This window comes from Aurantiacibacter xanthus, from assembly GCF_003584015.1.
In the GTDB taxonomy this organism is placed as follows: Bacteria; Pseudomonadota; Alphaproteobacteria; order Sphingomonadales; family Sphingomonadaceae; genus Alteraurantiacibacter; species Alteraurantiacibacter xanthus.
This window is the reverse complement of the sequence record NZ_QXFM01000027.1, coordinates 1-40,554: the sequence shown is the minus strand read 5'-3', so window position 1 is coordinate 40,554 and position 40,554 is coordinate 1. Positions and strand designations below refer to the sequence as shown.

The 40,554-nt window shown below is 66.4% G+C and carries 45 protein-coding genes and 1 pseudogene; 12 read left to right on the top strand and 34 right to left on the bottom strand.

What is annotated here, in order from left to right; all coding sequences use genetic code 11:
* A pseudogene (locus tag D2V17_RS21185) lies at positions 1 to 653 on the top strand (hypothetical protein); the annotation flags it as partial.
* A gap of 120 nt (positions 654 to 773) precedes the next feature.
* Here D2V17_RS21185 and D2V17_RS03645 read toward each other — a convergent pair.
* Positions 774 to 2,018: a BaiN/RdsA family NAD(P)/FAD-dependent oxidoreductase gene (locus D2V17_RS03645; protein WP_119591775.1), complete on the bottom strand. Its 1,245-nt coding sequence runs from the start codon at positions 2,016 to 2,018 to the stop codon at positions 774 to 776.
* Between the two features lie 64 nt (positions 2,019 to 2,082).
* Between D2V17_RS03645 and uvrC the strand changes: the two genes are divergently transcribed.
* Together uvrC and D2V17_RS03635 are read left to right on the top strand one after the other, a co-directional pair.
* Positions 2,083 to 4,023, top strand: coding sequence for an excinuclease ABC subunit UvrC (gene uvrC, locus D2V17_RS03640; protein ID WP_119591774.1), 1,941 nt, complete (start codon positions 2,083 to 2,085; stop codon positions 4,021 to 4,023).
* A gap of 68 nt (positions 4,024 to 4,091) precedes the next feature.
* Positions 4,092 to 4,907: a universal stress protein gene (locus D2V17_RS03635; RefSeq protein WP_119591773.1), complete on the top strand. Its 816-nt coding sequence runs from the start codon at positions 4,092 to 4,094 to the stop codon at positions 4,905 to 4,907.
* A gap of 18 nt (positions 4,908 to 4,925) precedes the next feature.
* On the opposite strand, the gene D2V17_RS03630 is transcribed toward D2V17_RS03635, so the two are convergent.
* The 8 genes from D2V17_RS03630 to hisG form a co-directional block, all read right to left on the bottom strand.
* Entirely contained in the window at positions 4,926 to 5,822 is an 897-nt protein-coding gene (locus tag D2V17_RS03630) for an acyl-CoA thioesterase (RefSeq protein WP_119591780.1), read from the bottom strand.
* 32 nt (positions 5,823 to 5,854) lie between these two features.
* Complete coding sequence (locus D2V17_RS03625) at positions 5,855 to 6,712, bottom strand: cupin-like domain-containing protein (RefSeq protein ID WP_119591772.1); 858 nt, start codon at positions 6,710 to 6,712, stop codon at positions 5,855 to 5,857.
* Positions 6,709 to 7,851, bottom strand: a complete 1,143-nt coding sequence (locus D2V17_RS03620) for a GNAT family N-acetyltransferase (RefSeq protein WP_245978503.1) — start codon at positions 7,849 to 7,851, stop codon at positions 6,709 to 6,711. The genes D2V17_RS03625 and D2V17_RS03620 overlap by 4 nt, the downstream gene beginning before the upstream one ends.
* 197 nt (positions 7,852 to 8,048) lie before the next feature.
* Complete coding sequence (locus tag D2V17_RS03615) at positions 8,049 to 10,214, bottom strand: sodium-translocating pyrophosphatase (protein ID WP_119591771.1); 2,166 nt, start codon at positions 10,212 to 10,214, stop codon at positions 8,049 to 8,051.
* 117 nt (positions 10,215 to 10,331) lie between these two features.
* Positions 10,332 to 11,198 carry a thiamine-phosphate kinase gene (thiL, locus tag D2V17_RS03610; RefSeq protein WP_119591770.1) on the bottom strand — a complete coding sequence of 289 codons (867 nt, stop codon included), beginning with the start codon at positions 11,196 to 11,198 and terminating at the stop codon, positions 10,332 to 10,334.
* Between the two features lie 212 nt (positions 11,199 to 11,410).
* Complete coding sequence (gene nusB / locus D2V17_RS03605; protein ID WP_119591769.1) at positions 11,411 to 11,863, bottom strand: transcription antitermination factor NusB; 453 nt, start codon at positions 11,861 to 11,863, stop codon at positions 11,411 to 11,413.
* Positions 11,863 to 13,140 carry a histidinol dehydrogenase gene (hisD, locus tag D2V17_RS03600; protein ID WP_119591768.1) on the bottom strand — a complete coding sequence of 426 codons (1,278 nt, stop codon included), beginning with the start codon at positions 13,138 to 13,140 and terminating at the stop codon, positions 11,863 to 11,865. The genes nusB and hisD overlap by 1 nt, the downstream gene beginning before the upstream one ends.
* Positions 13,140 to 13,790, bottom strand: a complete 651-nt coding sequence (gene hisG, locus D2V17_RS03595; protein ID WP_119591767.1) for an ATP phosphoribosyltransferase — start codon at positions 13,788 to 13,790, stop codon at positions 13,140 to 13,142. The genes hisD and hisG overlap by 1 nt, the downstream gene beginning before the upstream one ends.
* A 44-nt stretch (positions 13,791 to 13,834) precedes the next feature.
* Here hisG and D2V17_RS03590 point away from each other — a divergent pair, with 44 nt between their 5' ends.
* Positions 13,835 to 14,926: a DUF2332 domain-containing protein gene (locus D2V17_RS03590; RefSeq protein ID WP_245978502.1), complete on the top strand. Its 1,092-nt coding sequence runs from the start codon at positions 13,835 to 13,837 to the stop codon at positions 14,924 to 14,926.
* 101 nt (positions 14,927 to 15,027) lie between these two features.
* Here D2V17_RS03590 and D2V17_RS03585 read toward each other — a convergent pair whose 3' ends face one another.
* The 5 genes from D2V17_RS03585 to D2V17_RS03565 form a co-directional block, all read right to left on the bottom strand.
* A complete protein-coding gene (locus tag D2V17_RS03585) occupies positions 15,028 to 15,435 on the bottom strand; it encodes an FKBP-type peptidyl-prolyl cis-trans isomerase (RefSeq protein WP_245978499.1) in 408 nt (135 codons plus the stop codon).
* 103 nt (positions 15,436 to 15,538) lie between these two features.
* On the bottom strand, positions 15,539 to 16,435 hold the full coding sequence (locus D2V17_RS03580; RefSeq protein ID WP_119591765.1) for a pirin family protein: 897 nt from the start codon (positions 16,433 to 16,435) through the stop codon (positions 15,539 to 15,541).
* Between the two features lie 5 nt (positions 16,436 to 16,440).
* Positions 16,441 to 17,397: an aldo/keto reductase gene (locus D2V17_RS03575; RefSeq protein ID WP_119591764.1), complete on the bottom strand. Its 957-nt coding sequence runs from the start codon at positions 17,395 to 17,397 to the stop codon at positions 16,441 to 16,443.
* A 15-nt stretch (positions 17,398 to 17,412) separates the two neighbouring features.
* A complete protein-coding gene (locus tag D2V17_RS03570; protein WP_119591763.1) occupies positions 17,413 to 18,120 on the bottom strand; it encodes a glutathione S-transferase in 708 nt (235 codons plus the stop codon).
* 4 nt (positions 18,121 to 18,124) lie between these two features.
* Positions 18,125 to 18,385 (bottom strand): BolA family protein, encoded by a 261-nt coding sequence (locus D2V17_RS03565; protein ID WP_245978497.1) that lies wholly within the window; start codon positions 18,383 to 18,385, stop codon positions 18,125 to 18,127.
* Between the two features lie 67 nt (positions 18,386 to 18,452).
* Here D2V17_RS03565 and D2V17_RS03560 point away from each other — a divergent pair, with 67 nt between their 5' ends.
* Positions 18,453 to 19,058 carry a J domain-containing protein gene (locus D2V17_RS03560; protein ID WP_119591761.1) on the top strand — a complete coding sequence of 202 codons (606 nt, stop codon included), beginning with the start codon at positions 18,453 to 18,455 and terminating at the stop codon, positions 19,056 to 19,058.
* A 4-nt stretch (positions 19,059 to 19,062) separates the two neighbouring features.
* Here D2V17_RS03560 and D2V17_RS03555 read toward each other — a convergent pair whose 3' ends face one another.
* The 5 genes from D2V17_RS03555 to D2V17_RS03535 all read right to left on the bottom strand — a co-directional run bounded on the left by D2V17_RS03555 (position 19,063) and on the right by D2V17_RS03535 (position 22,105).
* Positions 19,063 to 19,668, bottom strand: a complete 606-nt coding sequence (locus D2V17_RS03555) for a glutathione S-transferase family protein (RefSeq protein ID WP_119591760.1) — start codon at positions 19,666 to 19,668, stop codon at positions 19,063 to 19,065.
* A gap of 181 nt (positions 19,669 to 19,849) precedes the next feature.
* Complete coding sequence (locus tag D2V17_RS03550) at positions 19,850 to 20,494, bottom strand: glutathione S-transferase family protein (protein ID WP_119591759.1); 645 nt, start codon at positions 20,492 to 20,494, stop codon at positions 19,850 to 19,852.
* Positions 20,495 to 20,607: 113 nt separating this feature from the next.
* Positions 20,608 to 20,964 carry a DUF1428 domain-containing protein gene (locus D2V17_RS03545; RefSeq protein WP_119591758.1) on the bottom strand — a complete coding sequence of 119 codons (357 nt, stop codon included), beginning with the start codon at positions 20,962 to 20,964 and terminating at the stop codon, positions 20,608 to 20,610.
* A 14-nt stretch (positions 20,965 to 20,978) separates the two neighbouring features.
* Entirely contained in the window at positions 20,979 to 21,638 is a 660-nt protein-coding gene (locus D2V17_RS03540; protein WP_119591757.1) for a glutathione S-transferase family protein, read from the bottom strand.
* 29 nt (positions 21,639 to 21,667) lie between these two features.
* The gene (locus tag D2V17_RS03535) at positions 21,668 to 22,105 is read right to left on the bottom strand and encodes a VOC family protein (RefSeq protein WP_119591756.1); all 438 of its coding nucleotides are present in this window, start codon (positions 22,103 to 22,105) and stop codon (positions 21,668 to 21,670) included.
* Positions 22,106 to 22,273: 168 nt separating this feature from the next.
* On the opposite strand from D2V17_RS03535, the gene D2V17_RS03530 reads away from it, so the two are divergent.
* The 3 genes from D2V17_RS03530 (at position 22,274) to D2V17_RS03520 (ending at position 26,324) form a co-directional block, all read left to right on the top strand.
* Positions 22,274 to 22,903: a winged helix-turn-helix transcriptional regulator gene (locus tag D2V17_RS03530; RefSeq protein ID WP_245978495.1), complete on the top strand. Its 630-nt coding sequence runs from the start codon at positions 22,274 to 22,276 to the stop codon at positions 22,901 to 22,903.
* Positions 22,904 to 22,963: 60 nt separating this feature from the next.
* Positions 22,964 to 23,947 carry a cobaltochelatase subunit CobS gene (gene cobS, locus D2V17_RS03525; protein ID WP_119591754.1) on the top strand — a complete coding sequence of 328 codons (984 nt, stop codon included), beginning with the start codon at positions 22,964 to 22,966 and terminating at the stop codon, positions 23,945 to 23,947.
* 97 nt (positions 23,948 to 24,044) lie between these two features.
* On the top strand, positions 24,045 to 26,324 hold the full coding sequence (locus D2V17_RS03520) for a transglycosylase domain-containing protein (protein ID WP_119591753.1): 2,280 nt from the start codon (positions 24,045 to 24,047) through the stop codon (positions 26,322 to 26,324).
* 91 nt (positions 26,325 to 26,415) lie between these two features.
* Here the strand turns inward: D2V17_RS03520 and D2V17_RS03515 are convergent, their stop codons facing one another.
* From D2V17_RS03515 to fmt, 3 genes are all read right to left on the bottom strand, one after another.
* Complete coding sequence (locus D2V17_RS03515; protein WP_119591752.1) at positions 26,416 to 26,709, bottom strand: UrcA family protein; 294 nt, start codon at positions 26,707 to 26,709, stop codon at positions 26,416 to 26,418.
* Positions 26,710 to 26,859: 150 nt separating this feature from the next.
* Positions 26,860 to 27,606, bottom strand: a complete 747-nt coding sequence (gene truA, locus D2V17_RS03510; RefSeq protein ID WP_119591751.1) for a tRNA pseudouridine(38-40) synthase TruA — start codon at positions 27,604 to 27,606, stop codon at positions 26,860 to 26,862.
* Positions 27,603 to 28,508 (bottom strand): methionyl-tRNA formyltransferase, encoded by a 906-nt coding sequence (gene fmt / locus D2V17_RS03505; RefSeq protein ID WP_119591750.1) that lies wholly within the window; start codon positions 28,506 to 28,508, stop codon positions 27,603 to 27,605. The genes truA and fmt overlap by 4 nt, the downstream gene beginning before the upstream one ends.
* A gap of 106 nt (positions 28,509 to 28,614) precedes the next feature.
* On the opposite strand from fmt, the gene recR reads away from it, so the two are divergent.
* Both recR and def read left to right on the top strand, forming a co-directional pair.
* Positions 28,615 to 29,211: a recombination mediator RecR gene (gene recR, locus D2V17_RS03500; protein WP_119591749.1), complete on the top strand. Its 597-nt coding sequence runs from the start codon at positions 28,615 to 28,617 to the stop codon at positions 29,209 to 29,211.
* Between the two features lie 178 nt (positions 29,212 to 29,389).
* The gene (gene def / locus D2V17_RS03495; protein ID WP_119591748.1) at positions 29,390 to 29,956 is read left to right on the top strand and encodes a peptide deformylase; all 567 of its coding nucleotides are present in this window, start codon (positions 29,390 to 29,392) and stop codon (positions 29,954 to 29,956) included.
* A 13-nt stretch (positions 29,957 to 29,969) separates the two neighbouring features.
* Here the strand turns inward: def and D2V17_RS03490 are convergent, their stop codons facing one another.
* The 5 genes from D2V17_RS03490 to D2V17_RS03470 form a co-directional block, all read right to left on the bottom strand.
* Entirely contained in the window at positions 29,970 to 30,221 is a 252-nt protein-coding gene (locus D2V17_RS03490) for a hypothetical protein (RefSeq protein WP_119591747.1), read from the bottom strand.
* A 67-nt stretch (positions 30,222 to 30,288) separates the two neighbouring features.
* On the bottom strand, positions 30,289 to 30,501 hold the full coding sequence (locus tag D2V17_RS03485; protein WP_119591746.1) for a cold-shock protein: 213 nt from the start codon (positions 30,499 to 30,501) through the stop codon (positions 30,289 to 30,291).
* 226 nt (positions 30,502 to 30,727) lie between these two features.
* Complete coding sequence (locus D2V17_RS03480) at positions 30,728 to 31,132, bottom strand: four-helix bundle copper-binding protein (RefSeq protein WP_119591745.1); 405 nt, start codon at positions 31,130 to 31,132, stop codon at positions 30,728 to 30,730.
* 88 nt (positions 31,133 to 31,220) lie between these two features.
* Positions 31,221 to 31,352: an entericidin A/B family lipoprotein gene (locus D2V17_RS03475; RefSeq protein WP_119591744.1), complete on the bottom strand. Its 132-nt coding sequence runs from the start codon at positions 31,350 to 31,352 to the stop codon at positions 31,221 to 31,223.
* Positions 31,353 to 31,501: 149 nt separating this feature from the next.
* Complete coding sequence (locus D2V17_RS03470) at positions 31,502 to 33,166, bottom strand: formate--tetrahydrofolate ligase (protein ID WP_119591743.1); 1,665 nt, start codon at positions 33,164 to 33,166, stop codon at positions 31,502 to 31,504.
* Between the two features lie 239 nt (positions 33,167 to 33,405).
* Here D2V17_RS03470 and D2V17_RS03465 point away from each other — a divergent pair, with 239 nt between their 5' ends.
* Positions 33,406 to 34,971 (top strand): DNA recombination protein RmuC, encoded by a 1,566-nt coding sequence (locus D2V17_RS03465; protein ID WP_119591742.1) that lies wholly within the window; start codon positions 33,406 to 33,408, stop codon positions 34,969 to 34,971.
* Positions 34,968 to 35,714, top strand: a complete 747-nt coding sequence (locus D2V17_RS03460; RefSeq protein ID WP_119591741.1) for a hypothetical protein — start codon at positions 34,968 to 34,970, stop codon at positions 35,712 to 35,714. Before D2V17_RS03465 ends, D2V17_RS03460 begins: the two co-directional genes overlap by 4 nt.
* 56 nt (positions 35,715 to 35,770) lie before the next feature.
* Here D2V17_RS03460 and D2V17_RS03455 read toward each other — a convergent pair whose 3' ends face one another.
* The 7 genes from D2V17_RS03455 to D2V17_RS03425 form a co-directional block, all read right to left on the bottom strand.
* Positions 35,771 to 36,571, bottom strand: coding sequence for a TrmH family RNA methyltransferase (locus D2V17_RS03455; protein WP_119591740.1), 801 nt, complete (start codon positions 36,569 to 36,571; stop codon positions 35,771 to 35,773).
* Complete coding sequence (locus D2V17_RS03450; protein WP_119591739.1) at positions 36,571 to 36,864, bottom strand: HPr family phosphocarrier protein; 294 nt, start codon at positions 36,862 to 36,864, stop codon at positions 36,571 to 36,573. The genes D2V17_RS03455 and D2V17_RS03450 overlap by 1 nt, the downstream gene beginning before the upstream one ends.
* The gene (locus D2V17_RS03445; RefSeq protein WP_119591777.1) at positions 36,861 to 37,265 is read right to left on the bottom strand and encodes a PTS sugar transporter subunit IIA; all 405 of its coding nucleotides are present in this window, start codon (positions 37,263 to 37,265) and stop codon (positions 36,861 to 36,863) included. The genes D2V17_RS03450 and D2V17_RS03445 overlap by 4 nt, the downstream gene beginning before the upstream one ends.
* Before the next feature lie 49 nt (positions 37,266 to 37,314).
* Positions 37,315 to 38,223, bottom strand: coding sequence for an RNase adapter RapZ (rapZ, locus tag D2V17_RS03440; protein ID WP_119591738.1), 909 nt, complete (start codon positions 38,221 to 38,223; stop codon positions 37,315 to 37,317).
* Between the two features lie 41 nt (positions 38,224 to 38,264).
* Positions 38,265 to 38,699, bottom strand: coding sequence for an HPr kinase/phosphorylase (locus D2V17_RS03435; protein WP_119591737.1), 435 nt, complete (start codon positions 38,697 to 38,699; stop codon positions 38,265 to 38,267).
* A gap of 24 nt (positions 38,700 to 38,723) precedes the next feature.
* Positions 38,724 to 40,277 carry a stimulus-sensing domain-containing protein gene (locus D2V17_RS03430; RefSeq protein ID WP_119591736.1) on the bottom strand — a complete coding sequence of 518 codons (1,554 nt, stop codon included), beginning with the start codon at positions 40,275 to 40,277 and terminating at the stop codon, positions 38,724 to 38,726.
* Positions 40,270 to 40,554, bottom strand: a 285-nt coding sequence (locus tag D2V17_RS03425; RefSeq protein ID WP_147367211.1) for a winged helix-turn-helix domain-containing protein, incomplete at its 5' end; no start/stop codon positions are given. The genes D2V17_RS03430 and D2V17_RS03425, both read right to left, overlap by 8 nt.

Here is a 40,554-nt window from a genome sequence, read left to right as displayed (position 1 = left end):
TCCCGCCGCAGATGCTTCAGCGGCTCGCCGGGGCTGACGGCAAGGTCGATCCCGAGCGCTTCGCCCAGATGCGCGAGCGGATGTGCAGCGGCGATGGCCAACCGGCGGCGCGCCAGGCAAGCGGCGGCGGCGGCTTCCGGGGCTTTGGACGTCGAGGCGGCGGCGATGGCGGCGGGCGCTGGTTCTTCAACCTGAACTACCAGTTCGACCTCGCCAACACGGTGCTGATCGCGCCGGGTGTGCCGGTGCTCGATCTGCTCGACGGCGATGCGGTTGCTGGCGGCGGGCAGTCGGCACACACGGTCAACCTGCGCTCGGGCCTGTTCTACAAGGGCTTCGGCCTGATCACCTTCTGGAACTATGCCAGCGCCACGCGGCTTGATGGCTCCGGCCTGCCCGGCAGCACGGACCTCCATTTCAGCGACCTGCTGACGATCAACTTCCGCGCCTTTGCCGATCTCGGCGCGCAGGAGAAGCTCGTCGCCGCCGTGCCGTTCCTCGAAAAGACGCGGATCGGCATCGGGATGGATAACGTGTTCGATGCCCGCCAGCGCGTGACCGACAGCAACGGCACGGTGCCGCTGCGCTATCAGCCGCTGCTGGTCGATCCGGTGGGGCGGCGGTTCGAGGTGGAGTTCCGCAAGCTGTTCTGATTGATGGCAGAACCCCCGTTCGTGGTGAGGAGGGGACGAGGTCGAAGACCGAGCACCTGTCTCGAACCACTTGGGCCTGTCCTTCGAGACGGGCGCTCAGCCTACGGCTTCGTGCCCTCCTCAGGACGAACGGGGTAGGTTGAGCGCCGCCGCGTGGGCGCTGGCCCAGGCCCACTGGAAGTTGTAGCCGCCGAGCCAGCCGGTCACATCGACCGCCTCGCCGATGGCATAGAGGCCGGGCACTGTCTTTGCCTCCATCGACTGGCTCGACAGTTCGGCGGTGGAAATGCCGCCGACCGTCACCTCGGCCTTGGCGAAACCCTCGCTGCCATTGGGGTGGAAGGTCCAGCGCGCCAGCCGCGTTTCGGCTTCGGCCAGCTTGCGGTCGGGCAGATTGCCGAGATCGCCCGCCAGCGCGAGCTTTTCGCCCAGCGCATCGGCGAGACGGGCAGGCAGGTGGTGTCGCAGCAGCGCGGCGAAGGTCAGGCTCGGTTCAGCGCGCTTGGCCTCGGTGAGCCAGCCGCGCGGCAGGTCAGGCAAGAAGTCGATGGCGATGGGCTTGCCCGGATACCAGTAGGAGCTGACCTGCAGGATCGCCGGTCCGGAAAGCCCCCGGTGCGTGAACAGCGCCGCCTCGCGGAACGCGGCCTTCTCGCAAGTGGCTTCTACCGGAGCGGACACGCCCGACAATTCGCGGAACAGCAGGTCGTCTCCGCCCAGCGTCAGCGGCACGAGGGCCGGGCGCGGCTCGACCACCTTGAGGCCGAACTGCCGCGCCAGATCATAGGCAAAGCCCGAAGCGCCCATCTTCGGGATCGACGGCCCGCCGGTGGCGATCACGAGGCTTTGCGCGGTGAAAGAGCCGTCCCCTGTGCGAACTTCAAAAGCCTCACCCCGTTCGTCTCGAGCGCAGTCGAGAGACCCGGCGCTCTCGTCTCTCGACTGCGCTCGAGACGAACGGAGGACTTCGCGCACCTCCTGCCCGCACTTCACCACCACATCGCCTTTCGCGCATTCGGCGAGCAGCATATCGACGATCTGCCGCGCCGAGCCGTCGCAAAAGAGCTGGCCGAGCGTCTTCTCGTGCCAGGCGATGCCGTAGCTCTCAACCAGATCGAGAAAGTCGCGCGGGGTATAGCGGGCCAGCGCGCTCTTGGCGAAGTGGCGATTGGTCGAGAGGTAGTTGGCAGGGCCGGCGCCGATGTTGGTGAAATTGCACCGCCCGCCGCCCGAGATCAGAATCTTCTTGCCCGGCTCGCTGGCCTTTTCGAGCACGCAGACACGCATGCCCCGTTGCCCGGCCAGCCCGGCGCAGAACAGGCCCGCCGCGCCGCCACCCAGTATGATTACATCGTAGTGCTCCATCGCGCCGGGGGTTAGCGCCGTGCGTCCGATTGGCAAGGGCGCTGCGCCTGCCTATCTGGTCCCCATGAGCCGCAGCGAAGCAGGAAGCCCCCACGATCCGCGTGGCGCAGGCCGTTTCAACGAGGAACGCGCCGCCGCCACGGTGAAGGGCGCGCAGCCCGATCTCGAAGCGGGGCTGGCCGCTATCCGCGAGGTGCAGCGCACGCTCAAACCCAAACCTGGTGTGTACCGGATGCTCGATGCCAAGGGCGAGGTGCTCTATGTCGGCAAGGCGCGCAGTCTCAAGGCGCGGGTGGCGAACTATCTGCAACTGAAGGGCCTGACCAACCGGCTCCAGCGGATGATCTCGCAAACCCGCGCGATGGAGATCGTCACCACCAACTCCGAGGCCGAGGCGCTGCTGCTCGAAGCGCAGTTCATCAAGCGCTTCCGCCCGCCGTTCAACGTGCTGCTGCGCGATGACAAGAGCTTCCCTTTCATCCTGCTGCGCGAGGGGCACGACTATCCGCGCATCATGAAGCACCGCGGCGCACGGCGGCACAAGGGCAGCTACTTCGGCCCCTTCGCCAGCGCCGGCTCGGTCAACACCACGATCAACGCGCTGCAAAAACTGTTTCTTCTGAGGAGCTGCACCGACAGTTTCTTCTCCCGCCGCGACCGGCCTTGCCTGCTTTACCAGATCAAGCGTTGCTCGGCCCCCTGCGTGGGGCGGATCGACGAGGCGGGCTATGCCGAGCTGGTGCGCGAGGCGAAGGACTTTCTGGGCGGCAAGTCCTCCGCCGTGCAGGCGCGGATCGAGGCGCAGATGGCCGAGGCTGCGGAAAAGCTCGACTTCGAGACCGCCGCCCTGCTGCGCGACCGGCTGCGCGCGGCGACCTTCATTCAGGGCTCGCAGGCGGTCAACGCGCAAGGGGTGGGCGATGCCGATGTCTTCGCGCTGGCCTCCAAGGGCGGACAGATCGCGGTACAGGGCTTCTTCGTGCGCGGCGGGCAGAACTGGGGCCACCGCGCCTTCTTCCCGCGCCATATCGCCGAGGTCGACGAGGCCGAGGTGCTCGCCCGCGTGCTGGCGCAGTTCTACGAGGAGGTGCCGCCGCCGCCCACCATTCTGGTCGACCGCGAACTGCCCGAACGTGCCCTGCTGGAGGAGGCCTTCGCGGCACTGGCGGGCAAAAAGGTCGAGATTTCGGTCCCCCAGCGCGGCGACCGTCGCCGCCTGATGGAGCAGGCCACCCGCAACGCGGTCGAAGCGCTCGACCGGCGGCTGGCCGAGACCGGCACCCAGGCGAAAATCCAGCGCGAAATGGCCGAGTTCCTCGAACTGGCCGAGGTGCCGCAGCGGGTCGAGGTTTACGATAACAGCCATATTCAGGGCACCAAGGCGGTCGGGGCGATGATCGTTGCGGGCCCCGAGGGGTTCCTCAAGAACCAGTACCGCAAGTTCAACATCCGCGAGGCGCAGTCGAACGACGACTTTGCCATGATGCGCGAGGTGATGACCCGCCGCTTCGGTCGCGCCATGCAGGAAGACCCCGACCGCGAAGGCGGCATGTGGCCCGATCTCGTGCTGATCGACGGCGGCAAGGGCCAGATGAGCGCGGTGCGCGATGCGCTGGAGGAACTGGGCGTGGAGGACGTGAACCTCATCGCCATCGCCAAGGGGCCGCACCACGGGCGCGAGGGGCGCGAGGTGTTCCACTTCCCTGACGGGCGCGAGAAGATGCTGCCGGTCAATTCGCCGGTGCTGTTCCATCTCCAGCGGCTGCGCGACGAGGTCCACCGCTATGTGATCGGCGCGCACCGCGACAAGCGCAGCCGCGCCATCTCGGCCTCACCGCTCGACGAAATTCCCGGCATCGGTCCGGCCCGCAAGCGCGCGCTGCTGCTGCATTTCGGCACCGCCAGCAAGGTCCGCGCGGCGGCGCTCGACGATCTCAAACGCGCGCCCGGCGTCAGCGCAAGCGTTGCGCGCAAGATCTATGACTTTTATCATGCCGGCGGCTAATCGTTGCGCAAGGTCAAGGTCGGGCAGCGCCAGACCCGACACAAGTGACGGTAAAGGAGAATAGCCCCATGCGTTCGCTGCTGCTTCATGCTCACAACGATTCCGGTTTCGAGGCCCGTTTGCAGGTCGCGCTCGATCTTGCGCGGGCTTTCGATGCGCATCTCACCGTGTTGCAGCCGGTTGCCTTCAACGTTGCCCTGCCGGGCGATGCTTTTGGCATTTTCGCTGCCGAGACCGCCACCTACGTGCGCGAACAGGCCGCAGAATTCCGCCAGCAGATCGAGCCGCGGCTGGAGGCGGAAGACGTGCGGTGGGATTGGGTCGATACGGTCGGGATCGCCGAGGCGAGCCTGCTCGAATATGCGGCGCTGGCCGATCTGGCGATCATCGGCACCGGCCCGATCGATGGCGAAACGGTGGGGCCCTCGCCGCTGGCCGGGCTGCTTGCGGTGCATTGCCGGGCGCCGATTCTGGTCGTTCCCGATGAGGGCAGGGCGATGGTGCCGGGCGCGCCGGTGGTGGTGGCCTGGAACGGTTCGCTTGAAGCCTCGCGCGCGCTCAAGGCCGCGCTGCCGCTGCTCAAGGCCGCGCCTTCGGTCACGCTGGTGTCGGTGACATCGTCCGAGGACGAGCAGAGCGGAGAGCTTCCGGCTCTGGCAGGCGCGCGCTATCTCGACCGGCATGGCGTGAATTGCGAAGTGGTCGAGGTGCCGCAGGGCCAGCACAAGGTGGCCGAGGTGCTGAACGAGGTCGCCCGCGCACGCGGGGCCGGGCTTGTGGCGATGGGCGCCTATGGCAAGCCGCGCCTGTTCGAGACGCTGTTTGGCGGGGTCACGGCCGGCATGCTGCGCGATCCGAGGCTGCCGCTGCTGCTGGCCCACTAGGAGGGCACCGGGGCGCGCTCAGTCGAGCAGGCGCAACATGCCCTCTTGCGCCACGCTCGCCACCAGCCGGCCATCGCGGGTGAACACCTCGCCCCGGCCAAACCCGCGCCCGTTGCCCGACCACGGGCTCTCGGTGACATAGAGCAGCCATTCGTCGACCGCGAAGTCGTCGTGGAACCACAGTGCGTGGTCGAGGCTGGCACCCTTCACCTCGTTGCGCAGAAAGCTCTTCCCGTGCGGCTGGAGCGCCGTTGCGAGCAGCTGGAAGTCCGACACGAAGGCGAGCACCGCCCGGTGCAGCGCGGCGACCGGCGGCAGCGGTGCCACCACGCGGAACCACACGTGCGATTTCGGCTCCCGCGGTTGCGGGTTCATCCAGTCGCGCGGCTCGACCGAGCGCAGATCGATCGGCTGCGGACGCATCAGCAGCGTCTTGAGCGTCGAATCCGGCATCTGCTCGGCGGCGGCGCGGCCGAGCTTGGCATCGGACACCAGCTCTTCGGGCGGAGGCACGTCCGGCATCTTGCTGAACTGGTGGCTCGCACCCGTGACCGGCCGCTGGAACGAGGCGACGAGGTTGAGAATAGCCACGCCATCCTGGCTTGCCACGACCCGGCGATTGGAAAAGCTGCGCCCGTCAAAATCGCGCTTCACCCGGTATTCGATTGGCAGATCGTCGCTGCCGGGGCGCAGGAAATAGGCGTGGAGCGAGTGGACCTCGCGGTCCTCCTCGATCGTGCGGCGTGCCGCGGTCAGGGCCTGGGCGATGGCCTGCCCGCCGAACACCCGGCCCGTCCCCAGTTCGCGCCGACGGCCGATCCAGCGATCGCCACCGCGAGTTTCGAGGTTGAGCAGCAGCACCAGATCGGCGACCAACTGCTCGGGGGTGGGAGCGGAATGGGAATCCTGCGGCATCGCAGGCGACATGGCCTTGATGGAGCGATCCGTCAAGAAATGCCCGGCATTCGTCGCAAAACCCGCCAAGCCAGTGACTTGGCCCGGTTCTGTCCCGGCCATCGCTGGGGTGCCGCAGGACGCAGCCCTGTCGAGCGCAGCAACTTGTTGAAAGCACGCGCATCTGACTCGGCGAAGCTCCATTCCGAGCGCCAGGTGATCGAAAGAGACAACGATATCTCGCTCTGATTGCGCACGAAATGCGGGGCCATGACGGGGACATAAATCGCTTCGCCGGGTGCGAGGCGGAAGGTGTTTCCGGCGGACAGGAAGCTGTCGTCCCAGCGCAATTCGCGCGGGCCACCGGTGTGATAGGCCTCGTGGACCTCGTCCGGGGCATAGCGCGAGTCGCCGGCGGGAAAGACGGTCATCTCCTTGGTGCCGCGCAGTTGCAGCAGGATGTTATGCTCGGGGTCGAAGTGATAGGGCGTTACCGCATTGGCGCTCGACACGAATATGAAGCCCTGTCGCTTCAGCATCGCACCGGTGCGCTCGCGGATCGGGGCTTCGATCTCGTCGAGCAGCTCGTTCAGCAGATCGGCATAGGCGGGGGCTTGCTCGATATTTTTGAGCACCGCCCAGCTGTTGGCGGTCTCGATGGTGCGGATCGTCTCGCCGATGGAGAGGCCGGTGGCGCCGGGCTTGCCGTCCACGCCGAGCGGCAGATCCCCGCGGTTATACTCGACACTGCGTTCGGGCAGCGCTTCGGCCATCTGCGCCAGCGCTTCCAGTTCGAGCAGCGGATGGTGGCCGAGCGTGTGTGCGAGCTTGTGCGGACCTTCGGGATAAGAGGCCGCGAAGTCCGCCCGCGCCCGAGGCGGGAAGACGGTGGTGGCGGAGTGATCGGTCATGCGATGCCTCCCGGCGCGCGGCCCGTTTCCAGGCGGCTGAGACCGGCAAACAGGGCGCGGCGCACGCTGCTGCCGATGGCGATGGAATGATGGGCGACCCGGCGTCGTTCGCGCCAGAAGTGGTCGATCATCGGGTGATCGGAACCGGCGCAGCTGTCGATCCAGTCGATGCCTTCGCGTTCGACCAGCGCCAGCGCCTCGCACTGCAACAGCACGCCGGGCGAGAAGCGGGCATAGTCTTCGGCAAAGGCCGTCTTGTACGAGAAGGCACCGGGCGCGGCGATGAAGGTGGCCAGCATCGCGATGGGATGCCCGTCGAGCCGGATCGCCAGCCGTTCGAGCCTCCCGCGCGACGCCGCCTCGGCCAGCGCGTGGCGAAACAGCGTGGCGGTGGGGCGCATGCTCGCGAGCGAGGAGGCCGCGCGGCCTTTCCACCCGGAGGCTTCGAGCATGAGGAACTCCTCGGTCCAGCGGGCGATGCCTTGCGCGTCCTCGCACCGTTCGACCGATAGCGTGCCCTCTTCGGCCAGGCGGCGGTGCTGACGGCGCAGCTCCTTGCGCTTCTTGGTGGAAAGCGAGGCTTCGAGATAGGCTTCGGCGGACACTCCGGTCGCCAGCAAGGCGCGGCTGCGTTCCAGCACGGTGGCGGCGGGGCGGGGCTGTTCGGTCAGTTCGGCAGCGAGTGCGTGATGGATCGGCCCGTCGGTGCCGGCTTGCGGCAGGTGCGCGAACAGCGCGAACAGGGCGTGCCGGTCGAGCCAGCCGAGCAGCGCGTGCCAGAACGCCTGCTCGAACCCGCGCGCGATCAGCGGCTGGCCGAGGAAGCTGTTGTCATGACACCACGCGCGCCAGTGGGGGAGCGGTTTGCCATAGTAGTAGGGCTCCCACCGGAGCGGGAGCAGCCCGAGCCATCGGCCCGACTGCTCAAGCACCGCCAGCCGGACGCTGCCATGCGGATCGAGCGCGCGCAGCGAGGGGAGCAGGTACCAGCTTTCGAAAAAGGGGTTCGGCTCGCTCGATGCGAGGGCCAGATCATCCCATGCGCGGAGGTCTGCGCGGGTATCGCGCTTGCGCCAGTTGCCGACCCACAGGCGCACCTCGGCTGCGACAGGAGCGCCGCTGGCCTGAATGGCTGGCAAGGCATTCGAGTGTCCGGCCTTGTACAAGAGAGCGGATCAACCTTTGTCCCGATGCAGTGGTTCTGCATGGGATCATTGTATAACCGATTGGCGGCCAAGGAAGAGTTAACTGGGCCTGACAAAGTGAAGCCCGCCCGCAATGTCTCGTCGAGGAGCTTGCGGACGGGCCTCTTGCGACCCTCCAGGGGGAGCGGCCTTTATCCGGCGAGCGCGGCCAGCAGCAGCAGCGCCACGATGTTGGTGATCTTGATCATCGGATTGACGGCGGGACCAGCGGTGTCCTTGTAGGGATCGCCCACCGTATCGCCGGTCACTGCGGCGTGATGGGCGTCGGAGCCCTTGCCGCCGTGGTGGCCGTCCTCGATATATTTCTTGGCGTTGTCCCATGCGCCGCCACCGGCAGTCATGGAAAGCGCCACGAACAGCCCGCCCACGATCACGCCGAGCAACAGAGCCCCGAGCGCGGCAAAGCCGTTCTGCTGGCCCGCCACCATGGTGATCACGAAATAGACCACGATCGGCGCCAGCACCGGCAACAGCGAGGGCACGATCATCTCCTTGATCGCGGCCTTGGTGACGAGATCGACCGTGCGCGCATAGTTCGGCTTGGAGGTGCCCGCCATGATGCCGGGATCGCCCGCGAACTGGTCGCGCACGTCCTTCACCACGTCGCCCGCCGCGCGGCCCACGGCGGTCATCCCCATGGCGCCGAACAGATAAGGCAGCAGCGCCCCCAGCAGGAGGCCGACGATCACATAGGGGTTCTCAAGGCTGAAATTGACATCCAGCGTCGGGAAGAACTCCTTGAGGTCGGTGGTGTAGGCGGCAAACAGCACCAGCGCTGCCAGCCCCGCCGAGCCGATGGCATAGCCCTTGGTCACGGCCTTGGTGGTGTTGCCCACGGCATCAAGCAGGTCGGTCTTTTCGCGGACAGAATCGTCCAGCCCGGCCATTTCGGCGATGCCCCCGGCGTTGTCGGTGACGGGGCCATAGGCGTCGAGCGCCACGACCATGCCCGCCAGCGCCAGCATCGCGGTGGCCGAGTAGGCAATGCCCATCAGGCCCGCCAGCTGGTATGCCACGACGATGCCCGCCACGATCACCAGCGTCGGCAGCGCGGTCGCCTCAAGGCTGATCGCGAGACCCTGGATCACGTTGGTGCCGTGGCCCGTCTCCGAAGCCTTGGCGATCGAGCGCACCGGGCGATAGCTGGTGCCGGTGTAATACTCGGTGATCCAGATGATGAGGCCGGTGATGGCAAGGCCCAGCAGCGAGCACCAGAACAGGTCCATCCCGGTAAAGCCGCCGACGACTTCGGCCACGCCTTCGGTTACCAGCGTGCCGTCGATATTGGTGCTCGCCGCACCGGAGATCACCTCTGCCCCGATCAGGGCCCCCATATCACCCAGCGCCATGGTCAGAGCCCCGTAAATCGCCGGGATCGAGAGCACGGCGGTGACGAGGAAACCCTTGTACATCGCGCCCATCACATTGGTGGAGCCGCCAAGGCGCACGAAATAGGTGCCGATAATCGAGGTGACGATGCAGACGCCGCCGATCAGCAGCGGCAGCGCCATCAGCGGCGCGAGCATGTCGCCCGCGTTCTTGAGCAGCAGCGCGGTCAGCACCATGGTCGCGCCCACGGTGACGACATAGGTTTCGAACAGGTCGGCGGCCATGCCCGCGCAGTCACCCACGTTGTCGCCCACGTTGTCGGCGATCACGGCGGGGTTGCGTGGATCGTCTTCGGGAATGCCCGCTTCGACCTTGCCGACAAGATCGGCCCCGACGTCCGCAGCCTTGGTGAAGATACCGCCGCCCAGCCGCGCGAAGATGGAGATCAGCGAAGCGCCGAAGGCGAGGCCGACAAGGCCGTCGACCACGGTGCGGTCGGTGCCGCCCACGCTGTGTCCGGCAATGGCGGTGAGGTAGTAGTAGAACCCGGCAATCGCCAGCAGGGCGAGGCCCGCCACCAGCAGCCCGGTGATCGCGCCCGAGCGGAAGGCAAGGGTGAGGCCCTGTTGCAGGCCCTTCTCGGCAGCGGCAGCCGTGCGGACATTGGCGCGGACCGAGATCACCATGCCGGTATAGCCGGCCACACCGGAGAGGATCGCCCCGAGCACGAAGCCGGTCGCAGGCACGGGGCCGAGGAACAGCGCCACCAGCACGGCGACGACCACGCCGACAATGGCAATGGTGGTATATTGCCGTTTCAGATAGGCCTGCGCGCCTTCCTGAATGGCCGCGGCGATTTCCTGCATTTTGGCGTTGCCGGCGTCAGAGCCGAGAACCTGGCGACTGGTCACGAAGCCGTAAAGTACGGCGAGCAGCCCCAGGATAATGGCGACAAGTGTAAGGTCCATAGCCCACTAGTCCTCTTCCCGTGTGAACGCGGCCCGATATTTTTCCGGGTCCGCAAGGCGTCTATGGCTATCACATGTTCATCTTTGAGCAAGCCGCCTTGGTACTCAGGCTGCGAATCAGTGGCTGTAACCGAGCCCTGCGGCGTTGAGCACCGGCTCCCCATCGACGAACAGCGGGGCAAAACCGCGTGGCTCTACGGTGCCGATACGGGCGGCGTTGCAGGGCGGCTGCGTGCCATGGGGCAGGGCCGCGAGCAGGGCATAGTCATCCCCCCATGTCAGGCATGCGAGGCGGCGCTCGGGCGCGGCGACGGGGACTTGTGCACCGTCGATGGCGAGCGTGACCTCAGAGGCCTCGGCCATGCGGAAGGCGTCGAGCAGGAGGCCGTCGGACACGTCCATCATGGCGTGGGCGAGCGGAGCCAGCGCCTGTCCTTCCTTGAGCAGGGCAAGCGGGCGCGAGTAGGCGCTGTGGTCGGCCCCGGTGCCGTCGCGCAGAGCCTCGAACCCGAGCATGGCCGCGCCGACCTTGCCGACAAGCCACAGCACGTCGCCCGGCTGTGCGCCACTGCGGGCGGGGACGGGGGTGCAGGTGGCGCGACCGATGGCGGTGAGGCCGTGGGTGCGCGTTCCCGTACCCGCCACCGTATCGCCGCCGAGCAAAGGCACCTGGTAATGCGCGAGCACCTCGTTGAGGCCGACTATGAAGCGCTCGTCGTCGCGGCCGAGCATGTGGCCGATGAGGACGCCGAGCGGCTCCGCGCCCTTGGCGGCAAGGTCCGAGAGGTTGGTGGCGACGAGCTTCCACGCCACGTCGGCTATATCGGCTTCGGGCAGGTAGTGGGTGCCTTCGACCAGCATGTCGTGCGTGAGGACGAGCGTTTCGCTGCCGATCTCGATCACCGCGCAATCGTCGGCGAGCCCGCGCGCGGCAGGGTGCGCGGGCAGCAGGCGCAGGGCTTCGATGAAGGCCTGTTCGTTCATTGGCGTGGGGGTGCTGGGTGGGTCACGGCCTGTGTGACTAGCGGTGCGGGCCTCGGGTGCAAGGCCTGACTTGTCACCAAACTCCACCCCCGCTCATCCTGAGCTTGTCGAAGGATTGCCCTTCCCCTTGAACCCCGCGCGGATGGTGAAGGGAAGGGCAGCCCTTCGACAAGCTCAGGGCGAGCGGAGGAGGAGGGAACGGGGTGTTGTTCTTAACTGCGCACCTCTTTCGCCACCGCATCGAGCACGCCATTGACGAACTTCGCCTCGCGGTCGTCGAAGAAGGCCTTGGCCACATCGACATATTCGCTGATCGCGGTGCCGGTGGAGATGTCCGCCCGGGCCACCAGCTCATAGGCCCCGCAGCGCAGGATCTGCAGCATCGTCTTGTCGAGCCGCGCCAGCGTCCAGCCCTCGGCGAGCTTGCTCACCAGCAGTGCGTCGATCTCTTCCTCGCGCGCGGCATAGCCGCTCACCACATCGTCGAAGAACGGCACGTCGGCCTCGGCGTACTGATCGTCCTCGATCTCCTTGCCGAGGCGGTGCTGGTGGAACTCGTCGAGCAGGCGGTGAAGCTGGGTGCCCTCCATCTGGCGCTGGTACAGCGCCTGAACGGCGGCCAGACGCGCAGCGGAGCGGGTGCTCGAACGGGAGGATTTGCTCATTATAAACGGACCTTTACACTTGTCCCATGGGCCGGAAGGCCCTCGATGTCGGCCAGCGTCACGGCGGCGGGGCCGATTGCGCCAAGCGCCGCTTCGGTCAGCGAAATGAAGCTGGTGCGCTTCATGAAATCGAGCACCGACAAGCCGCTGGCAAAGCGCGCGCGGCGGCCGGTCGGCAGCACGTGGTTGGGCCCGGCGACATAGTCTCCGATGGCCTCGGGCGTGTGGCGACCGAGGAACACGCTGCCCGCATGGCGCAGCGCGGCGAAGATCGGCTCGGGATCGTCGGTACTGATCTCGACATGCTCGGCGGCAAGGCGGTTGGCGAGCGCCGGAGCCTCGGCGAGAAGGTCGCTGGCGACGATCACCACGCCATAGTCCTGCCAGCTCAGCCGCGCGCGTTCGCCGGTGGCAAGCTGGCCGAGCAGCGCCTCGACCTCGGCCTCGACTGTGTTGGCAAAGGCGGCATCGTCGGTGATCAGTATCGACTGCGAGCTGGGATCGTGCTCGGCCTGGCTGAGCAGGTCGGCGGCGATCCACGCCGGGTTCGACTGACCATCGGCGATGACCAGAATTTCGCTGGGCCCTGCCACCATGTCGATGCCGACCACGCCATAAAGCTGGCGCTTGGCCTCGGCCACCCAGGCGTTGCCGGGGCCGGTGATGACGTCCACCCGCGCGATGGTCTCGGTGCCATAGGCGAGCGCGGCCACGGCCTGCGCGCCGCCGATCCGCCACACCTCGTCGACCCCGCACAGATGCGCGGCAGCAAGCACCAGCGGGTTGACCACGCCATCGGGGGTGGGGGTGGCGACGACCAGCCGCTCGACACCCGCGACCTTGGCGGGGATCGCATTCATCAGCAGGCTGGAGGGATAGGCCGCATTGCCGCCCGGAACATAGAGCCCCGCCGCATCGACCGCAGACCAACGCGCGCCAAGGCGAACGCCCGCCTCGTCGCGATAGTCGCGGTCTTCGGGGAGCTGCGCTGCGTGATAGGAGCGGATACGGTCCGCCGCCAAGGTGAGCGCATCGCGCGCCTCGGGAGCAAGCGCGGCGAAGGCCGCCTCACACTCGGAGGCGGGAATGCGCCAGTCGAGCCGGTGGCGGTCATAGGTCTCGGTCAGCTCGCGTACCGCAGCGTCGCCGCGCTGGCGCACATCGGCGAGGATCTGCGCGACCTTGTCGGACACGCCCGCATCGCTTTCGCGCCGGTCATCGACGATGGCGGCGAACCGCTCCGCGAAATCGGCATCGCTGGTGGAAAGCCGCTGCATCAGCTTTCCGCCGCCACCTTGCGGAACCGCTCGACCAGTTCGCTCACCCGCGGGTCGGTCTTGAGCGCAGCGCGGTTGACGATCAGGCGCGCCGAAATCTGCATGATCGTCTCTTTCTCGACCAGCCCGTTCGATTTCAGCGTACTGCCGGTGGAAACCAGATCGACGATCCGCCCCGCCAGCCCCAGCGAAGGCGCCAGCTCCATCGCGCCGTTGAGCTTCACGCACTCGGCCTGCACGCCCTGTTGCTCGAACCAGCGGCTGGTGATGTTCGGATACTTGGTCGCCACGCGCATGTGGCTGGCGATCCCGGCGGAATAGGCGTTCGCTTGCGCAGGCTCGGCCACCGACAGGCGGCAGGCGCCGATGCCGAGGTCGACCGGCGCATAAAGCTCGGAATAGTCGAACTCCTCGATCACGTCGGAGCCGACGATCCCGACCTGCGCCGCGCCAAAGGCGACGAAGGTCGCCACGTCGAAGGCGCGCACGCGGATGATCCGCATCTTGCCATCTTCACTGGCAAAACTGAGCGAGCGGTCCATCTTGTCGTGGAACGCGCTTTCGGGCACGACGCCGCCGCGCGCCATTACGGGCAGGGCCTCGTCGAGGATACGCCCTTTGGGCACGGCAAATGTCAGCGGCTGGGTCATGGGCGCGCGATGTAGGGACAGCCAGGCGAAAGGGCAATCCACCAATGGCACAGACGGGCAAGCAGGAACGCGGCCTCATGGAGATCACCGACATCGCCGAGGGGTTCCGCTGGCAGGCCGAGCACGCCACGCGGGCGGGCGCGCCGATCACCGGCAAGATGGTGCTGGCGGCGCTCGCCATCGCCGAGGCCGCCGACACCGCCACCGGGCGGCGCATGGCGGCATGGCGGGGTGCGGTGCTCGAAGATGCGATGCCGCTGAGGATCGCGGGGGCGCTGCATTTCCTTCACCTCACCGGCGAGGAACCGCGCCTCGCGCCGATTTATGGTGGGCTGGTGACCGATCAGGGGCAGATCGATGCGATCGTGCTGGAGGCCGCGCGAAAATTCGACACCGTGCTGCTGCCGTGGCTCGACGGCCCGCCGCAGACCAACGAGGCGGGGCGCTCGGCCTCGGTGATGGGCGCTTTGCTGTGGCTGGCGCAGAAATTCGGGCCAAAATTCCAGCTGATCGAGATCGGCGCGAGCGCGGGCATCAACACGATGATGGCGCGCTATCGCTATGATCTGGGCGGCACCACGGCGGGGCCGAGCCTTTCGAGCATGGTGATCGCGCCCGAATGGCGCGGCGCTGCGCCGCCTGCGGGCGCGGTGGAGATTGTCGATGTGGCGGGCTGCGACCTCGCGCCGATCGACTTGACCGATGAAGCGCAGGCGCTGCGGCTGAAGAGCTACATCTGGGCCGACGCCAGGGAGCGCATGGCGCGGATGGACACCGCTATCGCCATGGCCAAACGCGCCGCGCCCGATCTGGTGCAGATGGACGCCGCCGAGTTCGTCGCGCAGAAGCTGGCGGAAAAGCAGGAGGCGGGGGTGACCCGCGTGCTGTTCCACACGGTGATGTGGCAATATCTGCCCGAGGCGACGCGCGAGGCGATTACCTCGGCGATGGAGGCGGCGGGGGCCGAGGCGACGCCGGAGCGTCCGCTGGCGTGGATCGCGGTCGAGACCAATCGGGCGACCTTCCGGCACGAGTTGAAGCTGCGTTATTGGCCCAAAAATGGCGAGGGCGGAGAGGAGGCGGTCCAATTGGCTGAAGCCCACCCCCACGGCGCATGGGTGGAGTGGCAGGGCTGAAACCTGAAAAGCCCTTCCCCGTGGGGAAGGGTTGGGATGGGGGGCGGGCGTTGGAGCCCCCACCCCCCGGCCCCTCCCCGAGGGGAGGGGAGTTGGCGAACCTAGTCCTCGATCCCGAGCAACTCGATCTCGAACCACAGCGTCGAGGCAGGCGGGATCGGCCCGGCACCGCGCGCGCCATAGCCCATCTCGGCAGGCACCAGAATCTCGGCAGTATCGCCCACGCCCATATAGGGAATGGCGATCTGCCAGGCCTTGACCAGTCGGCCAAGCGGGAAGGTCGCCGGATCGCGGCCACGGCTCGAATCGAAGGTCGTGCCGTCGGTCAGCTTACCGGTGTAGTGGACCGTCACCGTGTCCTGCACTGTGGGCGCGGGGCCGGTGCCGTCGCCCGCAGTGCGGCGGAACTTCACCCCGCCATCGAGCGTGTACCAGCCCTCGGCCTGCGTCGCTTCGGCGAGCGCGGCTTGCTGTTCGTTAAGCCAGGCGGAGGATTGGCCTTTGTTCACTGGGGTCTCCTGAGAATGTGCCGGTACGGCGATGAGGGCCGCTGCAATGGCGGCGCAAAGAGCGGTGCGGGTCATGGATCAGAGCCTTAGCGGCGCTTTTCGCTCAGGGATAGCTCACGGTTTTGGGCTTTTCGGGGAGCGGGATATACTCCTCCTCATCGCCCGGCACCTTGGGGAAGCGGCCTTCGCGCCAGTCGAGCTTCGCCTGATTGATCCGCTCGCGGTCGGAGCTGACGAAGTTCCACCAGACATGGCGCTTGGTGGCAAAGGCCTCGCCGCCCATCAGCATCACTGTGCCGCCGCTGTCAGAGGCGAGCGTCATCGCCGCGCCGGGCTTGAGCAGCGTCAGCTCGTAAAGCCCGAGCGGCTGGCCATCGATCGTCGCCGCGCCGCCGACCAACATCACCGCGCGCTCGTCGACCTCGGCGTCGATGGGGATGCTGCCGCCGCCCGCAAGCACGATCTCGGCGTTGATCGTCTCGGCATAGGTGGTGACGGGCGCCTTGCGGCCCCACAGTGTGCCCATGATAACGCGCGCCTTCACGCAGGAATCCTCGATCAGCGGCAGGTCGCTGACGGCTTCGAAGGCCGGGTCGATCTCCTCATGGCGCTCAGGCAGGGCGAGCCAGGTCTGCATCCCGTAAAGCCCTGCGCCCTTCTGCCGCTCGTCCTGCGGCGAGCGCTCGGAATGGACGATCCCGCGCCCGGCGGTCATCAGGTTGACCGTGCCGGGACGGATCGTGCTGAAGGTGCCAAGGCTGTCGCGGTGCTCGATTGCGCCGGCATGGTCGCCGCCGAGTAGCCAGGTGACGGTGGCGAGGTTGATATGCGGATGCGGGCGCACGTCCATCCCGTCGCCGACATCGAGCCGGGCGGGGCCGAACTGGTCGATGAACACGAAAGGCCCGACCATCCGGCATTGCGGACTGGGTACCGCACGGCGCACGGTGAACCCGCCGAGGTCGTGGCTGACGGGGGTGACGGTCTGGATGATGCTCATGGGTGTTACTCCCCGGAAATGCTGGTGGCCTGCCCAAAGATACGCGCGAGCCGCTCGCTGGTTTCGGCAGGCAGCGGCGGGGCGAGGATCGACTGGACGTTCTCTTCGAGATGCGCTTCCTTGCCCGTGCCGGTCAGCACGACATGGGCGCCGGGTTCATAGCGGCAGAAGCGATAGGCGGCCTCGACCTGCGATTTGATCGCGGGGTGCGCGGCCAGAAAGCCGAGCGGATCGGCCGGATCGACCAATGCCGGGTCCACTTCACCCAGTTCGATCAGCCTGCCCACCGCCTCCGCCGCATTCTCGCGTGAGTTCAGCGCGCGGCGCACCGCGAACATGATCAGCGTGCCGACATCGTGCTCGATTGCGAGCGGGAACAGGCGGCGCCGCGCGCCGGGGTTGATCATATTGAACCCGACCATGGCGACATCGAACAGGCCGGTCGGCAGCGCCTGTTGCAGCACCTCGTGGCGCAGGTCTTCGCGAAAGGCCTCGGTGATGCCGATGAAGCGGATTTTCCCGAGGTCGCGCTGGCGGTGCATCTCGGGCAGCAACTCGTTGTAGACGTGCTCAAGCTGGAACGGCGCGACCCCGTGCAGGTGCCAGAGATCGACATAGTCGGTGCCGAGCGCGCGCAGGCTGGTTTCGAGATTGGCGACGAAATCGGTCACGGGCAGCGGATCGGGATTGCGGTTCGACAGGTCCGTGCCGGTCCAGCTCTTGGTCGAGATAAACAGTTTTCCCCGGTCATGCCCACGAATGCCAAGGCTGACCGCCTCTTCGGTGCCGTAGGACCGCGCCGTATCGAGAAAAGTCACCCCCAGATCGAGCGCCTTGGCAACGATCCGACTCGCCTCCGCGCTCGACGCGCTGCCCGCCATGCCGAGCCGCGAATGCCCGCCGCAGCCGAGCCCCGCCACGCTGACCATGGCTTCGGTGCGACCAAGGCGGACATAATCCATTAGCAACCGCGCTCCCTATTGTTCGTCGAGTTCTTCGTAGTGGCGGAAAATGCCGTCGTCGTTGAACTCCATCCGCCGCTCGCTGGCGAGATAAGCGGCGAGACCTTCGATATCGGGCACGGCGGCCTGCAAGGCCTCCAGATTGGCCCAGGTGCCCTGCATCTGCGCCATATAGGTAGGGAAGGCGTAGTCGAGCCCCTCCATCAGCTGGAACAGGCTGGTGTCGACATGGCTCCACTGCTCGCCGAGCATGAACGGCCCGCCGTTGGCGGCGAGCGCATTGTCGAAGTGGATCAGATATTTGGGCAGCCGGTTGGCGCGCAGATCGGCGGCTTTTTCATAGGCCGCGTCCATCTGGTCGGCATAGTAGAGGCCGGGCGCGATCGGGTGGTGCGTGCCGTGGATCTCCTCGACCAGATCGGCAATGTCCATCTGCAGCTGCATCAGCTTGAGATCGGTGGCGAGGTCGCCCGAGCCGAGGCCCTCCTTGTCGGACAGGTAGAGCAGGATCAGCGCGGTCTGCCCGATCACCACCTCGTCGTCGACCAGATAGGGCGGGGCGAAGGGGCGGATGCCTTCCCGTGCGTGCAGGTCCTCCACCAACGCATCGGCGCCGTCGGTGCGGGCGATGTCCTCGTAGTCCAGCTCGGCGGCTTCCATGAACAGACGCACGAATTCGCCGCGCCCGGGAATGCTCGGCCAGTAGAACAGCTGATAGCTCATGCGGCTATTCTCCCGGTGCCGAGGCCTTGATCGCGAGTGCGTGGACCCGCCCGCCCGGAATGTCGCCCAGCGCCTGATTGACCATGCGCTGGCGCATCACGCGGCTTACACCGGCAAATTTCGGGCTCTCGATGATCACGGCGAAATGCGATTCGCCGGTGCCATCGTCGCCCGAATGGCCCGCGTGGTGTGCGCTCTCGTTGATCACCTCGAGCCGGGTGGGTTGCAGGGCCTCGGTAAGGAGGGTTTCGATCGTGGATTGCATCGTTTCGGCCATGTGGCCCCATGTAGGGGGCTTTCCTTTGCCCGCCTAGGCCCCCATCATAAGCCGAATGCGACAGACCAAGTTTCACGGCAGGTTCGAGGACAGCACGCGGACATGCGACCGCCCCGGATGCGAAGAAGTGGGCGAATTCCGGGCACCCGGCTCGCGCGGCCACGGGTTCGACGGTCCGGGCGACTATCGCTGGTTCTGCCTTGAGCACATCCGCGAGTTCAACGCCGGTTACGACTGGTTCGAAGGCATGAGTGCCGACGAAATCTACGCAGCGCAGTCGCCCGCAGCGGGCTGGCGGCGCGAAAGCCCGAGCTTTCGCGGTGCGGCGCATTTCGCGACCCCGCGCTGGGCAGACTTCGAGGACCCGCTCGACGCCATCGGCGCGCGGGCAGAGGGCATTCGCAACGCGGCGCGTTCCCGCGGAGAGCGGGCGCAAGCCGATGCGGCGCGGGCAGTTCGATTTTCCGCCCGCGAGCGGGAGGCCTTGCAGGTGATGGGCCTGACGCAGGAAGCCGACAAACCGCAGCTGCGCCGCCGCTATTCCGAGCTGGTGCGCCGCTATCACCCCGACCGCAACGGCGGCGACCGCAGCCACGAAAACCGCCTTCAGCGCGTGGTCGAGGCCTATCAGGTGCTGCGGCGCGCGCACGGCTTTTCCTGAGCTTTCAGCCCGGTATCCCGCCCATGGTCGCCGCGTAGGCGGGCCGATCGCGCAGCCTTGCCGCATAGGCGTCGAGGTTCTCGCCAGCCGGGATCGAAGCGAACCGCAGCCCCCAGTCAACCTGGCTGCCGACATAGACGTCCGCCATCGTGAAGCGCTCGCCGCACACGTAGTCACGCTCGGCAAACCAGCCGTCGAGCATGGCCGCGACCCGTTCGAAGCTGCCATAGCCCAGCGTTAACTCGGCGCGTTCGCCGTCCGGCACCCAGCCTTGCGCCTTGTTCGAGATCGCTGCCTCCAGCGGGCCGGCGGCGAAGAACATCATGCGGAAATAGTCTGCCTTTTCCCCGTCGTTCGGCAGCAGTGCGGGGGCGGCCGTTTCGGCGATATAGTGACAGATCGCCGCGCCTTCGCTCACCGCCAGATCGCCTTCTGCGCGGTGGTGGATGAGGGCGGGGATCTTGCCCAGCGGATTGGCTGCGAACAGCTCCGCCGGTTTGCTCTCCCACTCGACCGGAAACAGGTCGTAATCCGCGCCCGCTTCTTCCAGCGCCCACTTGGCGATCAGTGCCCGGCTCATCGGGTTAAAGAACAGGGTATAATCGGCCATGGCGCGCTCCGCGAATCGATGAGAACAAATAATGAACAAAGCTAGCGCATGAAGCGTGCCGGTCAAGCCGCCTCGCCATTGGGGCCGTGCAACCTCTTGCGGTTGGCCATCACATCCCACACCTTTGCGGGCGGTGCATCGATCAGCGATGGTACGGACAATTCGTTCGTCACCACCTCCATCAGTCGCGGTCGGGCGCGCCGGGCGGGAACATCTTGCGATAGGGGCGTGCCTCGTCGACACACTGGATGACAGGTTGGTAAGACAGCAGTTCCGCCCGCAATCCCTTCACGCGCGGGCAGGCATCGGGAATGCGGCAAACCCAGTCGGCATAGAACAGGCTGGGCGCGGCAGCACAGCTGGCAAGCGAGAAATGGGCGGGCATGAGGTTGCCTTCGAGCCAGTTTTCGAGCCAGCCATAGGTACGCAGCAGGTTTGCACTGGCGCGCTCGATCACTGCCGGATCGGGCGCGGCGGCGAGATGGGCGAGCACGATCTCGGTTGTGGGCGCCATCACATAATTGTCGAACACCCGGTCGAGCATGCGGGCGGCGATCGCATCGTCGGGGTCCGACGGGATCAGCGGAGCATCGCCCGGATGGGCAAGCGCCAGATATTCGATGATCGCGCTGCTCTCGATCACGATGGTGTCGCCGTCCTTCAGCACCGGAAACTTCCCCGCCGGATGGGCCGCCGCCACGAAGGCCGAGTTGTCCGGGTGGCCCGGATCGACCATCTTCAGGACGTGCGGGGTATCGTTGGCAAGCAGCGCAATGCGCGCCTTCCAGGTGTAGCTGGACAAGGGGTGGCCATAGAGTTCGAGCATCGCAAGGTCTCCGAGTTCGCCGAGTCTTATGCCGCGGCTGAGGCGATGATAGGCCTGTTTGCCGCGTCTCGTCTGCCCGCTTTTTTGCTGCGGTTGTCTAGGGCAGGGCGCGCTTAGCGTCCCTGCGTAAAGATCGGAGTGAAGCCGCCGAAGACCATACGCCTGCCGTCAAATGGCACCTCGTCCATCGCATCGTCCCAGAAGCCGTCGCTGGTCATCTTTTCGTGACCGGCATCGGCAGTGGCCTTGTCGGGCCAGACCATCCACGAGAACACCACCTTTTCGCCCGGCTCGGCCTTCACGGCCATGCGGAAGTCGGTGAGCTTGCCGTCGGCGATGTCTTCCTCCCAGCATTCGGCGAGTTCGGTCACGCCGACTTCAGTAAGCTTGGCGGCGACCTTTTGCGCGAGCGCGAGGTAGGCGTCCTTCGCATCTTCGGGAACGGGGGTCAGAAATCCCTGGATATACATGGTGTTTCTCCCAATCAGGCGGGTGCGTTTTCTTCAGCGAAATCGGCCAGTTGCGCGGCATGGGCACGCTGGTAGGCGGGGCGGGCCTTGCCGCGCTCGATATAGGCGGTGAGACTGGGGAAGGCCTCCACCAGCGTCCCGCCGATCGTGCGCAGGATGAAGGTCAGCATGATGTCGGCAATGCTGAACTCGCCCGCGATCCAGTCCTGCCCGCCGAGCGCGTCGGAAACGCGGGTGAGGCGCTTGTTGGCAAAGGGCGTGAGCGCTTCGGCAGCGGGAGCGGCCCAGTCGCTGTCGCCGTAAAACAGCGGGAAGGTCGATACGTTGCGCAGTGGCGGCTCGACCGCGTTCACGGCGGCAAACAGCCAGCTTATGGCCCGCGCGCGCGCCGCAGCATCGGCGGGGAGCAGCTGACCCGACTTCTCGGCCAGATGGAGCAGGATCGCGGCGGCCTCGAAGATCTCGACCTCGCCATCGCGGTAGGCGGGCACCTGATCGAACGGCTGCCAGGCGACATAGTCAGCCCCGCGCGGGGTTTTCGCATCGAGCAGCTGGACCTTGTAGTCCCACCCGAGTTCCTCAAGCGCCCAGCGCACGGGCAGATCGCGCACGTTGCCGCGCGCGAAGTCGGGCACCCAGGAAAAGGCGGAAATGGTGATCGCATGGTCGGTCATCGGGGCATTCCTTGCAACGGCTGAGCGGACTACGCGGGGGTGTGGGCGGGCGGTTCGATCTCACCGGTGGCCATTTTCGGGTCCATCCACATCGGCTCCCACACGTGGCCGTCGGGGTCTTCGAAGCTGCGACCGTACATCACGCCATAGTCCTGCGGCGGGTTGGGATCGGCCTTGCCGCCATTGGCTGCCGCCGCCGTGACGATCGCATCGACCGCCTCGCGGCTCTCCATGCTGATGCACAGCGCGACCTGCGCCGTCTGGTGCGCATCGGGGATCGGCTTGTCGGTGAAGCTCTTCCACTTCTCGTGGGTGAGGATCATCACGATGATGTGTTCCGACCACTGCATGGCGGCAGCGGTGTCGTCGGTGAAGCGCGGCTCGTTGGTGAAGCCGGCGGCGGTGTAAAAGGCCATCGACCGGGCGAGGTCGGTCACCGGCAGATTGACGAAAATCATCTTCGACATCGGGAGCTCTCCATCGGCGTTCGCCGAGGGACGAGGCCCCTCGCGAATCGTTTTGCTTGCCTTGATTGCGCCCGTGAGTTACATAATACAACCATGGGGTCGGAAAAAACAACCAAACATTCTGAGAAGCTGCATGGCCGCTGGTACAGCGATGCCTGCGGCATGGCTATGGCACTGGAATTTCTGGGAGAACGCTGGTCGCTGCTGATCGTGCGCGAGCTGTTGCTGGGCCCGCGCCGGTTCTCCGAACTGCGCGCCGACCTGCCCGCGATCTCCGCCCGCGTGCTGACCGAGCGGCTGAACGGCCTCGCGGAAACGGGGGTGCTGCACAAGACCATGCTGCCGCCGCCCGCCTCCACCGAGGCCTACGAACTCACGCCATGGGGCTACGAGGTGCTGCCGATCATTCGCGAGATGGTGCTGTGGGCGATGCGCTCCGACCAGCATGACGGGTTCCTCCCGATGAGCGCGACGGCCTTCGCGCTGACCCTGCCGATGACCTTCGATCCCGTTCGCGGCAAGGATACGCGCGGGCTGACACTGGGGCTGGAGATCGGTCATCACCGCTTCGTGGCCTGGGTCGCGGGTGCGACTGTCATCGTGAGGCGCGGCGATACTTCGGCGCAGGACGTGGTCGTACGCGCCGAGAGCGGCAATGCGATGCTGGCATTGTTCTATGGCCGGATGCCGTTCGATGTCTGGCTTGCCGCAGGCGAGGGCAGGGCGATCACGGGCAAGGCGGACGAGCTTTCGCAACTGATCGCGGCGCTTGGCTGGCCGGAGAAGGTCGCCGCCTGACACGGCGCACCATAATGCGTGTTGCGGCACGCATGCAGCGCCGCTAGGCATCCCCACGAGATGACCGAAATGACCAAGACTCACGAAACCGACGGCACTGTGATGGCCGCTCCCGACATCGAACTCGACGTGCGCGAGACCTTCGGGATCAATATCGACATGAAAGTCCCGGCCTTTTCCAAGGCTGACGAGCGCGTGCCCGATACCGATCCGAACTACGTGTTCGACCCGGATACCACACTGGCGATTCTCGCGGGCTTTGCGCATAACCGCCGGGTGATGGTGCAGGGCTATCACGGCACCGGCAAGTCGACCCATATCGAGCAGGTCGCCGCGCGCCTTAACTGGCCGTGTATCCGCATCAACCTCGATGCCCATATCAGCCGTATCGACCTCGTCGGGCGCGACGCCATCGTGCTGCGCGACGGCTTGCAGGTGACCGAATTCCGCGAAGGCCTGCTGCCCTGGGCTCTCCAGCACCCGGTTGCCTTGGTGTTCGACGAATATGACGCGGGCCGCCCTGACGTGATGTTCGTGATCCAGCGCGTGCTGGAGCAGGCGGGCAAGCTGACCCTGCTCGACCAGAACCGCGTGATCCGCCCCGATCCGAACTTCCGCCTGTTCGCTACGGCCAACACCGTTGGCCTCGGCGACACCAGCGGGCTCTATCACGGCACGCAGGCGATCAACCAGGGCCAGATGGACCGCTGGAACATCGTCGTCGGCCTCAATTATCTGCCCGCCGAGACCGAGCGCAAGATCGTCGGCGCCAAGACCAAGCTTGACGACGCCATGGTCGCGAACATGATCCGCGTGGCCGATCTTTCGCGCCAGGGCTTCATCAACGGCGATATCTCGACCGTGATGAGCCCGCGTACCGTTATCACCTGGGCTGAGAACACCGAGATTTTCGGCAATGTCGGGCTCGCGTTCCGGCTCTCGTTCCTCAACAAGTGCGACGAGGCCGAACGGATGCTGGTGGCCGAATATTATCAGCGCGTGTTCGGCGAGGATCTGCCCGAGAGTGCGGTCCGTCAGGGCTGATCGCCTCGGGCCGTCTACGGAGCAGGGCAGTTCAGCCTTGCTTCAGGCGGCGCGCTTCAATAGTGTGTTGCTGTGACAATACACTTGCGTAGCCTCGATGTGGCCGTTTTCCTCGTCGCGTAAGCCCGCTTCTGCGGGTGACTGGCGCGACTCCGGTGCGCCGCGCGATCTTGCGCTCGAGGATGCGCCGTGGTCGCCCTATGCCGATCTTGATGACGACGAGGATGACGATCTGCGCCTCCGCCCGCGTGAGCCGCGCCAGCCGTCCTATCTCCCGCAGACGCCGCCCCCACGCACCACGCTAAGAGGGCGGATCTGGGCCCGGATCGCGGCGCGCGGCTGGCTTTGGTGGTTCGGGCGCATCAGCGCGGCGGTGCTGATGGTGTTTTTCCTGCTGGTCGGCTGGCTGGCGATCACCGCGCCGCTCAGCAAGTCGTTGCAGCCGATCGCCGCCCCGCAGGTCACGCTGCTGGCCGCCGACGGCACGCCGATTGCGCGCAAAGGCGCGGTGGTGGGCGAGCCGGTGCTGGTGGCCGATCTGCCCCCGCACGTGGTCGAGGCCTTCCTCGCCATCGAGGACCGGCGCTTCTATTCGCACTGGGGCGTCGATCCGCGCGGCATTGCGCGCGCGGCGCTCACCGGCACCGGCGGCGGCTCGACGATTACGCAGCAGCTCGCCAAGTTCACCTTCCTCAGCCCCGAGCGCACGCTCACCCGCAAGGCGCGCGAGGCGCTGATCGCGTTCTGGCTGGAGGCCTGGCTGACCAAGGACGAGATCCTCGAACGTTATCTCTCGAACGCCTATTTCGGCGACAACATGTATGGCCTGCGTGCGGCCAGCCTGCACTATTTCTACCGCAAGCCGGAAAACCTGAAGCCGGAACAGGCGGCGATGCTGGCGGGCCTGTTGCAGGCACCGAGCCGCCTTGCCCCTACGCGCAACCCCGATCTGGCCGCCGCGCGCTTCAAGCTGGTGAAGAACGCGATGGTCGCGGCGGGCTACATCAGTCAAGCCGAGGCCGATGCGATGCAGGTGCCCCGGCTCGACGTGCGCGAGCGCGAGGAGCTGCCGACCGGCACCTATTTCGCCGACTGGGCACTGCCGCAGGCCGAAGCGGGCGGGGCCGAGGCCTATGCGAGCCGCACGATCACCACCACGCTCGATTCGCGCCTGCAGAACATCGCCCGCCGGGTGACCGAGCGCGCTCCGCTCGGCACGGCGCAGGTGGCGCTGGTGGCGATGCGGCCCAACGGCGAGGTGGTGGCGATGATCGGCGGCAAGGACTATGCCGCCAGCCCGTTCAACCGCGCCACGCAGGCGCGCCGCCAGCCCGGGTCTACCTTCAAGCTGTTCGTCTACCTCGCCGCCCTGCGCAACGGGTGGCACCCCAATGACATCATCGACAACACCGAGTTCACCACCGGCTCCTATCGCCCGCGCAATGCGGGGGGCCACTATTCGCCCACCATCACGCTGGCCGATGCCTTTGCGCAAAGCTCCAATGTCGCGGCAGTGCGGCTGGCGCAGCAGGTGGGGATCGACAAGGTGATCGAGACCGCGCGCGATCTCGGCGTTACATCGGATCTTCCGGCGGGCGATCCGAGCCTTGCGCTCGGCACCAGCACGATGACCTTGCTCGAACTGACCAGTGCCTATGCCGGGGTGGCGGGCAATGCCTTCCCGGTCGAGGCCCACGCCTTCCCCGAAGCGGAGGAGGGCTGGTTCGACTGGCTGTGGAACGGGAAGAGCTCGCTCGGTTTCGGTGACCGTGAGGAGATGGAGACGCTGCTGCGCGGGGCGATCAATTCGGGCACCGGCCGCGCGGCGATCCTGTCGGGGCCGAACTTCGGCAAGACCGGCACCACGCAGGACAACCGCGATGCGCTGTTCGTCGGCTATGCGGGCGAGGGGGACGACCGGCTGGTGGTCGGCGTCTGGGTCGGCAACGACGACAATTCACCGCTCAACGGGGTCCACGGCGGCGGGCTTCCGGCGCGGATCTGGCGTGATTTCATGGCCAGCGCGATCTCGGGCCAGAGCGTGCCGACGCGCGAGACGCCGCGGCCCGATCCGTCCGGTCCGGTGCAGCCGCTGGACGTGCCGACCGATGGCGAGTTTCCCATCGGCGACGGCACCCGGCTGATCATCCGCGATGGTGAAGCGGTGATCTCGTCGGAGGTCGATGGCGTACCGGTCGGGGCGAGCATCGGCGATGGCACGCTCTCGGTCGATGTCGATCAGGAGGCGGCGGCGCGCCGGGCGGTCGAACGAGCGCGCGATCAGGCGGCGCAGCAACTCGATGCGGCAAGAAGCGAAGCGCGCCGTGCGATCGAAGCGATGCGCGGGCCGGCGCAGGAAAGTGGCGCGGGGCCTTAGCGGACAAGTGCGGACCTTGCCCTGACGATGCACAGCAGAAGGCCCCGCAAGCGTGCTTGCGGGGCCTTCTTCGATAGCGATGCCGCGGAAATCAGCGGGCGGCGCTGGTGTAGGCCACGGCGATGCGGCTGCGCGCTTCAAGCTGGCCCATGGCCTTGGCGGTGCCGTCGCGCACGCAGGCTTCGCGCTGGCTGCGGCGGGTGGCCTTGGCGCAGGCGCTGGCTACGGTCGTCTCGATCCGGTCGCGCATCACGGCTACGTCGGAGGCCTTGGTGAGGTCGAGGCCCTCGTGGCTGATGGCGATCTGGACTTCTTCGGCGGCGGCAGCGGCGACCGAGGTGGCGGCAACAACAGCGGTGAGGCTGGCGATCAGGAATTTCTTCATGGTAGCGTCCCTTGCTAGGTGAAGTGATCGCCTTCCTGCATCATCTCATCTTGTCTTCTGTCCCACCGTTGTGCGGTGCATCATAATTCAACGCAAATGCGATTAGCGCATGCGGAATTGCAATCATTGCAACTGTGATGTGATGGATTTTCAGTCTTCTGGGTAGGAAGCGCGCAGGAAATAGAGCCCCTCGGGCGGCGCATTGAGGCCGAGCGCCGAACGGTCGGCCGCGGCCAGTGCCTCGCCCACCTGCTCGATGCGCCACTGGCCAAGCCCGACCAGCGACAAGGTGCCGACCATCGAGCGGACCTGATGATGGAGGAAACTGCGGGCTTCGGCCTCGATCAGGATGTGATCGCCCTCGCGCCGCACGTCGAGCCGGTCGAGCGACTTTACGGGGCTGGCCGCCTGACAATGGGCCGAGCGGAAGGTGGTGAAGTCGTGCAAGCCCACCAGCGCCTGCGCCGCCTCGTGCATGGCCTCGGCATCGAGCGGGCGGGCAACGTGCCAGGCGCGGTTCTTCTCCAGCGTCAGCGGCGCGCGGCGGTTGGCGATGCGGTAGACATAGGCGCGGCCAAGACAGGAGAAGCGCGCGTGCCAGTCATCGGGCACCACCTCGCAGCCGATCACCGCCACCGGATCGGGCCGCAGGTGCGCGTTAAGCGCTTCGGACAGGCGGAACGGCTCGATCTGCTTCTCGATATCGAGGTGGCACCGCATGGCGAGGGCGTGGACCCCGCTGTCGGTGCGCCCGGCGCTGAACAGGATCGGGTGTTCACCCGTCACCTTGTGCGCGGCATCCTCGATGGCCTGCTGCACCGTGGGGCCGTGGTCCTGCCGTTGCAGGCCCATGAACGGCGTGCCATCGAACTCAACGGTGAGCGCGAAGCGGGTCATGCGAGCACGGTGCCCTCGGCCACCGGATTGCCGCGCAGGAACTCGGCCAGACCCATGGCCGGCTTGCCCGCGCGTTGCAGCTCGACCGGGCGCAGGGCGCGGTCGCCGCAGGCGATGGTCAGCCGCTCGTCGAGCACCGTGCCCGGAGCGCCCCGGCCGTCGACCACCTCGGCGCGCAGCAGCTTGATGCGTGCGCCGTCCAGCTCGAACCATGCGCCGGGGAAGGGCGCAAAGGCGCGCACCTCGCGTTCGAGCAGACCTGCCGCCTTGGTGAAATCGAGCCGCGTCTCGCTCTTGTCGATCTTGGCGGCATAGGTGGCCGCGATCTCGTCCTGCGGCAGCGGGGTGAGGCTGGACAGGCGGCTGAGCGCATTGACCATCAGCCGCGCGCCCATCTGAGCGAGTTGGACGTGCAGATCGCCGCTGGTCTTGCCGGCGGTGGAGGTTTCGTCGCGTAGCAGCATGTCGCCGGTGTCGAGCCCCTGCTCCATCTGCATGATCGTGACCCCGGTCATCGGATCGCCCGATTCGATGGCGCGCTGGATCGGCGCGGCCCCGCGCCAGCGCGGCAGCAGCGAGGCGTGGACGTTCACGCAGCCGAGCTTGGGCGCGGTCAGCACCTCGACGGGCAGCAGCAGGCCATAGGCCACCACCACCGCAATATCGGCCTCAAGCGCGGCGAAGGCCTTGCGCTCGGTGGCGGCGGCGAAGTTGACCGGATGGCGCACCTCTAGCCCCAGGGCCTCGGCGCGGGTCTGCACCGGCGAGGGGCGCAACTTCTTGCCCCGACCGGCGGGCCGCGGCGGCTGGGTATAGACCGCGCAGATTTCGTGTCCGGCCTCTTGCAGGGCATCGAGCACCGGCACCGAGAAATCCGGGGTCCCCATAAAAATTATACGCAAGTTTCACTTCCCGTCTGGGCTGAGCTTGTCGAAGCTCTGCATTTGCTCTTTACCCCGCTATAAGAAAGGACAGCCCTTCCACAAGCTCAGGGCGACGGAACCCGCTATGGCCTCCCCCGAAATCGAAAACCTTGCCTCTGCCCTGGCGCGCCTGCCGGGCCTTGGTCCGCGCTCGGCGCGGCGGGCGGTGCTGTGGCTGGTGAAACACCGGCAAACCGCGCTCGCCCAGCTGGTCGAGGCCTTGCAGGTGGTCGAGCGCAGGCTGGTCGAATGCGCGACCTGCGGCAATGTCGATACCACCGACCCGTGCAGCATCTGCGCCGATCCGCGCCGCGATGCCAAGGCCATCTGCGTGGTCGAGGAAGTGGCCGACCTGTGGGCGCTTGACCGGGCCAAGCTGTTCAACGGCAAGTTTCATGTGCTGGGCGGGCGGCTGTCGGCGCTTGACGGGGTGCGGCCTGAAGACCTCGCGATCGACCGGCTGCTGGCGCGGGTCGAGGCAGGCGGGGTGGATGAGGTGGTGCTGGCGATGAACGCGACGCTCGAAGGGCAGACCACCGCGCATTATCTCGCCGAGCGGCTCGAGCAGTTCCCCGTGCGGATCACGCAGCTGGCGCACGGTTTGCCGGTCGGCGGCGAGCTGGACTACCTCGACGAAGGCACCTTGGCGCAGGCGCTCAGGGCGCGGCGTCCGCTGACCTAGCACCGCGCTGCAGGCCCTGCTTGTTTCGCGCAGAGAACGCAGAGCACGCAGAGGAACAGGAGAGCGCCCCCTCTCAGCGCCCTCCGCGGTCTCTGCGCGAAGCCCAATACCTGCGGCTCCGCCGCGAGCACCCATTCGCCCGATTGCAGCCTGCGCAAGGCCGCCCTATATGGCCCCCATGGCTATCCGTGAAATCCTCGAAGTTCCCGATCCCGTCCTCAAGCAGGTCTCCGCGCCCGTCGAAACGTTCGACGATGCGCTGAAGACGCTGGTCGATGACATGTTCGAAACCATGTACGACGCTAATGGCATCGGGCTGGCCGCGATCCAGATCGGTGTGCCGCAACGGGTGCTGGTGATCGACCTCCAGCCCGAAGACCCGGACGCAGAGCCCGAGCCGTGCAACCACGACGGCCACCACCATCACCACCAGCCGACGAAGAAGGAACCGCGGGTTTTCATCAACCCGGAGATTCTCGATCCGGCGGAAGAGCAGACGACCTATCAGGAAGGCTGTCTTTCGGTGCCCGACATCTATGCCGATGTGGACCGGCCGAAGACCTGCCGCGTGCGCTGGCACGATCTGGATGGCAATGTGCATGAAGAGCCGATGGACGGCCTGATGGCAATCTGCATCCAGCACGAGATGGACCATCTCAACGGAGTGCTGTTCATCGACCACCTCAGCCGCCTGAAGCGCAACATGGCGCTCAAAAAGCTGGAAAAGGCACGCAAGGCGGCCTGACCGGGCTTGAGGTTCAGGCTTCGGCTGTCGCTGCCCGGGTCTCGGCGGCGGCTGCCGCTGCGTCGTTCTCGGCGGCACGACGTTCGAGCCGCTCGCTGGCGGCCTTGGCGCGTGATTTTTCGATCTTCCTGGCCTGATCGGCCAGCGCCCGCCAGGTTTTCTGCGAGCGCAGCGCGCGTTCGCGGACGTTATCGAGAGTGGCGGCTTTGGCATCGCGCGCGGCCTCTTGGGCGCGGGCATCGTAGAATGCGAAGGTCTGGCTCATGAAATTTCCCCTCAGAAGGGAGCGCCTCCCCCGCGCCGTGGCGACAGGGGAGGTGAGCCCGTTATAATCAATCGGCAGGCGAAAGGTTCACGGCCGAAGCCTTGCCATTCTTGCCCTGCTCAACTTCGTAGTTGAGGCGCTGGTCGGTGTTCAGCGTGTCCATGCCGGCAGCCTGCACCGCGGTGATGTGGACGAAGCTGTCAGCCGAACCATCGTCGGGCTGAATGAAACCATAGCCCTTGTCGGCGTTGAAGAATTTGACGGAACCGGTCTTGCTCATGATGCTTCCTTTCCAGAAGACATTGTGCCCGGCAGCAGGGTGCCACCGGGGTCGTGCGTCAGGTCGTGTGATGAAAGGAAGTCGTCGTCTGGCGGCGCGACCGCTTGAGCGGCAACACTTGGTCAAAGGCCGAAGTCCGTCGCAAATGTCGACGTCAGCAAGAGCCTTGTAACACAGCTGCTGCCAAAAGCTCAGCGGTTTCTTTCGCGCAGGTTTGCGGGGCCGCTCAGGCCGCCGCCGCTGCCTGCATGCCTTCGAGCGCCTTCAGGCAATCCTCGAAGCATTCGCGGCACATCTTCGCGCAGCGCTGGCAATGGGCATTGTCGTGCTTCGCGCATTCCTCGGCGCAGATCTTGCACGCGATCACGCAGGCTTCGAGCAGCGATTTGATGACGACGGTGTTGCCCGCGGTGCGGCGCGCGGCCACGCGGCTGACGGCCTGGCAGATGTCCGAACAATCCATGCATTTGCGGATGCACTCGGACATGTCCATCGGTTCGGTGGAGCAGGCATCGGCGCACGAATTGCAGATCGCCGCGCAATACATGGCGTGCCTCACCGCTTCGGCGAGGTCTTCGTTATAGTCGGCACCCACTTGCGGGTGCTCACGAATCATTTCCTTGATCGACATGGGTCAGTCTCCTTCACCGGACTGACGCATGGAGGGGGGGGCTGGTTCCGACGAACTGCCGTCAGTTGGCGGAGGCCAGCCCGGAAGATCAGTTGATCACGCGCTCACCGGTGTTGGCGACCGATTCCAGATCCTGACCAACGCCGCGCACCGTGTTGCAGGCGGCAAGCGCCAGCGCGCACGAGCCGATGGCGAGGGTGAGCAGGGCTTTGCGGAACATCTTCTTCGCTTCCTTATCAAGTGGCAGGCACCACGCTGCCGCATTTCTAGTGACACTGGCATGAACGCGCGACAATCGAAAACGGGCAAGCGAAAAGGGCCGCCCCGTCACTGGAGCGGCCCTTTCTGTTTGGCCTCAGGCCGGAACTCTTAGAACAGGCCTTCGATCTGGCCGTTCTCGTCGAGATAGATGTTCTCGGCCGAGGGCACCTTGGGCAGGCCCGGCATGGTCATGATGTCGCCCGCGATGGCGACCACGAAGCCGGCACCCGCCGACAGACGCACTTCGCGAATGGCGATCTCGTGGCCCTCGGGCGCGCCGAGCGCGGTCGGGTCGGTCGAGAACGAGTACTGCGTCTTGGCCATGCAGACCGGGAAGTGGCCGTAGCCCATCTCTTCCCACTGCTTGAGCTGCTTGCGCACCGCAGGCGAAATGGCGACGTTCGCAGCGCGATAGATCTCGGTGGCGACGGTTTCGATCTTCTCGGCCAGCGGCATTTCGCTGGGGTAGAGCTGGTCGAACTCGGGCGCACCGGCATCGGCCTTGGCGGCAACGATCTTCGCCAGTTCCTCGGCACCGGCACCGCCTTCGGCCCAGTGCTTGCAGATCACGGCCTCGGCGCCGTAGCTCTCGGCCATTTCCTTGATCACCGCGATCTCGGCGTCGGTGTCGAGATAGAAGTGGTTGATGGCGATCGTCGGGGTGATGCCGAACTTCTTCACGTTCTCGATGTGACGCTTGAGGTTCACCGAACCGGCGCGCACCGCTTCCACGTTCTCGCCTTCGGTCAGCTGAGCCTTGGGCACGCCGCCGTTCATCTTGAGCGAGCGGACGGTGGCCACCAGCACGATGGCATCGGGCTTGAGGCCCGCCATGCGGCACTTGATGTCCATGAACTTTTCCGCGCCAAGGTCGGCACCGAAACCGGCTTCGGTCACGACATAGTCGGCCATCCGCAGCGCGGTCTTGGTGGCGATCACCGAGTTACAGCCGTGCGCGATGTTGGCGAAGGGGCCACCGTGGAGGAAGGCCGGACGGTTTTCCAGCGTCTGCACGAGGTTCGGCAGGATCGCGTCCTTCAGCAGCACGGTCATGGCGGGGTCTGCCTTGATGTCGCGGCAGAACACCGGGGTGCGGTCGCGGCGATAGCCGATGATGATGTCGCCGAGGCGCTTCTGCAGGTCGTCGAGGTCCGAAGCCAGGCACAGGATGGCCATGATTTCCGAAGCCACGGTGATGTCGAAGCCGGTCTCGCGCGGGAAGCCGTTGGACACGCCGCCGAGCGGGCCGACGATCTCGCGCAGCGCGCGGTCGTTCATGTCCAGCACGCGGCGCCAGGTGACGCGGCGCAGGTCGATGTCGAGCGAATTGCCCCAATAGATGTGGTTGTCGATCATGGCGCTCAGCAGGTTGTGCGCCGAGGTGATCGCGTGGAAGTCGCCGGTGAAGTGGAGGTTGATCTCGTCCATCGGCATGACCTGCGACTTGCCGCCGCCAGCGCCGCCGCCCTTTACGCCGAAGCACGGGCCGAGCGAGGGCTCGCGCAGGCACAGCATGGTCTTCTTGCCGATGCGGTGGAGCGCGTCGGAAAGGCCGACCGAGGTGGTGGTCTTGCCTTCGCCCGCCGGGGTCGGGTTGATCGCGGTGACGAGGATCAGCTTGCCGTTGCTGGTGGTGGGCAGGGTAGCGGTGTCGACCTTGGCCTTGTATTTGCCGTAGGGAATCAGCGCGTCGTCGGGCACGCCGGCGTTCTTGGCTACCTCGGTGATCGGAATGAGCGTCGCCTGGCGGGCGATTTCGATATCGGTGGGCATTTACCTGTCCTTTCCCGTGTTCGGCCGGCAGCGGGTGCGCCGGATTTCGTAAGCGCGAAAATTTCGCGAATCTGAATTGTAAGCAACCCATACGATTTTTTGGGCGCGATGCTCAAGCGGAAACTCAGGATCTGCGGGTGCTTTTCGCTTGAGCGGGGGATGAGCAGGGTGGAGTGCTTGTGCTGGCACGGTCGAGCGGTTAGGTTCGCCTTTCGTTCCATATTATTGCGAGTTTGTCGATGCCCGTTGAAGCGATTGTTGCCGTGGTGCTTGCGCTTGTGCTGGGTGTGGCGGTCGGCTGGCTTGTTTGGGGGCGCGATCTGGCGCGGCTGCGGGCTGAGCTGGACGCGGCGACTGTGGCAGGTAAGGAGCTGGACGAGAAGTTCCGCCGCGCCATCGTCGATCTGGAAGGTGCGGTGGTGCGGGCGGAGCGGGCCGATACGCTGGCGGGCGATCTTGCCCGCGTCGGTGCCGAGCGCGAGGACTTTGCCCGCCAACTGTCCGCCGTCACCAGCGAAAGCGGCGAGCGGGCGCGCAGCATCGAAGGCCTGCGCGAGGAGCTGCACGGCGCGCGCGGCAAGCTGGAGGCGAGCGAGGCCGCCCGCGGTAAGGTCGAGCGCGAGCTGGCCGAACTGCGCGCCAATGTCGCCAACTTCGACGAGCAGAAGCGTCTGCTGGTGAACGCGCGCGAGGAAATGCTGCGCGAGTTCCAGAACACCGGCAATGCGGTGCTGTCCAAGGCGCAGGAGAAGTTCATCGCCGATGCCGCCGCGCGGCTGGGCGATGCCGAGGCCAAGAACAAGGAGGCCGTCGCCAACCTGCTCAAGCCGGTGAGCGAGCGTCTGGAGAAGTACGAACGCACGGTCGGCACGCTGGAGCAGCAGCGCGTCAACGCGTTCGGCGAGCTGAAGGGCCTGCTTGACCGGATGCACCTCAGCCAGGAGGAGGTCCGGCGCGAGGCGCAGCGGCTCGGCAATTCGCTCACCAATGCGCCCAAGGCGCGCGGGCGCTGGGGCGAGCGGGCCTTGCAGAACCTGCTCGAACAGTGCGGCCTCGCGCAGCACACCGATTTCCTGCTCGAACAGTCGATCGACACCGACGACGGACGGCTGCGGCCCGACGCCATCGTTAACGTGCCGGGGCAGAAGAAGCTGGTGATCGATTCCAAGGTTTCGCTTAACGCCTATCAGGCCGCGTTCGAGGCCGACGATGACGAGGAGCGCCGCCGCCAGCTGAAGCTTCACGCGCAGTCGATGCGGGGCCATGTGCAGACGCTGGGCGCGAAAAGCTACCAGAGCCAGTTCGAGGACGCGCCGGATTATGTGGTGATGTTCGTGCCGGGCGAGCACTTTGTTGCCGCCGCGCTGGAGGCCGATCCCGAGCTGTGGGACTTCGCCTTCGAGAAGAAGGTGCTGCTGGCGACGCCCACCAACCTCGTCGCCATTGCCCGCACCGTGGCGCAGGTCTGGCGGCAGGATGCGCTCGCCAACGAGGCGCGCGAGATCGGCCGCATCGGGACCGAGCTTTATGACCGCCTCTCCAAGGCCTCCGAACATCTCAAGCGCATGGGCGGCGGGCTCGAATCTGCGGTGAAGAACTACAACAACTTCGTCGGCAGCTTCGAGCGCAACGTGTTGACCTCGGCGCGGCGCATGCAGGAGAAAGGCATCGAAATCGGCAAGCGCGAGATCGAGGAAGTGCCGTTTGTCGAGGGCGTTCCGCGCTATGTCGCGGCAGACCTTGCGCCAGAGCCCGAGGCAGCCCAGATTGGGGCCGACGAGCGAAGAGAGGAAGTCGAGCAATGAGGTTTGCACATGCCCGCCGGGTTGGCCTGCTGTTGGTAGCAGGCGCGCTGGCGCTGCAAGGGTGCAACCGGGACGATCCTCCCGCCGACCAGCTCGAACAGGCCGTTACCGAGACGGTCGATGAGATCGAGGAAACGCCGCAGCCTGACGGGCCCTACGCTCCGCGCAACGATTGCACCAGGGTCGCCGGGGCCTCGCCATTCCTCGCCGATATCCGCAGCGCGGTGTCTGCCCGCGATACCGAGGCTTTCGTGGCGCTGGCGGCGGAAGATGTGAAGCTCGATTTCGGCGGCGGGGCGGGGCGCGATCAGCTGCGCGCCATGCTCGCCTCCGACACCGCACCGCTGTGGGCCAAGCTGGACGAACTGATGACGCTCGGCTGCGCCTCCGATGGCGATGCGCTGATTACGCTGCCCTGGTACTTTGCGCAGGACATCAGCGCCGATCCCCACACGGGCATGATCGTAACCGGCACCGGCGTGCCCGTGCGCGAAACCGCTGCCGAGCAGGCGCCGATCATCGCTGCCGTATCGTGGGACGTGGTCGAACTGATGGACGGGGGCGCGGGCACTTCCGGCTTTGCCCATATCCGCTGGCAGCGACGCGGAGCACCGGCGAGCAAGCCGACCGTGATCGAAGGCTATATCGACGCGACCCGGCTGCGCAGCCTGATCGACTATCGCCTGGTCGGTGCGAGCCGCAACGGCAAGTGGCGGATCATCAGTCTGATCGCGGGCGACTGAGTGCGGGGAGAGAAGCCCGATCCCGGATCAGGTCCGGGGCCGGGCTGGCGAAATCTTCAGCCTTCCAGCGAGGCCAGCACCTCATAGGCCAGCACCGCCGCTGCCACCGCTGCGTTGAGACTGTCGGCGCGGCCCTTCATCGGCATGGTCACGCGCAGATCGCAGGCCAGCTCATAGTCCTCGGGCAGGCCGCGCGACTCGTTACCGACCATCACGAAACATGGCGCGGCATAGGGCGCGCCGCGATAGGGGACTGCCTCGCGCAGACTGGCGGCGACCAGTTGCCCCTCTCCGGCGCGCAGCCAGGTGAGAAAGTCATCCCATCCCGCCTGCGCCAGGCCCTGGGTGAACACCGCGCCCATGCTCGCGCGCACGGCCTCGACGCTGAACGGATCGGCGCAGTCGTCGATCAGGATCAGCCCGCCGGCGCCGACGGCGTCGCCCGTGCGCAGCATGGTGCCGAGGTTGCCCGGATCGCGCAGCGCCTGCGCCACCAGCCAGATCTTTGCCGACGAGCGATCCAGCCTATCCAGCGAGGTATCGAACTCCGCAAACACGCCTGCCACACCCTGCGGGTTATCCTTGCCGGTGATCTTGGAGAGAATATCGGCGCTGGTCACGATCACCTCGCCGCCGCTCGCCAGCACGTCGGCCTCCAGCGCATCCAGCAGCGGGTGCGGATCGCGCGCGGTGGCCATCACCAGCATCTGCGGCAGGCGGCCACAGGCGCGGGCATCGGTTAAAAGGCGCAGCCCTTCGGCGAGAAACAGGCCTTCGCGTTTGCGGTGTTTCTTGTCGCGCAGGCTTTTGAGCAGCTTGACGGTGGGGTTGGAAAAACCGGTGATCTCGCGGCGCATCAGTCCTCGCCGAAACCGGCTTCGACCATGGCCACCAGTTCGGCCAGCCGCGCTGCGTGATCGGTGCCCGAAACGCGGATCGTCACCGTGTCACCCTTGGCCGCGCCGAGCATCATCAGGCTGAGGATGGAGCCGCCCGCGGCCTCATGCCCTTCCTTGTTGATCACGCTCACCCGCGCGCCGTCCATCCCTGCCACGCAGGTCACGAACTTGGCGCTGGCGCGGGCGTGCAGACCGCGCTTGTTCACGATCAGCACTTCGGCGCTGACACTGTCGGTGGTCGTCTGGCTCATGCGTGCTGCCCGAGAAATTCGCTCGCGATGGTGATGTAGTTGCGGCCTGCCTCGCGCGCGGCTTCGGCGGCGGCGTGCAGCGACATTTCCTTGCGTGCACCGGCGAGGCGGATCAGCATCGGCAGGTTGATCCCGGCGATCACTTCGGTGCGGCCCGGATCGAGCAGCGAGATCGCGAGGTTCGACGGGGTGCCGCCGAACAGGTCGGTGAGGATTATAACACCCGCACCGCTGTTCACCTCGGTGATCGCGTCGGCGATGTCCTTGCGGCGCACCTCCATATCGTCGTGCGGGCCGATGCACACGGGCACGACAGCAGTCTGCTTGCCGACCACATGCTCCATCGCAGCGACGAATTCGCGGGCCAGCTGGCCGTGGGTTACCAGAATTAGCCCGATCATGCCGGAATACTGCCCAACCAGAATAACATCATAGGAATAGCCACCAGAATCACGGGTGTTGCGCGTCTTCGACAAGCTCGGTCGCGCGTGCGCCGAGGTTGCGGTGAATGACCGTGGGCGAAAAGCCCGCCGCGTGCAAGACCCCGGCCAGCTTCTGCGCAGAGTAGACGCTGCGATGGCGGCCCCCGGTGCAGCCGAAGGCAATGTTCACATAGGTCTTGCCCTGTGCGGCGTAGCGCGGGAGCAGTTCGGTCACGAGGTCGGCGATTTTCGCGAAGGCACCGGGGAAGGTGGGGTCGCGCTCGATATGCTCGCCCACCGGCGCGTCGAGCCCGGTCATCGGGCGCAGCTGCTCGACCCAGTGCGGGTTGTCGATGAAGCGCATGTCGAACACCAGATCGGCCGATGGCGGCATCCCGCGCGAAAAGCCGAAGCTGGAAACGGTGACGGTCAGCTGCTGCGAGGCTGAAGGGGCGAAGCGTTCGCGCACCGCCAGCTTCAGATCGTTGACGGAGAAATTGGTGGTGTCGATCAGCACCTCGGCCCAGCGACGCAGCGGCGCGAGCAGTTCGCGCTCGGCGGCGATGCCCGAGGAGACGGGCAGGTCGGCGGCGAGGAAGTGGCGGCGGCGGGTCTCGTTGAAGCGGCGCTCCAGCTCGTGACCGGCGCAGTCGAGGAATACAGTGGTCAGTTCGATCCGGCCATCGTTTGTCAGTGCCTTGGCCTGTTCGATGATGTCGGAAGGAACGAACCCGCGCGTGCGGCAATCGCAGCCGATGGCGAGCGGATAGGAATCGTCTTCCGGGCCGATCAGCCGATCAAGCAGACGGATGGGGAAGTTGTCGATGGCTTCCCAGCCCAGATCCTCCAGCTCACGCAGAACGGTCGACTTGCCCGCGCCGAGCATGCCGGTAACCAGCAGGATACGCTGGGGATCGTCAGTTTGCGACGCGACCATCGCTCGGGTCAATGCGCTTTTGCGGGGCAAAAGGAAAGCCCCTAGGCGCGGGCTATGCCCGGCGTCCCATGCTGGTGCAGTGCCCAGCGTGCGCGCAGCGGCAGGGAGGCGGGATCGGGGTACAGCAAAAGGCGGGGCACGGAGATGCCGCACCATTGCGCTGTGGCCAGCTCATCGGGCAGGCGCGGGGCCTTCTCATCGAGCGCGATAGCCAGCGCCACCGGGGCGCTGGTGGTGGGCAGGGTGACAAGGCCGACTCCGCGCACCTCGATCAGCCCCGCAATGCGCGGGGGCGGACTTGCGATCAGGTGGTCTCCCTCGGCCACCAGCGTCACCCCGTCGTCGCCGATCAGCTGCGCCCCGGCGTCGATCAGCGCCAGCGCGAGGCTCGACTTGCCGGTGCCGGGCGCGCCTTCGATCAGCAGCGCGCGTCCGTCGAGCGCGACGCAGGTCACATTGGCCAGCACCATGTTCATGTTGGCGTGCTCATGTCGGCGTGCTCATACTGGGGGCAGCTCGATCATCAGGCAGGCCCCGCCCAGCGGGCTGGCGTCGGCAACGGTGAGCGAGCCGTCGTGCGCCTCGATAATGGTGCGGGCGATGGCGAGGCCGAGCCCCGAATGGTTGCCGAAGTTCTCGTGATCGGGGCGCTGCGAATGGAACCGGCGGAACACCTTTTCGCGCTCGGCCTCGGGGATGCCGGGGCCTTCGTCGCAGACTGTTGTGGCAATCCGGTTGCCATGCTGGCGGACGGTGACCGCGATGGTCCCGCCCGGCGGCGAGAACGAGACAGCGTTGTCGAGCAGGTTTTCCGCCACCCGTTCGAGCCGCAGCGGCACCCCCATCACCCGGGCGTCGTCGACCTGTTTATCGACCGTTATCACGCAGTCGCGCGTTTCGCCGCGTGCCTGCTTGGTGGCGGCGACATTGGCGAACAGTTCGGCCAGATCGACCGGCTCGAACGTGGCGCGGCTCAGTTCGGCGTCGATCCGGCTGGCTTCGGAGATTTCGCTCACCAGCCGGTCGATCCGGCGCACGTCGTGGGCGGCCACTTCTTCCAGCTGCGCGCGCAGACCCGGTTCGGTCACGCGGGGCAGCGACTCGATGGCGCTGCGCAAGGATGCGAGCGGGTTCTTGATCTCGTGCGCGACATCGGCGGCGAAGCTCTCCACCGCGTCGATCCGGTGGCGCAGCGCGCCGGTCATGTCGGAGACCGCGCGGGCGAGCAGGCCGATCTCGTCGGTGCGTTCGTCCATGCGCGGCACCTCTATCTCGCGCTCGCGCCCGGCGCGCACCTTCACCGCCGCGCGCACCAGCCGCCGCAGCGGTTCGATGATGGTGGCCGCAAGGTACAGCGAGAGCACGATCGAGACGACCAGTGCGGCGAAGATGATGAGCAGCAGGCTGGTGCGGGCGCTGCGCACGGCCTGTGTGATATCGACCGCGTTGCGGGTGGTGAGCAGGCTGGCGCCGTTAAGCCCGACCGGGGCGGCGGCATTGATCATCGGCGTGCCGTCGGGCGCACGGCGCAGCTCGATCTGGGTAAATCCTTGCTGGCGCACACGCGAAAGCTCGGGCCAGGCATCGGCGGCGAGATCCTCAGGCTCGACATAGGGCGGGGCGGAATAGGCCCCGACGGCGAAGTTCACCGCCTGATCGGTCCAGCGGGCAAGGTCGTCGGTAAAGGGCGCGGCGACCGGATCGCTCAGCGTGAAGGCCGGGCCATCGAGCGCGAAGCTGTCGGCGACGAGCGTGCCCGCGGCATCGTACATGCGCAGCCGCATTCGCTGTTCCTTGCCGATCTGCACCAGCAGCGCCTTCTGCCGCTCGGGCGTGGCCCCGGCCAGCGCCTCGGCGGTGATCTGCGCCTCGATGCGGGCGAGCTTGTAGCGTTCGTCGAGCAGCTGGCGGCGGTAGGAATCGAGGAAGAACAGGCTCAGCGCCAGCACCAGCAGCGGGATCAGGTTGACCGCCAGAATGCGCGTGGTGAGCGAGGCGCCGAGCGGAAAGGCCAGCCGTTCGAGCCGACTGGCGCTCAGATCTTCTTCAGCCATCGGAGAAGCTGTAGCCCGCGCCATAGAGCGTTTCGATGGCGGAGAACTCCGGGTCGGCGGAGCGGAACTTGCGGCGCAGGCGCTTGATATGCGAATCGACCGTGCGGTCGTCGACGAAGATGTCGTCGGGGTAGGCCGCGTCCATCAGCTGGTTGCGGCTCTTGATCACGCCTGGGCGGCGGGCCAGCTCTTCGAGGATCAGAAATTCGGTTACCGTCAGGCTCACCTCGCGCGCGTCCCAGGTGACCTGATGGCGCGCCGGGTCCATCGCCAGCCG

Coding starts and splice junctions, on each gene's coding strand:
- D2V17_RS03645 (WP_119591775.1), bottom strand. CDS start 2,018: ATGGAGCACTACGATGTAATCATACTGGGTGGCGGCGCGGCGGGCCTG.
- uvrC (WP_119591774.1), top strand. CDS start 2,083: ATGAGCCGCAGCGAAGCAGGAAGCCCCCACGATCCGCGTGGCGCAGGC.
- D2V17_RS03635 (WP_119591773.1), top strand. CDS start 4,092: ATGCGTTCGCTGCTGCTTCATGCTCACAACGATTCCGGTTTCGAGGCC.
- D2V17_RS03630 (WP_119591780.1), bottom strand. CDS start 5,822: ATGCCGCAGGATTCCCATTCCGCTCCCACCCCCGAGCAGTTGGTCGCC.
- D2V17_RS03625 (WP_119591772.1), bottom strand. CDS start 6,712: ATGACCGATCACTCCGCCACCACCGTCTTCCCGCCTCGGGCGCGGGCG.
- D2V17_RS03615 (WP_119591771.1), bottom strand. CDS start 10,214: ATGGACCTTACACTTGTCGCCATTATCCTGGGGCTGCTCGCCGTACTT.
- thiL (WP_119591770.1), bottom strand. CDS start 11,198: ATGAACGAACAGGCCTTCATCGAAGCCCTGCGCCTGCTGCCCGCGCAC.
- nusB (WP_119591769.1), bottom strand. CDS start 11,863: ATGAGCAAATCCTCCCGTTCGAGCACCCGCTCCGCTGCGCGTCTGGCC.
- hisD (WP_119591768.1), bottom strand. CDS start 13,140: ATGCAGCGGCTTTCCACCAGCGATGCCGATTTCGCGGAGCGGTTCGCC.
- hisG (WP_119591767.1), bottom strand. CDS start 13,790: ATGACCCAGCCGCTGACATTTGCCGTGCCCAAAGGGCGTATCCTCGAC.
- D2V17_RS03590 (WP_245978502.1), top strand. CDS start 13,835: ATGGCACAGACGGGCAAGCAGGAACGCGGCCTCATGGAGATCACCGAC.
- D2V17_RS03580 (WP_119591765.1), bottom strand. CDS start 16,435: ATGAGCATCATCCAGACCGTCACCCCCGTCAGCCACGACCTCGGCGGG.
- D2V17_RS03575 (WP_119591764.1), bottom strand. CDS start 17,397: ATGGATTATGTCCGCCTTGGTCGCACCGAAGCCATGGTCAGCGTGGCG.
- D2V17_RS03570 (WP_119591763.1), bottom strand. CDS start 18,120: ATGAGCTATCAGCTGTTCTACTGGCCGAGCATTCCCGGGCGCGGCGAA.
- D2V17_RS03565 (WP_245978497.1), bottom strand. CDS start 18,385: ATGCAATCCACGATCGAAACCCTCCTTACCGAGGCCCTGCAACCCACC.
- D2V17_RS03560 (WP_119591761.1), top strand. CDS start 18,453: ATGCGACAGACCAAGTTTCACGGCAGGTTCGAGGACAGCACGCGGACA.
- D2V17_RS03555 (WP_119591760.1), bottom strand. CDS start 19,668: ATGGCCGATTATACCCTGTTCTTTAACCCGATGAGCCGGGCACTGATC.
- D2V17_RS03550 (WP_119591759.1), bottom strand. CDS start 20,494: ATGCTCGAACTCTATGGCCACCCCTTGTCCAGCTACACCTGGAAGGCG.
- D2V17_RS03545 (WP_119591758.1), bottom strand. CDS start 20,964: ATGTATATCCAGGGATTTCTGACCCCCGTTCCCGAAGATGCGAAGGAC.
- D2V17_RS03540 (WP_119591757.1), bottom strand. CDS start 21,638: ATGACCGACCATGCGATCACCATTTCCGCCTTTTCCTGGGTGCCCGAC.
- D2V17_RS03535 (WP_119591756.1), bottom strand. CDS start 22,105: ATGTCGAAGATGATTTTCGTCAATCTGCCGGTGACCGACCTCGCCCGG.
- D2V17_RS03530 (WP_245978495.1), top strand. CDS start 22,274: ATGGCACTGGAATTTCTGGGAGAACGCTGGTCGCTGCTGATCGTGCGC.
- cobS (WP_119591754.1), top strand. CDS start 22,964: ATGACCGAAATGACCAAGACTCACGAAACCGACGGCACTGTGATGGCC.
- D2V17_RS03520 (WP_119591753.1), top strand. CDS start 24,045: ATGTGGCCGTTTTCCTCGTCGCGTAAGCCCGCTTCTGCGGGTGACTGG.
- D2V17_RS03515 (WP_119591752.1), bottom strand. CDS start 26,709: ATGAAGAAATTCCTGATCGCCAGCCTCACCGCTGTTGTTGCCGCCACC.
- truA (WP_119591751.1), bottom strand. CDS start 27,606: ATGACCCGCTTCGCGCTCACCGTTGAGTTCGATGGCACGCCGTTCATG.
- recR (WP_119591749.1), top strand. CDS start 28,615: ATGGCCTCCCCCGAAATCGAAAACCTTGCCTCTGCCCTGGCGCGCCTG.
- def (WP_119591748.1), top strand. CDS start 29,390: ATGGCTATCCGTGAAATCCTCGAAGTTCCCGATCCCGTCCTCAAGCAG.
- D2V17_RS03490 (WP_119591747.1), bottom strand. CDS start 30,221: ATGAGCCAGACCTTCGCATTCTACGATGCCCGCGCCCAAGAGGCCGCG.
- D2V17_RS03485 (WP_119591746.1), bottom strand. CDS start 30,501: ATGAGCAAGACCGGTTCCGTCAAATTCTTCAACGCCGACAAGGGCTAT.
- D2V17_RS03480 (WP_119591745.1), bottom strand. CDS start 31,132: ATGTCGATCAAGGAAATGATTCGTGAGCACCCGCAAGTGGGTGCCGAC.
- D2V17_RS03475 (WP_119591744.1), bottom strand. CDS start 31,352: ATGTTCCGCAAAGCCCTGCTCACCCTCGCCATCGGCTCGTGCGCGCTG.
- D2V17_RS03470 (WP_119591743.1), bottom strand. CDS start 33,166: ATGCCCACCGATATCGAAATCGCCCGCCAGGCGACGCTCATTCCGATC.
- D2V17_RS03465 (WP_119591742.1), top strand. CDS start 33,406: ATGCCCGTTGAAGCGATTGTTGCCGTGGTGCTTGCGCTTGTGCTGGGT.
- D2V17_RS03460 (WP_119591741.1), top strand. CDS start 34,968: ATGAGGTTTGCACATGCCCGCCGGGTTGGCCTGCTGTTGGTAGCAGGC.
- D2V17_RS03455 (WP_119591740.1), bottom strand. CDS start 36,571: ATGCGCCGCGAGATCACCGGTTTTTCCAACCCCACCGTCAAGCTGCTC.
- D2V17_RS03450 (WP_119591739.1), bottom strand. CDS start 36,864: ATGAGCCAGACGACCACCGACAGTGTCAGCGCCGAAGTGCTGATCGTG.
- D2V17_RS03445 (WP_119591777.1), bottom strand. CDS start 37,265: ATGATCGGGCTAATTCTGGTAACCCACGGCCAGCTGGCCCGCGAATTC.
- rapZ (WP_119591738.1), bottom strand. CDS start 38,223: ATGGTCGCGTCGCAAACTGACGATCCCCAGCGTATCCTGCTGGTTACC.
- D2V17_RS03435 (WP_119591737.1), bottom strand. CDS start 38,699: ATGAACATGGTGCTGGCCAATGTGACCTGCGTCGCGCTCGACGGACGC.
- D2V17_RS03430 (WP_119591736.1), bottom strand. CDS start 40,277: ATGGCTGAAGAAGATCTGAGCGCCAGTCGGCTCGAACGGCTGGCCTTT.